The sequence below is a fragment of the Janibacter sp. HTCC2649 genome (assembly GCF_000152705.1).
GTDB lineage: Bacteria > Actinomycetota > Actinomycetes > Actinomycetales > Dermatophilaceae > Knoellia.
The window spans coordinates 1,091,096-1,147,210 of the sequence record NZ_CH672413.1; the positions used below are offsets into that span (position 1 = coordinate 1,091,096).

The window sequence follows — 56,115 nt, forward strand, 5'->3', positions numbered from 1 at the left end:
CTGATCAGCCCGTCCTCGGTGCGGTCGAACAGTGCTCCCCAGTCCTCCAGCTCCATGACCCGCTCGGGCGCCTCCTGCGCGTGCAGCTGCGCCATCCGCCAGTTGTTGAGCATCTTCCCGCCACGCATGGTGTCGCGGAAGTGCACCTCCCAGTTGTCCTCGGGATAGAGGTTGCCCATCGAGGCTGCGATGCCGCCCTCGGCCATCACGGTGTGGGCCTTGCCGAGCAGCGACTTGCAGACGACCGCAACCCGGGCGCCGGAGTCGTGGGCAGCGATCGCCGCGCGGAGCCCGGCCCCGCCGGCGCCGACCACGACCACGTCGTAGCTGTGGCGCTCCATGCCGCCTTGGGCGTCGCCGGACATCGCGTTGCCGGTCATCGGGTGCCGGCCCTCGCCGGGGGCAGAGGTTTCGGTCATCAGAAGAACCTCACGTCGTCGATCACGCCCGCCGCCAGCAACCAGATGTAGAGGTCGACGAGGGCGACGGAGAACAGGGACACCCACGCATAGCGGGCATGGTTGACGTTCAGCTTCGAGACCCAGGTCCACAGCTTGTAGCGCACCGGGTGCTTGGAGAAGTGCCGCAGCCGGCCGCCCACCGTGTGCCGACACGAGTGGCACGAGAGCGTGTAGAGCCAGATGAAGGCGACGTTGATCATCATCAGCAACGTGCCGAGGCCCATGTGGCCCCACTCGTGCTCGGCATTGCGGAAGGCCAGCACCACGTCAAAGGTCAGGACGAGCGCGACGACCACCGCGGCATACCAGAACCAGCGATGGATGTTCTGAAGGATCAACGGGAAGCGGGTCTCACCGGAGTAGCTCGAGTGCGGCTCGGCCACGGCACAGGCCGGCGGCGAGAGCCAGAACGCGCGGTAGTAGGCCTTGCGGTAGTAGTAGCAGGTCATCCGGAAGCCCAGGGGGAAGATCAGGATGATCAGTGCTGCGGAGAACGGGAATGCCTTGAAGGGTTGCCCGAAGTCCGACGCCCCCTCGACGCAGTCGCCCAGACAGGGTGAGTAGAAGGGCGACAGATAGGGCGAGGCGTAGTAGTCGCGCCCCATGAACGCGCGCACCGTCGCGTAGACGACGAAGGCGGTGAACACCACGAACGTCACCAGTGGCGCAAGCCACCAGCGGTCCTCGCGAAGGGTGCGCGCCTCGATCCCGGCCCGCGTCGGTCCTCGTACGCCGGTCAGCTCCGGAGTCGCCACCGCCACACCTCCTTGTGTTGGCTACACCTTGGTAGAAAAGCCAGCACAAGGGAAGGGCGCCACGCGAACCACGCTCAGCCGCAGCCTCAGGTCTCAATGACGACGGGAATGATCATCGGCCGGCGACGGATCTTGCGACCCACCCAGCCGCCGACGGACCGACGCATGACCTGTTCGAGCTGGTAGCTGTCGTTCATGCCCTGGGCAGTGGCGTCGTCGAGCGCCTTGACCAGGCTCGGCATGACGTCGTCGAAGACCATGTCGCCCTCGACGAAGCCCCGGGCAGCGATCTCGGGGCCGGCGACGATCTTGCCGGTGCTCGAGTCCATGACGACGATGACCGAGATGAAGCCCTCGTCCCTCAGGATGCGGCGGTCCTTGAGCAGGCCCTCGTCGGCCTCGCCCACGGACGAGCCGTCGACATAGACATAGCCGGCCTCGACCGCGCCGGCCACGTTGACCTTGCCATCGATGAGGTCGACGACCACGCCGTCCTCGACGACGACGACACCCTTGGGGTGCACACCCGTCGCGAGCGCCAGGTCGGCATTGGCCCGCAGGTGACGCCACTCGCCGTGCACCGGCATGACGTTGCGGGGCTTGACGATGTTGTAGCAGTAGAGGAGCTCGCCGGCGCTGGCGTGACCGGAGACGTGCACCTTGGCGTTGCCCTTGTGGACGACGTCGGCGCCGAGCCTCATGAGGCCGTTGATGACGCGGTAGACGGCGTTCTCGTTGCCGGGGATGAGCGAGGAGGCCATGAGGACGGTGTCGCCCTCGCCCACCTCGATCTGGTGGTCGCGGTTGGCCATGCGCGACAGGGCCGCCATGGGCTCACCCTGCGAGCCGGTGCAGATGAGCGTCACCTTGTTGTCGGGCAGGTTCCCGAGCTTCTTGAAGTCCACGAGGATGCCGTCGGGCACGTGGAGGTAGCCCAGCTCTGCGGCGATCCCCATGTTGCGCACCATCGAGCGGCCGACCATGGCGACCTTGCGGCCGGACTTCTCGGCGGCGTCGAGGACCTGCTGGACGCGGTGCACGTGCGAGGAGAAGCAGGCGACGATGACGCGGCGGCGTGCGTCCCGGAAGACACGGTCGATCGCCGGGGCGATCTCCTTCTCGGGGGTGGTGAACCCGGGGACCTCGGCGTTGGTCGAGTCCGTCATGAAGAGGTCGACGCCCTCCTCCCCCAGCCGCGCGAACGCGCGCAGGTCGGTGAGGCGTCCGTCGAGGGGCAGCTGGTCCATCTTGAAGTCGCCGGTGTGCAGGATCGTGCCGCCGGAGGTGCGCACGAAGACGGCGAGTGCGTCGGGGATGGAGTGGTTGACCGCGATGAACTCGCAGTCGAAGACCCCGAAGGTCTCGCGACCACCCTCCTTGACGGCCAGCGTGTAGGGCTTGATCCGGTGTTCCTTGAGCTTGGCCTCGATGAGGGCCAGCGTCAGGTTGGAGCCCACGAGGGGGATGTCGGCCTTGAGGCGCAGCAGGAACGGCACGGCGCCGATGTGGTCCTCGTGACCGTGGGTGAGGACGATCGCCTGAACGTCGTCGAGCCGGTCCGCGATGTAGCTGAAGTCCGGGAGGATCAGGTCGATGCCCGGGTGGTGGTCGTCCGGGAAGAGGACGCCACAGTCGATGATGAGCAGCTGGCCCTGGTGCTCGATGACGGCCATGTTGCGGCCGACCTCACCGAGTCCGCCGAGCGCGACGATGCGAACGCCACCGTCAGCGAGGGGGCCGGGCAGGGAGAGCTCGGGATGCGGGTGACTCATCGCAGACCTGCCTCCGCGAGGCCCGTGCGGAGGATCTCGAGGTGCTCCGGCGGCGACTCGACGAGCGGCAGTCGGACAAAGGCGGACTCGATCACACCGAGCTCCACGAGCGCGGCCTTGACCATGATCGCCCCCTGCGACGTCGACATGATGGCGTCGACCGCCGGGATGAGTCGCTGGTGGATCTCGCGCGCGGTCGCGAGGTCTCCGGCATCGACGGCGGCGAGCATGGCGGCATACTCCTTGCCCGCGACGTGACCGACGACCGAGACGACGCCGACCGCGCCCTGGGCCCAGTGGGCGAGGCTCACGACGTCATCGCCGCTGAACCACAGGAGGTCCGTGGCGGCCATGACCTTGGTTGACGCCCACAGGTCACCCTTGGCGTCCTTGACCGCGACGATCCGCGGGTGTTCGGCCAGCTCGATGAGCGTCTCACTCGCGAAGGCCAGGCCCGTGCGGTGCGGCACGTCGTAGAGCATGACGGGCAGCTCGGTCGAGTCGGCGACGGCGCGGCAGTGGGCGAGGACGCCAGCCTGCGTCGGCTTGTTGTAGTAGGGCATCACGAGCAGGAGCGCGTCCGCGCCAGCCTCGACCGCGCGGGCCGCCATGTGGATGCTGTGCGCCGTGTCGTTCGAACCGACTCCGGCAGTGATGGCCGCACGGCCCCCGGCGACCTCCTTGGCCAGACGGATCGCGCCGATGCTCTCGTCGTCCGTGAGGGTCGCCGACTCGCCCGTCGTGCCGTTGACGACGATGCCGTCGTGACCGTTCGCGATGAGGTGCTCGACCACCGCGCGCAGGCCCCCTTCGTCCACGGATCCATCAGCTCTCATCGGTGTGACCATGGCCGTGATGACCCGGCCGAAGGGGTTCGTCGTCATGGCCCTCAGGGTAGTCGGTGCCGTGCGGGCACCCTCGTACCGTCGTCAGTGGTCGCGGTTACGCTCTCGCCATGCGCCAGTACCACGACCTCCTCAACCGCATCCTCGACGAGGGCGTCGACAAGTCCGACCGCACGGGCACCGGCACACGCTCGGTCTTCGGCCACCAGATGCGCTTCGACCTGTCCGACGGTTTCCCCGTCGTCACGACCAAGAAGGTGCACCTCAAGTCGATCATCGGCGAGCTCCTGTGGTTCCTGCGCGGTGACACCAACGTCCGGTGGCTTCAGGAGCGCGGCATCTCGATCTGGGACGAGTGGGCCGACGAGAACGGCGACCTCGGCCCGGTCTACGGCCACCAGTGGCGCTCCTGGCCCACCCCCGACGGCCGTCAGGTCGACCAGATCGCCAAGGTCATCGAAGGCATCCGCACCAACCCGGACTCCCGCCGCCACATCGTCAGCGCCTGGAACGTCGCCGACGTCGACGACATGGCGCTGCCCCCGTGCCACGCGCTCTTCCAGTTCTATGTCAGCGACGGCAAGCTCTCGTGCCAGCTCTACCAGCGCTCCGCCGATGTCTTCCTCGGTGTGCCCTTCAACATCGCGTCCTACGCGCTCCTCACGATGATGGTCGCCCAGCTCACCGACCTCGAGCCCGGCGAGTTCGTCCACACCCTCGGCGATGCGCACCTCTACTCCAACCACCTCGAGCAGGCCCGCCTCCAGCTGACCCGCGAGCCTCGCGACCTGCCGACGATGCGGATCGCGCCCAAGACAGCGATCGACGACTTCGACCTCGACGACTTCGAGCTCGTCGGCTACGACCCGCACCCGGGCATCAAGGCGCCGATCGCGGTCTGAGACCGGACCAACAACGTTCCGGTATGCCGCCCGCGCACCCTCAGCGTGCGGCATACCTGCCGCTGTTCCCGCCCCGGCAATAGGGTGAGCTCATGACCCAGGTGACGCTCATCGCGGCGGTCGGACGCAACGGCGTCATCGGCGCGGACAACGACATGCCGTGGCACCTGCCGGAGGACTTCGCGTTCTTCAAGCGAACGACCATGGGCCACGCGATGGTCATGGGGCGCAAGACCTTCGACTCGATCGGGCGAGCGCTCCCGGGGCGAAGGACCATCGTCATCACGCGGCAACCGGACTGGCACCACGCCGACGTCGAGACCGTGCACTCCCTCGACGACGCGCTCGGGCTGGCCGGTCCCGTGGGTGAGGTGTTCGTGGCCGGCGGCGGCGAGATCTATGCGCAGGCGATGCCGTTCGCGCACCGGCTGCTCATCACCGAGGTCGACCAGGAGCCCGAGGGCGACGTGCGCTTCCCCGACATCGACCCGGCGCAGTGGCACGAGAGCGCTCGCGAGGAGCGCGACGGCTTCGCTTGGGTGACCTACGAGCGCTAGGGCTTCTTGAGCGGGTCGACCGGTCCGGTCGAGGTGAACCGCTCGCGGTGAATGTGCTCGGAGCCCACGCCTGAGCCCTCGAGCCAGGCCTCGACGTCGGCGATGAGGCCTTCCGGTCCGCACAACCACCAGTCGTCGACACCCTCGATGCTGCCGACATCCTCGAGCACGGCGCGGATGATGAGGGGGTCGATGCGCCCGTGTCGGACGCCGTCGACGCGCTCACGGCTGAGCACGTGCTCGACACGCAGGCGTCCGCCCGATGCGGCCTCCAGGTCGGCCACCTCCCGGCGAAGGACCGTCGACTCGCGGGTGCGGTTGGCAATGATGAGGTCGACCGTCGACGCGTCGTCCTGCTCCAGGGCGGCCGCAGCGATGGCGAGCACCGGCGTGATGCCCGAGCCGCCGACGACGCCGACGTGATGCCGCGGGCCCGCAACCTCGTCGAGGACGAACTCTCCCAGCGGCGGCAGCACTCCCATGAGCTCACCGGCGGCGACCTCGGTCGCCAACCACGGCGACATGCGCCCACCCTGCACGGCTGCGGCCGCAACGCGGATGATGCCGTCGCGGCGGGCACGGCTGGGCGGCACCCAGATCGAGTAGGACTGGCGCACGTCCTCACCGTTGATGAGCGCCCTCAAGGTGACGTACTGGCCGGCGCGGTAGTCGAGGAACATCGGCATCTCGCTCACGTCGAACCCGATCGACACCGCGTGCTCCGCGACGGGATCGACCTCGGCGACAGCGAGGGGGCGGAAGACCGGATGCGGCTTCGAGGGACGACGGAGCAGGGACACGCCCTCCATCCTCACAAACGCCTCCCCGTTAGGCTCGACCGCGTGGCGATTCACTCACGTACTTCCGACCGGGTCACCGTCCTCACGATCGACCGGACGGAACGACGCAACGCACTCAACGCTGACGCCCTCGAGGAGCTGGACGACGCTCTCGAGGCGGCCCTCCTGACGTCCCGAGCCATCGTCATCACCGGCGAGGGTGGGCACTTCTGCGCTGGCGCCGATCTCACCGAGCTCGAGGACGTGGGCTTCACCGACCGGCTCGCCGACGTCCTGGAGCGCCTGGCCCAGGCACCGATCACGACGGTCGCGGCCATCTCCGGCTCGTGCATGGGGCTGGGGATGCAGCTCGCCATCGCCTGTGACCTGCGCGTCGTCACCGACGACGCCACGTTCGCCGTGCCCGTGGCCAAGCTCGGCCTCATGGTCAACCACTGGACCCTCGAGCGCGTGACGCGCTTCTGGGGTGAGGGCGCCGCCCGCCACATGGTCCTCACCGGGACGGTGCTCACCGCCGACGACGCGTGGCGCCTCGGCTTCTCGCAGGTGCGCGGTGACCTCGATGCCGCCATCGAGCTGGCGACCAGGGCGGCCGACCTCGCGCCCATGACCCAGGCCGGCTCCAAGCTCGGCTTCGACGCCCACGGCAGTGACCACGCCGAGGTGGCGCGCTACGAAGCCGCCTTCGCCGAGGCCTGGTCGAGCGACGACCTCACCGAAGGACGCTCGGCCTTCCGCGAACGACGCACCCCGCAGTTCGAGGGCCGATGAGCCACGACCACGGCGACGGTGCCGATCACGCGCACGCGATGGGCCCGACGGCCGACGCGAGCGTTCGCACGGCCAAACCCACCGACGCACCCGCCGTCGGTGTCGTCCAGGCGGCTGTCTGGACGCAGGCGTATGCCGGCCGCCTCCCTGACGAGGTCATCGCCCTTTTCGAGGCTCCCGCCTTTGCGAAGGCCTGGCGCCAGTCGCTCGAGAGCCCTCCCGAAGGTGTCCACCGGCTGCTCGTCGCCCGCGCGGGTGAGCAGGTCGTCGGCTTCGCCGCGATCGGCCCGAGCCAGGACCCCGACTCCGGCCAGGCGTGCGGTGAGGTCACCGCGATCGGCGTGCACCCCGGCGCCCGTCGCATGGGTCACGGCTCGCGGCTGCTCAACGCCTGCGTCGACACCATGCGTGGCGCCGGCGCTGAAGACATGGCCGTCTGGGTCCTCGCCGACGACGAGGCGACGCGCGCGTTCCTCGTCGCCTCCGGCCTCGGGCCCGACGGCGCCTACCGCGACCGCGTCGTCTCCCCCGACGGCGACACCCTGCGCGAGGTTCGCCTCGTTGCATCGCTCGCACCCGACGATGCCGCACCCGACGATGCCGCAGCCGAGGAGACGGAGTCAGGCCGGTGACGACACCGGCGGCCGAACCGAGAGGTGAGGACGTCGCCGGTGGCGAGCACCCGGCATACCCTCCGCTTGTTCCCAGCAAGCGCAAAGCCGTTCTGCGACAGTCGCTTTCGGTCGGCATCGCGACGGGCGCCTACGGCATCAGCTTCGGCGCGCTCGGTGTCGCGGCCGGCCTCAGCATCCTCCAGACGTCGGTCCTGTCGATCCTGTTGTTCAGCGGTGGCTCGCAGTTCGCGGTCGTCGGAATCCTCGGAGCCGGCGGCACCGGATCGGCAGCCCTCGCGACGTCGACGTTGCTCGGCGTACGCAATGGGCTCTATGCCCTGCAGACCTCGCGGATCCTCGACGTGCGTGGCCTGCGGAGGCTGCTGGCCGCTCACCTCACCATCGACGAGTCGACCGCCGTCGCTGTGGGACAGGACAATCGGCGCGCGGGGCGACTCGGGTTCTGGGTCACCGGCATCGCCGTGTTCGTCTTCTGGAACCTCATGACCTTGGCCGGCGCGCTCGTCGGCAACGCGCTCGGCGACCCCCAGCGCTACGGCCTTGACGCTGCCGCGGCCGCGGCCTTCACGGCCCTGCTCTGGCCACGACTGCGCAGCCGCGATGCCGCCGCGACCATGGTGCTCGCCGTGGCGATCGCGCTGCTCACCTCTCCCCTGCTGCCCGTCGGCGTGCCGGTGATCCTCACTGTTCTTGCCGCTGTGGTCATTGGGCTGAGAGGTGGCGGCCGGCACGAGCGAGCCACCGACGACCCCGAGGTCGCATCATGAGTTCCTGGACGATCGTGCTGCTCGCGTCGGGGCTGGCCTATGCGACCAAGCTCGCCGGCTACCTCGTGCCCGGCGCGTGGGTCGAAGGACCGAAGCGCAGCCGTGTGCTCACCCTGCTCCCAGTCTCGCTGCTGGCCGGACTCGTCGCGATCCAGACGTTCGGCGGGGACGGCGGCTCGTTGCACGTCGATGCTCGACTGGCCGCCGTCGGGGCAGCGATCGTGCTGCTGCTCCTGCGGGCGAACTTCCTCGTCGTCGTCATCGGGGCCGCGGCGGTCGCGGCCGGCTTGCGCGCGCTCGGCTGGGGCTAGGTCCCAGCAACACCCTCCGTCCTCAACGGCCCCTTGCGCACCACCCCTGGGACAACCACGTTGGCAGGGCAAGGTAGATCTTCTGGGAAAGCAATGGCGCATGGCCGCGACGCCATAGCCTGCCTTCATGCCTCACCACGCGCAGCGTCGAACGCTCCGAGCCCACATCGGCGCCATCAGATCGGCCGTCACACAGGCAAGTGAAGCTGCAGCCGCAAAGGCCTACTGCAGGTTGCCCCCTCGTTCTGGAAGCGCCAGCGAGGCCATCCGCGCGTCCCACGGCAAGACGGCCCAGCTCGCGGTCGTGACCTTCAACCAGCCCAAGCTCCTGGAGTGGCAAATCGAGTCACTCCACGACTACTTCAGCGACTCGTACACGTTGCTCGTGGCCGACAATTCAACCGATGCAGACTCAAGCCGTCGCATCGAGGACATCTGCGCCAACACAGGCGTCACCTACATCCGGCTACGCCCCCGTCCGCGGCTGGCTCAGGCCGGCGGCTCGGCATCTCATGGCCTTGCCCTGAACTGGCTCTACACGAACGTTCTGCAACATTCACAATCGGAATACCTCGGACTCTTGGACCATGACATCTTTCCGATCGCGCCCGTCAGTTATGCCGAGGTCGTGGGCCGTCAAGGGGCCTATGGCCACTTTCAGATGGCCTCAGCGTTGCCCTTCTACTGGCCCGGCCTGCACTTCTTCGCCCCTGACTATTTCAGCGGTGGAACGCCGAACTTCCTACCAGGGACACTTGGCGGCGCCTACGGAGACACAGGCTCACGCAACTGGAGGGACTACTACTCTGCGCTCGACCTGTCTCGTCTCGAAACATTCACGCAGGAGGATGTGCGGATGGATGACCCAAGCACCCCGTTCATCAAGACCGGGGACTTGACCACATTCGTCAGCGAGGCATTCACACTTTTTGACGGGGACTGGGTTCACATGATCAACGGCTCCAATTGGGCGCCGTCGGATCAGTCGTCCAAGTTGCGACAGCTTCAGGCGGTCTACCTCCGCGACCGCGGTCCCGCGGCGGGAGAGGCCGACGTCAGGGACTCTGCCCCGTCCGACGCCTAGGCTGGGGTTTTGCCAGCCACCCGCTGCTCCACCGTCCGGCTGGTCGTGCTCGGTGTGCCGGTCGCGGTCGAGTGCTTTGGGTCGCGGCGCGAGACCCTCGCGGATGCCGTCCATCTGGCGTGGGCGTGGTGCACGACCACGGATGATGTTGCCCCCGTCGTCACCGTGCAGGCGATGCTCGATCCCGATCCTGGTGTCCTGGCGGAGGCGAGCGCAGCCGGGATGGTGGCCCACTCCGACGAGGCCGTCATGGAGGACTGGCTCACCCCGCACATCACGCGAGCCGCCATGGAGCACCTCGCCGGGCAGGTGCTCATGCTTCATGCCTGCGTGGTGGCCCATCCCGTGACAGGCGCAGCCGCGGTGCTGGTCGGCCGGTCCGGAGCCGGCAAGACAACCCTCGCGCGGTCACTGGGCGCCCGGCTGGCCTACGTCACTGATGAGACCGCCGCGATCGAGGCCGACCACGGCATCAGACCGTTTGCCAAGCCCCTGTCCCTTCACCGCGATGGGGGCTCCCTCAAGGTCCAGCTGGCTCCCGACTCGCTTCACCTCACGGCACCCGGTCCCGGGCCGCTGCGAGCGGCTGCGGTGGTTCTTGTCAACCGCGATCCCGGCCACGTCGGGCTACCGACGGTCGAGTCGGTTCCCACACTCGAGGCGCTGTCGTCCTTGGCCGAGCACACGTCTCACCTGAAGCGGTTGGAGGCACCCCTGCATCGCCTCGCTCACCTGCTGGCCGCGTGCGGAGGGCTCCAGCGACTGACCTACCGGGAGGCCACGGACGTCACGGCTCTGGTCAGCTCGCTCGTGGAGGCCAGGTGAAGGCCAGGCGAGGACTCGTCCACGACGTGTTCGTCGAGGGCGACCAGTGCGCGGTCTATGCCGGCGACCAGGTGGTCGTGCTCTCGCCGATCGCGACGACGGTCTTGCTGCAACTCGATGAGCACTGGACTCCGGTGCCTGAGCTCGTTCGTGCTGTCGAGTCGATCTACGGACCTCCCCCGCAAGGAAGCACTGCCGACGCCGTGGCCAGGATCATGGAGGAACTCAGTAGCGCCCACATCGTGCAATTGCACGCGTTCGGCCTCTGACCTGCGGGTTCGCAGTTAGGCTCGGATTCTGGCAGGGGGTCAGCCGTCGATCCTCTGCCTCACCTGACCCGGGGAGAGCGTCATGACGACACACGAGCAGGATGCCACGACTGCCAGGCGCAGGCCGGGCATCAACCGCCGCACCCTGATGCGCACCGGGGCTCACGCCGCTTGGACAGTGCCCACGGTGCAACTGGTCACCCAGTCGCCGGCCATGGCAGCTTCTGGCGCCGCCGCAGTGAACGTGACCGCGACGAACAGCGGCTGGACCGGCGCAGACACCGCTGCTGCGCGGTTCGCTGTGACCACAATCGTGTCCAATGTGAACACCCAATCGACGGTCGACCTCAAGGTCACCTACACGCTGCCTGCTGGCGTGACCGCCGTTGCCACTGCCCCAGCAGGATGGACCGTGGAGTCGGGCAACGGCTCCAATGTCATCGTCCTCGACAAGATCGATCCACAGCTGGGAGCTGGCGCGTCCACGGGACCGTTCGTCGTCACGTTCGACCCGGTGGACACCGCCGTAGGGAACTCGATTCTGGTCAATCTCACCGCCAGCCCCGGCGGCGCCGGCACCCCGGGCTCCACGACCACCACCGTCGCAGCCAGCCCCCCGGTCCTCAGCATTCAGAGCCCCCCCGTGAGCTGGATTGCCAATGGCCAAGCAAGTCGGACGATGGATCTCAGTGCGGAAGTGATTCAGAACACGGGCTTTCAACTCACTGCTGGTCTCAAGGTCGTCATCTCTTGGTCGGCAGCCCCGCTTCCCGCCGCACTTCCCAATGTGGACACTGCAGCCCCCGGGTGGACAGCGAGCCTCACCGGCCCCCGCGAGGTCACATTCACGGCGGACTCTCAACTAGGTCGCAACCAGACTCTTGGCTTCGACGCCAAGATTCGTCTGCAAGGGAATGGCAATCCCGGCTCTTACTCCCTCCAGATGGTGGTGAGCGCAACCAATGCCACGAGCGTGACCACCACTGTTACGGGTTGACGAGCATCACTTTGCTCGAAGTCGCTGGGTCGACATCGTCCATGTCGTCGAACTCGTCGTCATCGTCGGGGTGTGCCTCGGGTTGAGGCAAAGGCAGGGCCAGGAGGACGAGGAAGAACGGGATCATGAGCACCCGCTGCCGGGAGAGGATCCCGAAGTTCCCGAACCCCGAGAAGGCCCAGATGAACGCCGATGTGAACACGAGGCAGAACACCACATAGGGCGCTCTCCGCAGGATCCCGGGGAGGCGACGAATGCGCGGCCAACCACGCACCGTCAGCCCGAGCAGGAACAGACATTCGAGACTCTGCACGATCATCTGGGCGTTGCCGGCCTCCCACACGAAGGGCCGAAATAACACGGTGAGCACGGCGAGCGGCATACCCCACACGGATGACACGGGAACCGCCGTGAACGTGGATCCACCCTGGGACGTCTGCCCGTTCGTGGCCTCGACCGTCTCCGAGATGGCCTGCCAGCTGAGGTCATCGGTGCCGAGGAACACGGCCGACTGCGAGGCCAGAATCCAGGCGGCCGCGCCGAGCACGAGCACGCCGGTGGCTTTCTTGAGGATCCCGGTGGGCTGGTCGTCCGCCGGGCGGAACAGCTGGGCCACGAGAAGAGCAGCAAAGAGCAGCACCGTGATGTGGGGGCGGACGAGTGTGGTGCCCGCGGCCCCGATGACGAGGAGCACCACGGCGCCGGAGCGCGCGGCGAAGAGCCGAGCTGCGCCCAGTGCGGTGACCCCGACGAACAGCAGCAGCCACGCCTCCTTCCCGATGCTCGAGGGCCAGTAGAGCATCGAGGGCAGGAACATGACCAGCACGGCATACCGACGCCCATCGGCTCTCGGAAGGGCGATCCGGAAGGCTCGCAAGAGCAGGTACTGCCCCCAGAACGCGAGCGTCGCGAACACGAGGAAGCCGGCCAGGGGTGACGGCCCGATGACGGTGTAGACCGCAGTGGTGATGAGCTCCATGTACTGCGTGCCCTGCTTGCCGCCCCATTCCCAGACAAAGGCCCCCTGACGCCAGAGGTGGTGCTGTGTGGCGGCATACCTGTTGTAGCGTTCGGCGTCGGCCGCACCGCCGTAGACGACGTAGGCGACGAAATACCGGAGCAGGGCGCCGACCAGTTTGGCGCCGAAGGCGGCCATGAGCAGGGCGAGCAGCCACGGCTCGGGCGCCGATCGAGCCACTCGCGCGATGACAACGACATTGACGGCCACGAGCAGGGGCACGACGATGACGGCGCCCCACAGGTTGTAGGAGTTCCCCTCGAGCGCCCAGGCGAACACCAGCGCGATCGCGCCTGCCAGGAGGACACTGAGGGCCACAGCACCGAGCCGGAGGGCCGAACGGGTCATCGACAGCTCAGGCGGACGTCGTGCGGCGGTCGCGACGACTCTCGGCCCCGGGTTCGGACTCTGCGGGGTGCGGCGGTGTGCTGGATCCGTCCGTCGTTCCGCGCCGTCCAGGGAGAACGCGCCGGATGCCCTTGCTGCGTTCGGCGTCGTAACCCTGCCCATAGCCGCTGCCATAGCCATAGCCGTAGCGGCCAGCGCCCCTCGTCGGCGCGCCCACGATCACGACCCCGGTCACCGGGACGTGGAAGCGGCCGAGCAGCTCCGCGACCCGACGACCCGCAACGTCCGTGATCCTGCCGTGGCGCACGACCACCACCACCGTGTCGACGACGGGCAGCACATCGAAGACGTCGCTGGCGGCCAGCAACGGCGCCGTGTCGATCAGCACGACGTCGGCCAGATCGCGGAGCTCGGCGATCAGTCCCCCCATGAGGCTGGCCAGGGAAGCGGGGTGGGACAGGCGGGTGCCGGCCGTCATGATGCGGACCCCGTCAATGCTCGTCGGTCGGATCAACGCCTCGAGCGACGACTCGTTGTGGCGGCTCAGGTAGTCCGAGATGCCGGCACCCTGCGGGACGTCGAAGAGGGTGTGCGTGTCCGGCGAGCGGAGGTCGGCGTCCAGGACGAGCACGCGTTGTCCGCTTTCTGCAAAGCTCACGGCCAGGTTCGCGACGGTGGTGGTCTTGCCTTCTGCCGGGTGCGCGGACGTGACGAGCACGACGCGGGCCCCCTCGAGCTGGGTGGCCGGCCCGTCGAGCAGGTGACGTGGTGCGCTCCCGACCGAGAGTCGTTGGCTCGCGGTGTGAACGATGGCGGTTCGCGCGCCGCGATAGGCGTCGGCATACGGACTCAGCGGTTGTTCCGCCACGCCAATGGTCTTGTCGCGACGCTTCGTGCGACCCAACCTGGGGACCTCGGCGACGATCGGCAGAGCAAGGGCAGCAGCGATCTCCTCGCGGGTTCGCAGCCGCGAGTCCAGGCGGTCCAGCACCAGCGCCAGCGCAAGCCCCAGAAGCAGTCCCAGAACGGCGCTGAGAGCCGCCCGCACCGGCCGACTCGGGGGGACGACGAAGCCTCCGCCGTCGGCGTTCGGGATCGGGGACGCCGACTGGAGGACGGTGATGCCGACCGTGCCCGTCCCTGGCCGAGGCGTATCGAAGAAGGACACCGCCTCGTCCGCGAAAGCGTTGGCAACGGCCGCAGCCCGTGCGCCATCAGATGCCGTCGCCGACACCGTCAGCGCGGTGGCAATGAATTCGGGTTTGACCGTCAGCCCAGCGGCCAGGAGCGCAGGATCGCCCGGGTAGCCCAACCGTTTCGCCGCACCCCTGGGGATGTCCCCCGTGGTGAGAAAGAGGGCAATGCGACCCAGTTGGCTGTTGACGTCCTCGGTTCGCTCCACGAGGAGGGTGGCCGTGGCTGTGTAGCTGCCCGTCGACCTCGTCACCTCGGGATGGGCCGGCGTCACCGTCCACATGACGGCTCCAGCGACCACCGCGCAGAGCGCGATGACGAGCCAGCGACGTCGAAACGCCTTCAGGTAGTCATTGAGCGTCATGCAGTCTCTCCCCGCCGCTCTCGACGAGCCGTCGGCCCTACGAGCTAGTGCAACAACACCCCAGGGGTGTGAACCTGAAGGCCGACCTTATCCGACCAGGTGCCTCTGACCTGCCGAAATGGCAATCAGGCCAACCGATTGGCGTCTCGCGGCCGGGGTCAGGCGATGCCGAGGTAGTGCTCGAGGCCAACGGTGAGACCGGGGTGCTCGCCGACCTTGCGGACCGCTGCGATGACTCCGGGCATGAACGAGACCCGGTCGAACGAGTCGTGCCGGATCGTCAACATCTCGCCGGTCTGTCCGAACAGAACTTCCTGGTGTGCGACGAGTCCGCGCAGACGAACCGAATGCACGGGTATGCCGTGTGCCCGCCCTCCGCGTGCTCCCTCGGGATCGCTCGTGGTCGCGTCGGGGACGTCGGCGAGGCCAGCCTGTGCGCGTGCGGCGCCGACTAGCTCGGCCGTGCGGGCAGCCGTGCCAGAAGGTGCGTCCACCTTGTCCGGGTGGTGCAGCTCGATGATCTCGACGGACTCGTAGAACTCAGCGGCCTTTTGCGCGAAGGCCATCATGAGCACGGCTCCGATGGCGAAATTGGGCGCGATGAGAACTCCGACACCGGGATGCTGCTCGAGGCGCGCGGTAAGGTCAGCGAGCTTGTCCTCTCCCCACCCCGTCGTCCCGACGACAACGTGGACGCCTTGGTCGACACAGTGCGCGACGTTGATGGCCGAGGCGTCGGGGACGGAGAACTCGACGACCACGTCAGCACCGGCGAGGTCGCCGAGGTCGTCACCCATGTCAAAGCGGCCTGCGAGTTCGAGACCCTGCGCCGCCTCGACGGCCCGACACACCTCCGAGCCCATGCGTCCGGATGCACCGATGACCGAGACCTTGGTGACACTCACCCCTGAACTCTAGTGGCGGCCCTCAGACGTTCGTACGAGCAGTGTCCCGCGTTGACTGAAGCCGTCGCGTCACTCACGGCTCACCCCCGTCACTCGGGTGCGGCCCTTTGAGCGTGAGGCCGGCGACGAGCGCCACCGGCAGGATGAGGCTGGCCAGACCCAGCGACGCGATGAACCATGCAGTCTCGCCGGAAGCCAAGGTCACGAAGACTACGACGGCGACCCAGGCGACCACCGTGACAACCAACGCAGTTCGAGACTGAGCCAAGGGTCCGCGTGCGACCGGGTCTCGGCGCAGGGCGCGGTTGGCAGTGGCGACGGCGGCACACGCCAGAGCTGCCACGAGGGCCAGGACCGCGGCCCCCACGAGGAGCCCCTGGACCTCGGCGGGCGCCGTCCGGGCGAAGAGTGCGCAGCCCACGGCGATGAGCCCGCACAGTCCCGCCGCCCAGAACGAAGCCACGCCGCGAACCTGAGCGGCCTGGCGTGCCGTGGTGAGATCCATGACCACGACCCTGTCAGCCGAAGGTCGGCCAGGCGCCCTCGGGGTAGTCAGAGAGCTTGTTCTTGACCCCGTCCAGGTCGCTCTTGGCATTGATGGACAGCGCGACGAGGGCTGCCGTGCCGACGAGCAGTGCGGAGATGAAGGTGATCCAGCCAGCCAGGGCGGATGGGGGTGTCGCCGGAGCGCCAACGACCGTCGCAGCAGCGGCAGCGGCCACGATGTGGAAGATGATGAGGGCCGCGATCGCGGCGACGACCCCCACCCACCACACGATGATCCCGGCCCCGACCTTGACGAGTGAGGTGGCGATCACCTCGGCGAACTGCGTCGAGACACCGCCGATGGCCTTCTCCTGCTGGCCCAGACGGTCCACGTAGCTTTGCGCGGCGGAGCCCTTCCACGTCGTGTCGACGTCGAGTTGGCCCTTGGTCGCCAGCCCGGATCGTGCCGAGACGGGACTGCCCACGTGTTCTCGCCACTGCGCGGCTTGAGAGAAACACAGCCATGGAGCTCCGAAGACGTTGAGGTGCTTGGACATCCAGTCGACCGCCTCCTGCCACTTGGGCACGACCTTGTCATTCCAGAAGTTGGCGATCTTCTCGGCCAGCCAGCCGAACCACTTGCCCACTTCCTTCAGACCGCGGTTGAAGGCCTCGAGGAGCACTTGGGCCTTTTCCATCAACCGGTTCCACGTGTCCACGAGTTTTGCCCAGATCTCTTGCGGTGTCATCGATCTCCCCTATTCGACCGGCGCCCAGAGGGCACCAATGGCGGCCCGTGCGGCCTCGTCGTCCGATTCGTACTGCTTCTTGACGTCGCGCAACGTGGTGGCCATCTTGTTCGTGGCCGTGCTTCCACCCTTGACGAGCGTGACGACGAAATCTTGCAGCTCTGTGTAGGAGCTGTTGTAGCCGACCATGTCCGCCACGACCGACGTCGTGTTCGTGCTGACGTCCAAACCACCAGCAGTCACCGCCGCAGCGGCGAGCACGTCGTGGGTGGCGTCCCAAATCTTGGCGTCGTGTTCGAGCGCGGCGCGTTGCACTTCAAAACTCATGAATTTCCCCTTGGATCAGAACTCGGCGGCAGCGGTCAGTGACCAATGCCGAGGCGTCGGTGGAGGTAGTCGGGGTCGCCGAGGCGCTGAAGCTCCGCCGTCCCTCGGGCAGCGACCTCTTGGGTGTGCGAGAAGTCCGTGAGCGCTGCGTTCTGCGCGTCGGTGATGGTTGCCAGCACCAGTCGCCCGATGTTGGCCGGGTGACTTCGTCGCAGCCACCCCTCACTCAGGGTCAGCGACTCCAGGCTGCCCGTCGCCGAGCACACCACCTTGACCTCCCCCTGGAAGCTGGAGATCTCGTGCTGCCGCGAGGCGCCCGCCGTCACCTCGGCGATGGTCGAGTCCAGCTCGTGCTCAACCTCGGACCAGACCTCGAGCAGGCGCTCCAACACCTCGACCTCGGTGACCGAGTCGCCACCGGCAAACTCGGCGACCTCCGACTGCAGCTGGGTCGGGAACGGTCGGGTCTGAGGCTCGGGGAGTTCCATCGCGACCTCGAGGTGTGAGTTCCATTCCTCCACCTGGGAGACCCCTGCACCCAGGTAGGCCTCGAGGATGGCTGGCCCCAGTTCGGCAGTGGTCAGGCTCTGCGCCCAGACGTGACTGACGACGATGGACATCACGCGGCCCTGGCCGTCGATCCGCACCCGAACCAGACCCTCGGCCGAGGATGCCTCCTGCTCCTGCGCCGCCGGCATCGATTCCAGACGCTGCAGGGTGCGGTCCATGTCTTCTCGTGCTTCGTGCAGTCGTTCCGTGCCTTCGTCTTCCATCGTGCTTCCCCTCACGCCGCCGGATCGATGTCTGCAGCCTGCCTCTCCCGGTCACGATCAGCAATGGGGAGGCCTCCCCTCAGCAGTCGAGTGCGCACCGGACGAGTCGTTCACCTTCTGTTCACTTTCCTGCTATCTTTGGGTGAACAGAAGGTGAACGACCTGCCGGCTCGCCGTCGATGTCGTCACCACCGCAGGTCCTCACAAGGAGTCACCCATGAAGAAGGTCGCCACGACCGCCACGGGTCCGGCCTGCCTGACGATGCGTTGGGTGCCGGTCACGAAGGACGGTCGCACGCAGATGGAGATGCGCTGGAGCGCACCCGCCAAGGTCAGCCGCGTCCCCCAGGTCGCCTGACCCACCACACCGCGTCGAACTGCCCCCGCCGAGATCTCGGCGGGGGCAGTTCCGTCTCTGCCAGAACCTGTGGATGGCGACCAACGAACTCGCGTGCCAACTGGCACACTGGCTCACCTGGGGGGCCAGGGAGGGTCCCCGACGTCTGAGGGGATCGGGTTGTGAAGAGGGTTCTGGGGATTTTGCTTGCCTTCGTGGGGCCGGTGCTCGCCGCGGCAGGCATCGCGGGCGTGCTGCTGATCGGGAGTGACGACACCGTCGACTCCCCCGCCACGACCCTCAAGCTGGGTGACGCCAAGGCGGTCGTGTCGACGCCGAGCCTGCTCGCCTTCACGAACACGACGATGCGACTGACCGCCGAGAGCTCGGACGGCACGGTGTTCCTCGGCCAGGCCCACCCGATCGATGCCAGGAGTTATCTCGCCACGTCCTCGACCTATGCGGTGACGAAAGTGGACACGTCCGGCCTGAGCGGTGAAGTGGTCAAGGGCGACCCCAAGACCGCGCTCCCCGACCCGACGAAGCAGGGATTCTGGACTGCCAGGGCCACTGGGACCGGCAAGCAGACCCTCATGCTCGAACTCGACGGCACGCCCACTGAGTTCGTCATCATGCCCGTAGGCAAGGGCGGCGACCTGACCGTGACCAGCGGGATCCAGGTCAAGAACGGTTTCACCCTCTCCCTTGCCGCCCTCGTCGTGGGCGTCCTCGCGCTCTTCGCGGGTCTGCTCCTGCGGCGCCGACGCAGAGCGGTGGCAGAGTCCGGCTCCGAGAACGGCCCAGTCGCGAAGGCGACTGCCGCTGCCGGGGATGAGGTCGACCGGGCCACTGAGGTCGACGCACCGGCCACACCGTCGGGCACGATGGGCCGGGTCTTCACGCTGGGCGTGATCAGCGCGCTGGTGCCCGCACTCGCGGGATGCGGCGTCGTACCCACCAAGGTCGACGCGTGGAAGACCTCCGAACTCACCAAACCTGCAATGGCCAACCAGGCCGAGGCCCTCGCCGCCATGAAGGACCTCGATGCACGCAGCGCGACGTCACGCGCCGCGATCGCCACGTCGTACGACGCCAAGCAATGGTCCGCAGTGCGAGGGGGTCCCCTCCTTGCCACTGCCGTGCTCGGCACCCAGTTCGACCAACTCGTGAAGGACCACTCGGTCGCCAAGGTCTCCTTCACCGTCCACGACGCCTACCTGCCTGCGTTCAGCTCGTACCCGATGTTCGCCATGGTGTCGGGCACCGAGACGATCAACAGGGAAAAGCCGAACGAAGCGCTTCAGGTGATCACCCGCTCGTCGGTGACGTCACCGTGGGTACTCGTCGGAGCCACCACAGCTCAGCTCAAAGGCCTGGCTGCGCCGGCTGCGTCGGGGACGCCGAGCACGCTCACGCCCGCTGACCTCAAACAGACGAAGGCGGCAGTCGACGGCCTCACCTCGCAGATCAACACGGGTAAGGGCTCACCGGCTCTCCCCAAGGAGCTGGGCGAGTACTTCGCCGGGCTGCGCACACCCACGCAGGGGTCTGCCACTCTCAAGGCCGAGCCCTGGAACCCCACCAAGGATCTCGTGTCGCCCGACGGCTCGGTGCAGGCAGTCAAGACGACCACCGGCCAGCTCGTCGTCGTGAGTTACAACCTCTTGGTCACCCAGACGGCGAAAGCGGGCTACGTCTTCCTCGACGACCCCAAGAATCAGTACCGCACGGTGACGGGCCAGACGGGCGACCTGGAGACGGTGCTCAACCGGTACGCCCTGATCATCACCATGCAACTCGACAAGAACGGCAAACCCAGCGTCATCGGCGACAGCGCTTACTACGTGCGCTGACCTGACCAGATGCGGGCCAACGTGTTCAGGTCAGCGGCAACGTCCTCGCGGTAGGCGTTGTAGAACGGGTCGAAGGGTGTGCGCATGTGGTACGCCCTGATGGTCTGGGCCTGCACCGACACGAGCGTTCCGCTGGCCCGTGAGAAGAAGTCACGGTGGTCCACCATGCGCAGTCGCTCGTCCCAGCGCACGGCCTGGATCGACGGCGTGCGCGCGAGATAGAGCTGAGGCGTCTTGGGCACGACCGGCAGGCCGTCGATGAGGGTCCCGAAGGGCACTTTGGGATCTGCCGCGCCGGCAAAGAGCGCGTCGGCGCCCGCAGCCACCGCACGCCAGCGTGGGAGATCAACCCGCGTGAGTGCCACGAGGTCGACGTCGTGGTGGTCATCGAGGAAGTTCAGCGCCGCGACGATGTCGCTCGCCGGCGTGAAGACGACGTCGTCGTCCGTCACGAAGACGTACTCCGTCTCGACCGCATCCAGGGCTGCGTTGCGACCGACAGAGACCCCACTGTTGAACGGCATCGCGATGACGTCGATCCCGGGCCCGAGATCTTTCGCGGGCACACGTGAGTCGTCGGCGACGACGATCCGGCCGTCGAAGACCGTGCGCACACTGGCGAGGCACCGACGAAGGACGTCCGGCCGTTCGAAGGTCTTGACGGTCATCGTCACCCGTCGAGCCACCTCGGCCCGCTCGTCGCTCGTCAGCCGTCCGAACTGCGCTCGGTCGACCTGGCGCACGAGTGCCACCTGAGAGCGTTCCGCGCCGCGATAGGCCAGCCGCAACGGCCCACCGAAGCGCCCCCGCATCACGCGCTTGACCTGCTGAGTGTCCACGAGCCCCGTCCCTTCGACCCTACCGACGCTCATCATGACGCACCCGGAAAGCCGACGGGGCGGCATACCAAAAGGTATGCCGCCCCGTCGCCGTACGTGCGTACGTGCTGCTTCAGATCACGCGTCGCCGAAGGCGTCGCCCGCGTCCGAGCGCTGGCCGCGACCGCGACCACCACGACGGCGGCTGCGCTGGCGGCGCTCGCCACCCTCACCATCAGTGTCGGACTCGCTCGACTCGGTGGTGTCGCCACCCTCGGTGTCGCCGTCCTTGACCGGAGCGTCGTCGGAGTCGTCGTCCTCGGGAGCGTCGTCCGAGGCCTGAGCCGCAGAGTCGTCGTCAGCGAGAACCGCACCGAGCGACAGCTTGCCGCGCGGGTCGATCTCCTTGAGCTCGACCTGGACCTTCTGGCCCACGGCGAGAACGTCCTCGACAGCGTCGATCCGCTTGCCACCGACGAGCTTGCGCACCTCGGAGATGTGCAGCAGACCATCCTTGCCGGGGAGCAGGGAGATGAACGCACCGAAGGTCGTCGTCTTGACGACGGTGCCCAGGAAGCGCTCACCGATCTCGGGCATCTGCGGGTTCGCGATGGCGTTGATCGCTGCGCGAGCCGCTTCGGCCGAGGGACCGTCGGTGGCACCGATGTAGATGGTGCCGTCGTCCTCGATGGAGATCTGGGCGCCGGTCTCGTCCTGGATCTGGTTGATCATCTTGCCCTTCGGGCCGATGACCTCACCGATCTTGTCGACGGGGACCTGCACCGAGATGACGCGAGGAGCAAACGGGCTCATCTCGTCGGGGACGTCGATGGCCTCGTTCATGACATCGAGGATGTGCAGGCGAGCCTCGCGGGCCTGGGTCAGCGCGCTGCCAAGGACCTCGGCGGGGATGCCGTCGAGCTTGGTGTCGAGCTGGATGGCCGTGACGAACTCGCGCGTGCCAGCAACCTTGAAGTCCATGTCGCCGAACGCGTCCTCGGCGCCGAGGATGTCGGTGAGCGCGGCGTACTGCGTCACACCGTCGACCTCAGCGGAGACGAGGCCCATCGCGATGCCGGCCACCGGCGCGCGCAGCGGCACACCAGCGTTGAGCAGCGACAGGGTCGAGGCGCAGACCGAACCCATGGAGGTCGAGCCGTTGGAGCTGAGAGCCTCAGACACCTGACGGATCGCGTAGGGGAACTCCTCGCGGGTCGGGAGGACGGGCATGAGCGCACGCTCGGCGAGCGCTCCGTGGCCGATCTCGCGACGCTTCGGCGAACCCACGCGACCGGTCTCACCAGTCGAGTAGGGCGGGAAGTTGTAGTTGTGCATGTAGCGCTTGCGCGTCACCGGCGACAACGTGTCGAGCTGCTGCTCCATGCGGAGCATGTTGAGGGTCGTGACACCCATGATCTGGGTCTCGCCACGCTCGAAGATTGCCGAGCCGTGCACGCGCGGCAGGACCTCGACCTCGGCGCTGAGTGCGCGGATGTCGGCGAGGCCACGGCCGTCGATGCGGACCTTGTCCTTGAGGATGCGCTCACGGATGAGCTTCTTCTGCACGGACTTGTATGCCGCGGACAGTTCCTTCTCGCGGCCAGCAAAGGAACCGGACTCGCCGTCTGTGCCCGCAAGGGCGGCTTTCATGGAGTCCTTGATCTCGTCGAGACGATCCTCGCGCTCCTGCTTGCCCGCGATCTGCAACGCGGCAGCGGCGTCGGAACCGACCTTGGCCTCGACAGCGGCGTAGGCGTCGTCCTCGTAGTCGAGGAAGATCGGGAACTCCTGGATCGGCTTGGCAGCCTTGGCAGCCAGGTCGGCCTGTGCCTCGCACAGGACCTTGATGAAGCCCTTGGCTGCCTCGAGGCCCTGGGCGACGACGTCCTCGGTGGGAGCAGTCTTGCCCTCGTTCTTGACGAGGTTCCAGGTCTGCTCGGTGGCCTCGGCCTCGACCATCATGATGGCAACATCGCTGCCGTCGTCAACAATTCGTCCTGCGACAACCATGTCGAAGGTCGAACGCTCGATGTCCGAGAACTGCGGGAAGGCGACCCACTGGTCGTTGATGAGCGAGACGCGCACGGCACCGATCGGGCCCGAGAACGGCAGGCCAGAGATCTGGGTGGACGCGGACGCCGCGTTGATGGCGAGGACGTCGTACTGCGCGTCCGGGTTGAGCGCGAGCACCGAGATGACGACCTGGACCTCGTTGCGCAGACCCTTCTTGAAGGTCGGGCGCAGCGGGCGGTCGATCAGACGGCAGGTGAGGATCGCCTCGGTGGAGGGGCGGCCCTCGCGGCGGAAGAACGAACCGGGGATCTTGCCCGCGGCATACATGCGCTCTTCGACGTCAACGGTCAGCGGGAAGAAGTCAAAGCCTTCACGCGGGTGCTTTCCAGCGGTGGTGGTGGAGAGGAGCATCGTGTCCTCGTCCAGGTAGGCGCTGACTGCGCCTCCGGCCTGCTTGGCCAGGCGCCCGGTTTCGAACCGGACAGTGCGGGTGCCGAACGAGCCGTTGTCGATGGTGGCTTCGGCGAATGTGATCTCAGGACCCTCCATTGGGTCCTCCTTTTCTGTCAGTTTCATCTGTCCACGTGCATCGTCGTTGTGCACGGGCGTGCTTCGTGTCGGTCAGTCCGGAGTGGATCTGGCCAACACATCCGAAAGAGCGGCCCTCCAAATAGGAGAGCCGCTCCGACGGAAGTCGTGGGTTCAGCGTCGCAGGCCGAGGCGCTTGATCAGCGAGCGGTAACGCTCGATGTCAATGTCCTCCAGGTAGCGGAGGAGACGACGGCGCTTGCCGACGAGCAGCAGCAGGCCGCGACGGCTGTGGTGGTCGTGCTTGTGCTCACGGGAGTGCTCGGTGAGATCGAGGATGCGCTGGGTGAGGAGCGCGATCTGGACCTCGGGCGAACCGGTGTCGCCCTCGACCGTGGCGTACTCGGACATGATCTTCTGCTTGACGTCTGCTTCCAAAGGCATGGGCGAGGAGACTCCTTCTGATGTGGTTGCGCGGCGCTTCCGGGCTGGTTCACCGGGGCACTCTTGATCCGCGGCCGATGTTCACGGCGAGACAAGATTAGCAGCGGGCTCCCCCCACCCCTAATCCGGAACTCCACCCGAGGCGGCCGCGCGGTCCACTACAGTCCGGCACCATGCAGCAGACCGAGGTCGACGGCGTTCCCACCTTCTGGGAGCAGGGACCCGAACCGTTCAGTGCCACCTTGATCTTCTTCGCGGGAGATCGCCACGAGACGTTCCGCACCCGCGGCGTGGCCCACCTCGTCGAGCATCTCGTGATGTCGACCCTCCCTCGGGATCACCTCGACAAGAACGCCTCCGTGGACGTCGACGCCATGCGCTTCTACGCGACCGGTCCGCGTGACGAGGTGGTCGCCTTCCTTCACGGGGTATGCCGTGCGCTCACCTCCCTGCCCCTGGATCGCCTTGAGCGTGAGCTCAAGGTCCTGGCGGCCGAGGATGGTCGATCGTGCGAGCCCCACCTCGGTTGGGCCCTCGCTGTGCGCTCGGGACCCGTGGGCGCGGGACTGCTCGGCGAGCTCGACCGGGAGGGGCGCGTGCCGACCGCCGCGCATGCCCTCGAGTTCGCGCGCACCCACTGTGTGGCCGACAACGCCGTGCTGGTGCTGTCAGGCCCTGTGCCGGATGACGTGCACCTCGACCTTCCGAAGGGCATGCGCGCCGTGGACACCGCGTGGCGCCCCTCGCCGTTCGAGGCCCCTGGCCTGATCGCCGGCCAGATCCCCGTCGTGGCCCTGTCCTATCTGGTTCCCGCCACGACCGAGGCCCAGCTCGTCGAACACATCCTCGTGGGTCGCATCGAGGAGAAGGTGCGCCACGACCTCGGTCTGGCCTACGAGGTCTCGCTGGACGGATGCGTCGTCGACCACGAGGTCGGCCTCGTCAGCATCGCCACCGATGGGGCCGAGGAGGACAGCGACGAGATCGTCCACGCCGTGTGGTCAGAACTGGCCGATCTGGCTGTCAACGGCCCGACCGCGGAGGAACTGGCGCACGAGAAGGCGGGCTTCGCGGCATACCTCGACGACCCGCGCACCGTCATGTCCGTCCTCGAGGGCTCCGCCCTGCGCTACTGGCGCTTCGGCGCCGTCCCGAGCCGCGAGGAGCTCCGGAGTCGCTATGAGGCGGTGACGGTCGAGCAGATCCGCGACTGGGCTCGCGCGGCGAAGGAGAGCGCAGTCATCGGCGTTCCCGAACTCCCCAAGAACCCGCTCCCTGCAATCGTGGACCGGTCTGAATGGGAGTTCCCCAGTCGTGAACCCATCGCCGGGCAGCGCTTCAAGCGCCGGCTCACTGCGGTCGTGCCCCCTCGGGATCTCGCCGTGCACGCAGGGGCCGAGGGCATCACGGTGACGGCCGCTGGGACGACGATCGGCGGTACGTGGGCCGACGTCGTCGGCGTCGGCCGCGCGGACGGGTTCCGGTTCCTCCACTTCGCCGACGGTGCCAGCGGACCGTTGTGGGCCAAGCACGTCAAGGACGGAGACCGACTCCTCGCGCTCATCGATGAGCACACGACTGAGGTCGGGTGGGAGACGACGGTCGACGCTGCCCTGGACCTCGACTAGGTCCCTGCGCGCTCCGGCTCAGAGGGCGCCCGCGCGGACAGGGGCCCCGACGAGCGCCGGGACGATGACGGCAAGTGCCTCATCGATGTCGTCGGCACAGGCACGCGCAGCGGCCTTGCCCCTCTTGTAGGGGTCCGCGACGTCCCACGCGAGGCTGTCCGGCCGGGCGATGGCGAGCGCCCCGTCGAGTGCCTCGAGCCCGCCGCCCACGGTGTGACTGCGCTCCATCGCGTCGGCAAGTTGGTGCAGGCCGAAGACCTTGGCCACGTGCTCGGGCCAGCTCTCGGCGATCCGCAGACGCTGGGCGAACTCAACCGTGATGACGACGTCTGCCGCTTCGAGGATCGCCGCCGAGAGTGAACGGCTCACGTGCCCGTTGCCCTCTCCTCCGCGACTGACGAGCTCGGCAGCCATGGCGCGATCCATCCCCTTGCCGGGATGCCCCGGCACTCCCGCACTGGCGAACCGCAGGCCAGCCTCGGGTGGTCCGGCCTCCATGAGCGCGGCGCGGCGCTCTGCGTAGGGAGAACGCGAGATGTTGGCCGTGCACACGAAGAGCACACGCAACGGCTCCTCGACACGATGGGCTCTGGCTCTCACCACGTCAGGCTAACCGCGTCGACCGGCCGCGCCAGAGTGTTCGGCTGGATAGGGTTCGAGCAGGTCAGCGGGCTTCCGCGCGCCATGGTCACGAGGGAGGGCACCACCTGTGGAAGACGTGCATCGTCTGCACGGCCTCGGTGCTGTCGTCGAGGTGCGCTGCACAGGTGAGGCCGCTCCCGATCTCCGCGAGGCCCTGACCATCGCGTGGTCGCGTTGCCTCGACGCCCCGCACGAGTCCCCCGTTGATGCCCCACCTCTTGAGGTGCGGCTCGATGACGTGTCAGAACTCCCCCGACGGATGATGCTGACCACGCAGCAGGTGACCAAGAACCTCATCCAGGCGCGAGCTGGCGACCTCCTCATGTTCCACGCCGGTGCGGTGAGTGACCCAGAGACGGGCCGAAGCCTCGTCTACATCGCCCGCGGCGGCACGGGGAAGACCACCCTCAGCCGGCTCCTCGGCAAGCGCCTCGGATATCTCACCGACGAGTCGGTCGGCATCGACGCAGCCGGGGTGATCCACCCCTATCCCAAGCCCCTGTCGGTGAGACGCGCGCAGACCCCGAAACTCAAGGACGAAGTCTCACCCGATGCCCTGGGTCTGCTCCCCGCACCGAAGATCTCCCACGTGAGCAGGCTCGTGCTGCTCGACCGGCAGCCCGGGCTCGCCTCTGCAGACCTCACCGACGTTCCGTTCATGGATGCCGTGATGGCCATTGTCGAACAGTCGTCGGCGTTGCCCGAGCTGCCCCGACCGCTTCAACGGTTGGCGGAACTCATCGACGAGATCGGGCCGGTGACTCGCCTGCGCTACAGCGAAGCCACCCATCCTGAGGAGTCGCTCATCGCTCTGGTCCAGGAGGCGTCGTGAAGGTGCAGCGTTGGGAAGCGACCGATGAGCTCCTGCGCGACGGCGAGGCGGCCATCCTCATCCGGGGCAACGTCGTCCGCCTCACCGAGCTGAGCACTGTCATCTACCTGCTCACGGACCGGGCGATCGACGTGCGCGATCTGGCCGACCAACTCGAATCCCGCTTCGGCGTGCCGACGGACGACTCCACCCTGAGAAAGACAAATGATGCCGTAGCGGAACTCATCCGCTACGGCATCCTTCGTCGGGCCTGACGCCAGGCGTCGGACTTTCTGTCAGCGAGAAATCAGGGCTGGCAGTTGGTGCACGGAGGCGTTGATGCGAACGAGAACGGCATCGTGAACCAACCCTCGCCAGGCGGGTTGGTCGGGGGGGCGGGCGTGTACGGGTGGTCCGGGTCCGCGCCCTGAACAACCGTGTGTCCCCACGCCATCACGAGACGACCGACGGCGTCGGTGTTGGCGCTGTTGGAGTTCGTGCCAGCGTTGACGATGATCTGGACACTGCCGCCGGCGGGCACGAGGAGAGCTGCCGGGAGTGGAGTGCCGATGGCACCACCGGTGTAGAGCCGGGCGGTGCTGTACGCGAACGGCACCGACGAGGTCACCGCGAAGAACGGGTCCAACGTGCCGTCGACCGTCGGGTAAACATAGAGATTGATGGCCGTGGGGTTGTTGATGGTGACAAGGAAGGTGTAACCCTTCACGAAGCCGTACTGGTTCTGGCAACTCGCACCCGGCTGCTTGCAGGCGTTGGTGATGACACCATTCGGCCCGCCCGCGGACGTGGCGTACGCCGGCGTGGCGACGACGAGCGGCACGGCGGGAATTGCCCATGCTGCTCCCTTGGCGATGGTGCGACGCGAAACGCGCCGGTCCTCGCGCTGTTCAGTCATGGAAACTCCCCTGGGGTTTTGATCATTGGGTTTGAGCCTCAAGTTAGCACCGCCACGGAGGCCCTCAGGGCGGTTTCGGCGAAGAACCAGCCCCTTGGCTCCACAACCTTCAAAAATAGGCCCTGACCAGCACGAACGGGTGGTATAGGGACTAGTCACTACGGGTGGTCAACAGGCCTCGGAAGACGAGCTCCTGAAGGTACTTCTCCACCGCGTCCCCGACCTCACTGGGCATCTTTCCCACGAGGGCGCCCACCGCACCCACGACGTCCTCTTCCCCATCTGCCGCGAGCACCCAGATCGCCGCCGAGATCCCTTCCAGGGCGACCGGTGGCCCATCGGGAAGGGGCATGAGGAACACCTGCGGCGCATCGACGTCATCCGGGACAACGAAAGCCAGTCGGGGTGGCACCGCGAAGGAACTCACGGGCGTCTCCGGGTGCGCACGGCCGAGCCCAGCATCCGCGTCACCTCGCGCGCCCCGCGCCGGGCACTGTGCGCGTAGGCCGCAGCCACCTCACCACGAGTCGGTGGCCTCCCGAGGGTGGTCTCCATCCGATGGCGGTTGGGCACGACGAGCCGCACGGCGGTGCGCACCCCTGCCCGTCTCGTCGGTGCGGCCCGGATCCGAGCCATCCAGAGTTGGGCGCGCGAGCTCTCCCCGGTCGACAGCACCCGCCACAGGTCGTAGCCACGTTCGCCCACGTGCTCATGGAGCGTCCCGGTGCCCGCCGCGAGCGCGAGACCGGCTCCGATCTCGCCGGCGAGGTCCGTCACGCTGCGGCGCTCGTCGTCGGTGGCGTCCCGCCAGCTGCGTTGGATGTCAGGGTGGTTGAGGTCGCCGGCGCGCGTCGCGTGGACGATGAGCACGAGTCGCTGCGCGGCGAGCGATGGCACAGCACACGGCATACCGGCAAGGTCTGTGTTCGATCGGTCGACCCAGAGCCGCTCGAAGGCGGCGGCGGACTCGCCGTCGATGCCCGGGAACCGGCGGTGGACGTCGACCGGGGCGAGGAACGGGTGCACGAGAGTGGACGCATGCTCGAAGGCGGACCCGTCCTCGAAGCGGTACTGCGTCCGCCAGCCGTGCTCGTGCATCGCGGCGATGAGGCGCTCCACGTGCGAGGGACGGACCAGCACGTCGGCGTCGATGCTCTGCCGGGTCGCGCCCCCCAGGCTGTCGTCGACGGCCGGGCCCTTGATGTGGAGCAGGTCGACACCATGGTCGTCAGCGAGCGCCTGAAGAGCCGCGTGGGAGAAGCGAATCCCCACTGACCAAGGCATCGTCGCGGCATCCACAACCCGACCCTACCGAGTCACGGATGCCCCTGTCCGCCCGGTGGTAGCGTGCGGAAAACGGGTGCATCTGGGTGCGCCACCGCCTCAACATGGGGGATACACGTGAAGGTCGTGGTGACCGGCGGCGCCGGATTCATCGGTTCCAACCTGGGCCGGGAGCTGCTCGCTCGGCCCGAGATCGACGAGGTCGTCGCGATCGACAACCTGTCGACGGGTTCGCGAGCCAACCTCGAGGGCACCGACATCACCCTGCTCGAGGGCACGATCCTCGATCCAGCCGCTCTCGACGAGGCCTGTGCGGGGGCCAGTGCCATCGTGCACCTCGGCGCGCTCCCCTCGGTCCCCCGCTCCGTCATCGACCCGCTCGCCTCCCACCACGCGAACGCCACCGGAACCCTTGAGGTGCTCCAGGCCGCCCGTCGCGCCGGTGACCTCCACGTCATCTCGGCATCGTCGTCGTCGGTCTACGGCGCCAACCGCGAGCTCCCCAAGCGCGAGAGCATGCGCACGGCGCCGATCTCTCCGTATGCCGTGAGCAAGCAGGCGACCGAGGCCTACACCTTGTCGTTCGGTCACACCTACGGCATGCCGACGCTCGCCTTCCGCTTCTTCAACGTCTACGGGCCGCTCCAGGCCGCTGGCCATGCGTATGCCGCGGTGCTGCCGGCGTTCATCGATGCGGCCCTGCGTGGGGTGCCGCTCACGATCCACGGCGACGGCGAACAGACCCGCGACTTCACCTACGTCGGCACCGTGACCCGGGTGATCGCCGACGCCGTCGTCCGGCGCGTCAATGATCTCGAGGCGATCAACCTTGCATTCGGCAGCCGCACCTCGCTCAATGTCGTGGTCGACGAGCTCGCCGACATCCTTGGCGAGCGCCCTGCCGTGGAATACGTCGAGACCCGGGCCGGCGACGTCCGCGACTCGCAGGCCGACAACGCGCGCCTGCTCTCACACTTCCCCGACGTGGCTCCCGTTCCGTTGCGCGAGGGACTGCAGGCGACCGTCGACTGGTTCCGCACCCTGCCCGACTACCGCAGCTGAGCTCGGCGGCAGCCGTGCGACGGCCGTTCGCCTCCGTCGGGTGGCCCGGCTTGGGAGGTCTCGCCCTCCTGTGTGCCTGGATGGTCTGGTCGGTGGTGGTCGGTCTTCGCCTGGACCAGGGGTTCTCGCTGACGAGCCCGTACCTCGTCGCACCGATCGTTCTCGTGCTGGGAGTGGCTGGCGGACAGGCACTTGTCCGGTATGCCGGTGACCCACGTCTGCACATCGCGCTCGCCGTTGCAGGTGTCGTGCTCATCCTTGGTGTGCTGCTGACGAAGGAGCCAGGCAAGGAGCCACTCGGCTACGCCAACGCCAACGCCGCACTTGGCGTGCAGCTCGTGGCGATGTGCGGGCTGGGTGTGGTCGCCGCGCCTCCTGGTCGGCACCGAATTCTGGTGTCCGCGTTGGGACTTGGCGTGGTGGCGGTGGCTCTCAATCGTTCGGCGGCAGGGCTGGCTGTGTGCGTGCCACTGGTGCTGGTGATCGCTGGGGTGTGCTGGCGCAAGCCCGCTCATCGTTGGTGGGCCGTGGCCCTCGGGACCCTCATCTCCGTCGCGGGTGCGGCCGTCATCCTGCGCCTCGCGCAGGGTCCGGCCTTCCCGTCGTGGGCGCGGGGCATCTTCGACACCGTCCGGGAGCAGCTCTGGCACGACGCGATGGCCCTGTGGGACCGACGACCCGTCACCGGGTCCGGCCCCGGTTCGTTCCGTGACGCCACGGCGCTCTCCATCGACCCGGACACCTCAAGTGCCCACTCGTCGGTGCTGCAGATCGGCGCCGAGACGGGTTGGGTCGGCGTGACCTTCTTTGCTCTCGTCGGGTTCGCCGGACTCCTCTGGGCAGCCCGAGGCAGGGCGCCCCAAGCCGTGATCGCCATGGCGGCGTGGACCGCCCTCCTCGTCCACTCCTACGCCGACCACCTGTTGGAGTTCGCCCCGGTGATCCTCGCCGCCGGGGCCGTCCTGGGTTGGGCAGCTGCCAGCGGCCGCTCGGGACAGGCTGATTCAGAAGAGCTCGACGTCTCCGAGGGTGAGCGCCCAGTCACCGGGTGAGGGTGCGGAGGCCGCGAGGGGACGCGTGGTGAGCAGCGGACCCTGACGGGGCAAGGGCACGAGACCAGCCGAGGGTCCGGTGCGCAGCCCGATCGCGTAGTCCGCTCCGGTCTCTCGCAGGACCCGACGCACGAGCGAGGCGCCGGTGCGACGGTCCGGCACGAGCTGTTCGACGATGGCGGCCTCCACGGCATCGCCCCGGCGGCGGAGTCGGAAGATCACGCCGCCACGACCAGCGTTGGCCTCGTCCACGAGGAGCAGCCGATACCTCAGCGGTGCGAACGCGGTCCGCCACGCGAGGTACTCCGGGGTGCGGTTGGTCCGGACCCCCTTGGCCGGAGCATGTCGGATGAGCTGCTCGGCGAGGGCGCCGTCGGCGAGGGCCACCGCGGCGTCGAGCCCGACGTCCGTGGCGTCTGACCACAAGGAGGCCGGCACGCGTGAGGTCACCATCGACACCATCGAGCGCGGCCCGCGCGGCATGACCCCGACCGGGAGCCGGCGGGCGAGGCTCCAGCCCATCTTGAGATAGCCCGGCCGGCTCTGCTCGTTGGGCGTGTTGAAGACGATGCCATCACCCGCGAGAGTCAACTCGCTCACGCCCTGCAAAGTGAGGGTCCGGAAGATCCCCACTCCTCTGTATGCCGGGTCGGTTGCCGTGTCGACGGCGCGCACCGCCCGCAGCACGCGGCCTTCGTCGGTGAGGAACTCCCAGCGCAGGAAGGTGCGGTAGCCGACGACCACTCCGTCGTGCAGTGCCACCCATGCCGGGGACACACCGAAGGGGTTGTCACGGTGCTTCCACTGCAGGAACGCCTCGTAGTGCGGGTCGTCCACCTTGCCCAGCGAGGCCCGGAGCATCGGGAGCGCCGTGGCGTCGTCCTGAGGCTCCGCTGCCCTGATGACGAGGTCCTCCGGCTTGACCGAGCTCATCCGTACGCCCCTCCATCGTTGGTACCCTCGAGCGAGTTTAGGCCGCGCCCGGATGCCGCGTCGGCGTTCGGCATCGCGAGCACCCGGGAGGGACAGCATGGGGACCGCTCAGCCATCCGCTGATCGCGTCCGAGTTCTCTGGCTCGTCAAGGGTCTGGGACCGGGGGGCGCCGAGCAGCTGCTGCTCCTGGCTGCCGGGGTGGTGGACCGGGACCGCTTCGACTATCGCCTCGCCTATGTGCGACCCGACAAGACTCACCTCGTCCCCGAGTTCGAGGCCAAAGGCCTTGTCCCACAACGACTTGGCCTGAATGCATCAGGGCCAGCGCTGCGGGCCGCGTGGGTGGCAGACCTTCGCCGGGCGATGGCCGACGCCGACATCGTCCACGCCCACTCCCCCGTCCTGGCCTCGGCCGCGAGGCTCGTTGCGCGCAGCCTCCCCCGGGCCCAACGCCCCATCGTCGTCACCACTGAGCACAACGAGTGGACGAGCCACCGCACGCCCACCCGACTGCTCAACGGCATCACCTCGCCCCTCGACGCCCACCACTGGGCGGTCTCGGACCAGGTCCGGTCAACGGTGTGGAACTCGCGGCGAGAGGGCTACGAGGTCCTCATCCACGGCATCGACCCGGCCACGGTGAGTCCGGCACCTGGAACGCGGGAGCGGCTCCGCGCCGAGTTGGGCATCGCGGCCGATGAGGTCCTGTCCCTCACCGTGGCCAACCTGCGGGCCAACAAGGACTACCCCAACCTTCTTCGCGCCGCCCGGGCCGCCCTCGACCTCGAGCCACGGCTGAGGTTCGCTGCCGTCGGCCAGGGCCCACTGGTGGACGAGGTGGCCGACCTCCACAGATCCCTCAACCTCGGTGATCGCTTCCTGCTCCTCGGTTTTCGACGCGATGTCCACGACCTCATGGCCGCCGCCGACATCTTCACCCTCGCCTCCGCACACGAGGGCCTGCCGGTCGCCGTGATGGAAGCGTTCGCAGCAGGCCTTCCCATCGTCGCCACGGACGTGGGCGGCCTCCCCCAGCAGGTCACCGCTGGCGTCGAGGGCCTCCTCGTGACACCCGGCGACTCCAAAGCCTTGGCCGATGCCCTCGTGTCCGTCGCGCGTGCTGATGCGATGCGACAGCGCATGGGTGCGGCCGCGCTGGCGAGGGTGGCGGACTACGACATCCGACGCGCCGTCACCGAGCAGGAGAAGGTGTATGCCGCCCTGGCCGCACCTTCGCGACGTGGCTGAGCGCACCGAAGCAACGGTCTAACCGCGCAGACCGGCGGCCTTCCCGAGACGGACGGCAGCGGCATACGCGCGTTCGGGCCCGAGCGCACCGGTGAGCTTGGCAGCAAAGAAGGACTCAGGGTCCGACTGACGCACCGGCACTCGCGTGAGCCGCATGCGGTTCGCGTCAGGCAGGTTGCGGCCCAGTTCGCCGGTGGAGGCGCTGCGGAACCGTGCCCTCAGGCGGGCCTCCATGGCCGGGACGGGAATCCCCCACGGGTAGGTGAAGTGCCGCGGTGTCACGCCAAGGTGGTTCTCGACGGCCTCGGTGCAGGCGTCGAGCTCTGCCTCGGTGAGCACCTCGGGCCGGACGTGGCTGTGGGTGTGGTTGCCGATGGTGCACAGGCCCGAGTTGACCAACTCGGCCAGCTGGTCCCAGGTCATCCCACGGCCCGCGCGTCCCTTGGCGGTCGACCCCTCCCAGACCATCGTGTCGTCGACGTAGCCGGACGCGAGGTAGACCGTGAACGGCAGGCCCCGCTCACGCAGGAGCGGCCAGGCGTTGGCGTGGACGTCATCGAAGCCGTCGTCGAAGGTCAGCACCACGGACGGGCTGGTGTCGCCGGCATCGAGCCGATCCAGCGCGGTGTCGAGGGAGACGACGTCGTGCGACGCGAGGACGTCGAGCTGCCGCCGGAAGTCGCTGGTGGCGAGGTCCAGCTCGTCGGAGGTCCCGCCACCGATGCGGTGATAGATGAGGAGGCTGGCGCCGGTCGCCGGGGCGTTGCGGCCCGCACGGGCCAGAGCCTGCTTGAACCGGCGGCGGGCTCCCTGCGACTCAGCGGCGGGCACGGGCCAGCTCCCTCACTGTGCGGTTGTCCGGCGGGCGCCAGCGCCCGACCTCGGGAAGGGCCAGGAGCACGACGAAGAACGGGATCATGAGCACGCGCTGCCGAGCGAGGATGCCGAAGTTTCCAAAGCCGGAGAACGCCCAGATGAAGGCCGCCATGTAGACGACGCAGAAGGTCACGTAGGGTTTGGCCTTCATGAGGGTGGGCAGGTGGCGCAGCCGCGGCCACGCGCGAACGACGAGCACGATCAGCAGCAGACCCTCGAGGCCCTGCATGAGCATCTGGGCGTTGCGCGCTTCGAAGGGGAACGGTCTGAAGAGCACAGTGATCACGGCGCTCGGGATGTCGGTCGGCGACTGGATCGGGCTCGCCTCGAACGACGAGTTCCCCTCGCTCGCTTGGTTGCTCGCGACATCGACGGAGTCAGAGACCGCCTGCAGCGAGAAGTCGTCGATCCCCAGGAAGCTCGCTGACTGGGACGTCAGGACAAAGGCCGCGGCACCCAGCACGACGACGCCGGCGACCTTGCTGAGGATCCCGGTGCTGCGTGCTGCAGTGGGCCGGAACAACTGGGCGACGAAGAGAGCGGCGAAGAGCAGGAGGGCCAGGTGCGGCCGAAGCAGGGTGGTACCGGCGGCCCCCACCACGAGCAACGGGATCGCCCGGCGGCGGTGCGCGAACAGGTAGGCCGCGCCGAGGGCCGTGACCCCGACGAAGAACATCAGCCACGACTCCTTGCCGATGCTCGACGGCCAGTAGAGCAGCGAGGGCAGCAGCAGGACGAGGGCGGCATACCGCTTGTGGTTGCCGTCAGGAAGGGCCGTTCGGAACGCCTTGAAGAGGAAGTACTGGCCCCAGAACGCAAAAGCCGCGAACACCACGAAGGCCGCCAGCGGCGATGGCCCAATCACGGTGTAGAGCGCCGTGGTGATGACCTCCATCCATTGCGTCCCCTGCTTGCCACCGAGCTCAAAAACGATCACGCCGTCACGCCACTGCTTGTAGTACGTGGCCGCGTAAAGGTTGTAGCGCTGGGCGTCCGCGGCACCGGCATACACGACGTATGCGACGTAGTAGCGTGCGAGCGCTCCCACGATCTTGAGCGCGAAGGCAGTGCCGAGCAAACCCGACAGCCACGAGTCCTCCTCGCCGCGCGTGACGCGACGAATGAGGACGACGTTGACGGCGATGACGATCGGGATGACGATGGCCGCACCCCAGAAGTTGTAGGAGTCGGTTCCCACAGCCAGCCGGAACCCGGCGGCGACACCGAGGCCGGCGAGCACGGCAAGACAGCCTGCGGTCAGCCGCATCCGTGCGGTCCTCACGCGAACCTCAGGCGGACGAGGCGCGCCGAGTGCGACGACTCTCGCGGCTGGCGTCGTCGAGGAAGTCGTCAGGCTCGGACTCGGTCACCACAGGGGCCGCGGGACGGCGCTGGTCGGCGAGCCTACGGCCACGCTTGACCTTCTTCTTGGTCTTGCGCGCGTCGCCGTAGCCGTAGCCGTAGGTGTCACCGAGCTTGGCCTTGGCACCCACGATGATGACGCCGCTCACGGGCACCTGGAAGCGACCCACGAGTTCGGCAACCCTGTTGCCGGCGACCTCTGTCAGTCGACCGTGGCGGACCACGAGGAGCAAGGTGTCAACCATCGGGAGGATGTCGAAGACATCGCTGGCCTCGAGCAGCGGAGCTGTGTCGATGAGGACGACATCAGCCATGTCACGGGCCTCTTCGAGGAGGTGCCCCATGCGGCTCGCCAACGACGCGGGGTGGGCCAGGCTCGTGCCCGCGGTGATGATCCGGACACCAGGGACGCTCGTCGGACGGACAACGGCGCTGAGGCTGCCCTCGCCGGGGTCAGTGAGGTAGTCCGAGATTCCTGCGCCTTGCGGCACGTCGAACGCGTTGTGCGCGTCCGGAGAGCGAAGGTCCGCATCGAGCACGAGCACCTGTTGGCCGGTCTCGGCAAAGCTGGCGGCGAGGTTGGCCACACTCGTGGTCTTACCCTCCGACGCATGGGCTGAGGTGATGAGCACCAGTCGGGCGGTGTTCGCCGGCCTGCGCGGCTCGATCGCCGACCGTCGCGGCGAGTAGTCGCCCGGCATCACCTGGCCGGCTGTGTGCGTGAGGGCCGTTCGAGCGGCACGATAGCCATCGGCATACAGGCTCAACGGGTCTTCGAGGACGCCGAGCGTGGCCCGGTTGCGCTGCGAGCGCTTGAGTCGCGGGACCTCAGCGATGATCGGCATCCGCAGAGCGGAATGGATGTCAGCCCGAGTACGCAGTCGAGAGTCAAGACGGTCCATGACGAGGGCGGCACCCAAGCCGACGAGCAGACCCAGCAGTGTCGCCATCGCGGTGCGGGGACCCCGGCCCGGTGGCACGACGAATCCACCGTCGGTGGTGGCGCTGGGGATGGGGGTGGCTGGCTGGAGAACCGACAGGGTGGCATTCTCGGCCCCGGGTCGCCTGGCCTGCTCGATGAAGAGGACGGTCTGGTTGGCGAAGGCGTTGGCGACTGCTGCAGCCTGCTTTCCGTCGGACGCCGTGGCCGAGACCATCAGGGCCTGCGACACGGTGTCCGGCGTCACGGTCAGGCCACGGGCGAGAAGTGCCGGATCGCCCTCGAACTTCACGACGGCAGCGGCACGCTTGGGCACTTCGCCTGTTGTCAGGTACAGCGCGATGCGCCCCAAGTTGGAGCCTGTGGCCTCCGGGTCCTTCGACCCGACGAGAATCGTCGCGGTGGCGGTGTAGGAGCCCACCTTCTTGGTGGTGTCGGAACTGGCCGGCGTGATGAACCAGGTCGCCGCCCCAGCCACGAGGGCGCAGATCAAGATGACCGGCCAACGGTGGCGGAACACCTTGATGTAGTCCTGCAGTGTCACGCGGTCACTCCCTGCCTGATGCCATGTGCGTCCCCCCGCGTCAGCATGAACAAGGCCTTCCGATCGGTGGGGCAGTCAGATGCCAACAGTATGCGCCCGGGGTGATCGCCACCGGTGGTTTGCCCGATCTCGACCCCGCTGACAGGTTCATTTGTCAAGATGGCCTCTGTACTTGACCAGGACGGGGAAGGCGTGGGGTGACGAATGCGCATTGCCCACCTCACGACGATCGACATGAGTCTGGCGCTGCTCCTCTCGACCGAACTCGAGACCGACGTCGTCGAAGGACACGAGGTCTTCGGCATCAGCGCTCCGGGCCGCTACGTCGAGCGTGTCGAGGCGCTGGGGGTGACCCACGTACCCCTACATGCCCTGACCCGCTCATGGGATCTCCGAAAAGACGCGCAGGCCTTTCGCGATCTGGTCCGAACCCTCCGGTCGCTCGACCTCGATGTCCTTCACACGCACAACCCCAAGACGGGAGTGATGGGGCGCATCGCTGGCCGACTGGCCGGCATACCCGTCGTGGTGAACACGTGCCACGGCCTGTGGGCTCGCCCTGAGGACAGACTGCGCAAAAGGCTTTTCGTCTACGGGGCCGAGGCCGTGGCGATTCGCTTCTCGGACTACGAGTTCTTTCAGAACGCCGCGGACCGCCACACGATGCGCCGCTTCCTCAAACAGGGGCGCCATGAAGTTGTGGGCAACGGCGTGGATCTGGTCCGTTTTCAACCCGACCCGGCGGGCCGTCGCCGGGTGCGAGCCGAGCTCGGCCTCTCGGACAGTGACCTCCTCGTCGGCACGATCGGGCGCAGGGTGCGCGAGAAGGGCCTCGCCGAATTCGCCGAGGTCGCCGAGAGACTCGGCGAGCGGGCGACGTTTGTCTGGGTGGGCCCTGAGGACGAAACAGACGCGCGCGCTGTCGTCCCGCACGAGCACGCAGTGCGCTTCCTGGGGGAACGCTCCGACATGGCCGCGATCTACTCCGCCCTGGATGTGTTCGTTCTCGCCTCCCACCGCGAAGGTTTCTCGCGCGCGTCGATGGAGGCTGCCGCGTGTGACGTCGCCATGGTGCTCACCGACATCCGCGGCTGCCGCGAGATCGGCACCCACGATGAGCACCTCCTCCTGACGCCTGTCGCAGACACACCAGCCTTGGGGTATGCCGTGGAGCGGCTTCTCGACGACGCTCCCCTGCGTCGTCGACTGGGCACCGCGGCGCGCGAGCGCGCCAGGGCTGCGTTCGACCAGCGTGTGGTCGCGCGACGGTCGTTGGAGACCTACGCCCACGTCCGGTCACGCGGCCGTGGGTGGCTGCGCGCACGGCCCCACGGCGACGACAGCACACAGCGGCCTATTCTCGGTGTGGCCCAGGGACCCTCACCCGGGGCACCCGACCGACCTCGATGAAGGACACGAACTGATGGCCCCCAAGGCGTCCAGCCCTCCGCCCGCGGGAGGGTGGTCGGCACTGTGGCAGCTGGGAAGAGGACACCGTCGCCGCATCACCCTGCTGTCGGCCGCGTCGTTCGGGGCAGCCATGGTCGAAGCGGGCTTCCTCGTCCTGGTCACGGGACTGCTCCTGGCACTCACCAGTGGGCGCGACGCCATTGGTCCCGTGGGTGGACGTGAGTTGTCCATCAACCTCGCACTGATCGCTGCGGGGGTCGGTCTCGTGCTGCGGTTCGTCCTGAACATGGTGGCCCTGCGCCAGTCCGCCGCTCTCAGTGCCCTCGTCCGGACGGGACTGCGACGTCGCCTCTCACACGCCTACCTCGGGGCCGCGTGGTCGGTGCACAACTCCGAACCCTCGGGTCGGCTGCAAGAGCTCCTGACTTCGTTCATCGGCAGGGTCCTCGTGGCGGTCGCGGGAGCCATCCAGGGGCTGACCGCCGCCCTCGGAGTCGTGGCCTTCCTGGGAGCCGGGCTGGCCATTCAACCCCTCGCGACCCTCGCCGTGCTGGCCTTCCTTGCCGTCCTCGCGGCGCTGCTCGGCCCGCTGCGAGGTGCCATTCATCGGGCGGCACTGCGGTCCGGTGCCGCAGACCTCGACTTCGCGACCTCCGTGTCCGAGCTGGGTGGCCTCGGCCGGGAGATGCAGGTGTTCGGTGCACGACGCGCATTTCTTGAGCGTGTTGACCGTCTGACCGACGTGGCCAGTGAGCGCCAGCGCAAGGTTCAGGTGCTCTATGGCTCCCTCTCCCCCACCTACACCCTCTTTGCCTACGGCGCGATCCTCGTGGCCATCACCGGCCTCAGCTTCGTGGATGCGCGCGACCTCACGACCGTCGGCGCGGTCACCCTGCTGATGCTGCGATCGCTGACCTACGGTCAACAGTTGGTGTCGGTTCACGGCTCGGTGGTGTCCTCGCTTCCCGCCCTGTCCGAGGTCGAGGAAACCGCCCGCCGCTACGAGGCACTTCCGGCGGCAAGGGGCACCGCACGACCTGATGCTGCCCTCCCCCTCGTCATGGACTCTGCGTCCTTCTCCTACGGCAATGACCGCCCGACTCTCGAGGACGTCGATCTCACCCTGGATCGGGGCGAGGTTCTCGGCATCATCGGTCCGTCCGGTGCAGGTAAGTCAACGATGGCCCAGCTCCTGCTCGGCCTGCGCGAGCCGGAGTCCGGAACGCTCACCGTGGGCGGCGTCCCGCTTGCGGACGTGGACCGCGACTGGTGGACGCGTCACGTGTCGTTCGTTCCTCAGGACCCCGTGCTCGTCACCGGCACGGTGGCCGAGAACATCCGGTTCTTCCGCGAAGGGATAGACGACTCGGGCCTGGAGCGGGCGGCAACGCAGGCCAACGTCCTTGCCGACATCAGCGCACTCGCGTCAGGTTTCGACACCCATCTGGGTGAACGCGGCAGTGGCCTCTCGGGGGGCCAGCGACAGCGTCTCTCGATCGCTCGCGCCCTGGCGGGCTCCCCCTCGCTCCTGATCCTTGACGAGCCGACGTCAGCACTCGACGGGCACAGCGAGCAACTGATCCGCGACACCATCGTTGCCCTTCGTGGACAGGTGACGGTGGTCATCATCGCCCACCGCATGTCCACCATCGACATGTGCGACCGCATCATGGTGGTGGAGGGTGGCCGCGTCACTGGTCTGGACACCCCCGATGTGCTCAGGTCGACGAGTTCCTTCTATCGACGCGCATTGGCGACGGCTGGACTCGGCGGAGGGGCCTAGGCAGACGGAGTCGAGCCCGATCGGCGACGCACGACATAGACAAACGTCTCGCCGACGAAGATCGCTCCGCGCGGACCCCGGGTCGAGGGCAGGGAGGGCTCTGCGTGGATCCGCACGGGTTTTTCTGGACCGCGAGTGGCGAAGCCGAGCCGCAACCACGCGGTGCCCCGAAGGTGGCGTCGCACCTGACGGGCCATCTCGAGCGGTCGTCGTGATCGCGTCTCTGGTCGGGTCGTCGTGGCCTCGCTGAGAATGAGGCCGTGGCGTTCGGCGAGCTCGGCGATGCCGCTGGGAAACGCGAACATGATGTGGTCGGCGTTCTCCCAGCAATCCCCGCGCTGGCCCGCAGCCACGCGGTGGGGCGCCCAGGGGTTGGGCGTGGTGATGATCAGTTCTCCGTCGGGCCCGAGCAGGTCGCGAGCGGCGGTGAACAACATGTCGAGGGACGGGACGTGTTCGATGAGTTCCCCAGCGACGATGACGTCGAAGGGTTCGGCGTCGGCCAAGGGCCCCGGACCCTGCGTGAGGTCGTGGGTCACCACGTCATAGCCGGCCTCGACCATGCGCGCGACACCCTCGGGCAACACGTCCACCCCTAGGCAGGACGACGCCGCAGCGGCCACCCTGCCGTGCAGCCATTGGGGTGACTTCATTCGCTCGACGTCATGGGCCACACACCCGATGTCGAGGACCCGCCGGCCCGTGCACCGGTCCACGATGAACTCCGCGCGATCAGCGATCGGCTCGCGCCATGCTGCCCGCAGGGTCCTGGCGCGACCTGCCAGGGCTCGAACGTCGTTGGGATCGTCCGCCACGTCGGACCAGCGCCCGGGGATGGGCCAATCTTCGGCCAAGGCCTGCGAGATCCTCTGTGACGCAACGTTCTTCATGATCCTCCAGACGCCCACACCTGCCTGACATACCATCAAATACGTGTCACAGACTACGGGGGACGGAGCCATCTGGGCGGTGGTCGTGACGTTTGCCAGACCAGCAACCCTCGACTCCATGCTCTCAGCGCTCGGGCGCCAGACACGTCGGCCCGACCACATCCTCGTCGTCGACAACGGGTCAGACGTCGAGGTGTCACGGGTGGCCGCGATGCACGGTGCGGAGTACGCCGACAGCGGTGACAACATCGGGCCGGCTGGAGGCAACGCTCTGGGAATGTCGTTGTTGCTCCCGCGTGCAGCCGATGGAGACTGGCTCCTCTTCATCGACGACGACGACGAACCCGCTGACGACTCGCTCCTCCAACGTCTCGAGACCTTCGGGAAGGACGCTGCCGCCTCGGACCCGCGACTGGCGGGTGTGGGAATCGGCGGAAGTCTCTACCGTCGCCAGTGGGGTGTCTTCCACCGCCTCGAGGACCACGAACTCACCGGGGCAGTTGAGCTTGACGTCCTCTTCGGCGGATCACTGCCCATGTATCGGGTCGACGTGATCCGCGAGGTCGGCGCATTCGACGAGCAACTCTTCTGGGGCTTTGAAGAGGCAGAGTTCGGCTTGCGTCTGCGCAGCCTGGGTTATCGGTTGTGCGCACCCGGACCACTCTTCCTGGAGGCTCGGCGTCTGGCTGGCACCCAGGGCGACTCGGGTGGGCCACGTCGAACCCCTCTCGACAAGGCTGCCTGGCGGCGCTACTACTCGGTGCGCAACTCCACCGTCCTGGCGCGACGTTATGGCGGACCCGCAGCCTCCACGATTGCCGGAGTCGGTGGCGCTGCCAAGGGAATGCTCGCCCTGGCGCGTGGACGTCGGCCGATCGCCGAGATCGTCCTTCCGGCGAAGGGTGCCGCCGATGCCTACCGAGGGCGTCTGGGTCGGCGGATTGACCCGGGCCTGAACTCGAAGGTGTCGGCGTGAGCCCCGAACTCCACCGGGTCAGCGTTGTCATCCCGGTCTACAACGTCGTTGACTACCTCGAACAGTGCCTCGATTCCGTTGCGGCACAGACGTATCGGTCTCTGGACGTCATTCTGATCGACGATGGCTCCACCGATGGGAGCGGGCCACTGTGCGACACGCTCGCGGCACGCGACCCACGCTTTCGGGTCATCCATCAGGACAACCACGGGCTCAGCCATGCCCGCAACGTCGGGATCGGCGCAGCCACGGGGACGTTTGTCACTTTCCTCGACTCGGACGACTGGTGGGAGCCCACATTCGTCTCCTCCCTGGTCAAGGCCATGGATGACCATCCCGGAGCGGGCACGGCGATGTGCTCGTTGACGCGAGTTCCGGGCGCGACGTACGACCCGCGGATCAGTCAGACGCGGGTTCTCTCTCCTGCGGAGGCCATCGCGCAGTTCGCGGGACCTCACCACTCCATCTTCGTCATCGCCTGTGCCAAGCTCTTTCGGCGGACCCTGCTGGACACCGACACCTTCCCCATTGGGCGGGTGGCCGAAGACGCTTTCGCGACTCATCGGTTGCTGATGAAAGCACCCGTCGTCCAAGTCCCCGAGCCGCTGTATCTCTACCGTCAGCGGGCGCACTCGATCACCTCGCGGCCGATGACCGTGAGCCGCCTGATCGACGAGACCGAAGGCAGTGAACAGCAGATCCAGGACTTCCTCGACGCGGGGTTGACGGACGCCGCTGGCTGGTCGGCCGATCAGGCCTTCAGGCGCCGCGCCAGGCTCATCGCGATTATGGAATCGACGAAAGCCGAGGGAGTCGACCTCCAGTACGCGGCGTTGGCTCGTCAGGGGCGATCGATGCGCGGGGTGTCGCGACACCCGGTTTTTCGTGCACTGGCCACACTGAGCACGGCCAGTCCCCGAGCGGCGGTTGCGCTTTTCGGTGGGTTGTCGTCCCTTTCGCTGCGGACGAAGGCATCGTCCGGAACCGCACCACGCATCGCTCTCACCTTCGACGATGGTCCGGCGCCCGGCACCGCTGATCTGGCGCATTACCTCGTGGAGCACTCCGCGCAGGCGACGTTCTTCCTCCAGGGCGACCAGATCGAGGCGCGCCCGGACATCGTGCGACTTCTCCACGACTCGCCCGGTCTCGAACTCGCCACCCATTCACACACCCATCCGGATCTGCACCACGTCGATGCCGATGGCATCCGAGCTGAGCTGCGTCGAAGCAATGACGCCCTCGAGGCCATCACGGGGAGTGCACCCGGACTCTTCCGCCCACCAATGGGCCATCGCAACGGCCTCATCGACTCGATCGCCGGAGAGTTCGGCCAGCCTGTCATCTTGTGGTCAGTGAACTCCATGGACTTCAAGGACCCCGGATCAGCCACCGCCGAAGTCCTCGCCCACGCCGAAGACGGCGACATCATCCTGCTCCACGACACGTTCAACGAGACTCTCGACACCGTGAGCCACCTCGTACCCGCGCTGCGCAGCAGAGGTTTTGAGCTGGTGACGGTCAGCTCCCTGCTCGGCGAGATGTCACCGGGGGTCGTCTATCGAGGTGCCAACTCCCCTGACGTTCGATTCCGTCGCTGGACGCACCTGCAGCGTCTGCGTATCGCGCGGCGCGCGTCTAGGCTTCACCGGTGAGTGTCTCCTCGTCACCGTCTCGACAGATCGCTGCACGCGTTGGGCGCCGCACGGCGACCGTGGCGCGGGCGGCCTACTACGCCACCGGATATCGCGTGCGGTACCCGGGCAAGGAGTCCCTCGAGGGTCGCCTCCACCAGTGGGAGACTGCGACCGGACGAGGGGACGTCCCCCTGGACCAATCACGGTGGGACGAGCAGTACGGTCGGGGTCGATGGACCTTCTTGTCAGGTATCGAGGAGATGGCGCACTACGCCGTGATCGTCGGCTATGCGACCTTCCTGAAGCCGCACTCGTCCGTCCTTGACGTGGGCTGTGGCGCAGGTGTGCTTCATGAGCGCTTCGCGGCCGTCGGCTACGAGCGCTACACGGGAGTTGACCTCTCCCGGGTCGCCGTGGACTCACTGCAGGATTCGACCCCACCGAACGCAATCTTCTATGCCGCGGACGCCGCGACGTTCACGCCGCCGGGAACCTACGACGTCATCGTCTTCAACGAGTCCATCACGTACTTCAGCGACCCCATGGCGGTGTTCGCGCACTACCAGCAGTTCTTGTCGCCCGCAGGCGTGGTCATCGTCTCCTGCCACATCCAGTCGCCGCGCGCCAACGCCATCCTGCTCCAGCTCACACGCGACCACGCCGTCCTCGACGAGACGATCATCAGGCAGGGCAAGGTGTCCTGGAGGTGCGTTGCCTTCGGCGAAACGCCGCCTGCTTGATCACCCGGATCGTGCCAAAGACGACGTCGGCCTGCCCCTAGGAGTTTGGGGATCCGTCCGGTGGAGTTCCTGGACGGGTGGAGGGCGTCGAGCGACGACGTAGACCCGGTGCCACTGTCGACTTGAGCCTTCCCGCCACACCCACACTGCGAACAAAGAGGCCCGGCGAGGCCACCGACACGAGTGCGGCGGACTTGTACAGCGCCGAGATCTGCGTGGAGGCCAATAGGACGCGCACATGCGAGGTCATGAAGCGTCGGTACTCGGCGTCGTATCCGGGAGCTCGTCGAGCCGCCCCCCGGGACGTCGCCTCAAGGGTTCGCAAGGCATGGAGCACGTAGCCGAGGACGAGTTCCTCACGCTTTCCCGGGTCCGTCTCCGTGGCCCGCGTGAATTCGATGTTGGCGTCCAGGACCTGAAGAATCGTGGGCCCCATGAGTTTGCGATGGCCGTCCATCAGACTTCCCGCGTGCTGTCGGTAGCCGTACTCGGCTGCGTTCGACAGGGCAACGGTCGTGGACCGTGCCACCAGCCGCGGAAGGATCTCGAGATCCTCGAAATCGCTCCCCGGCCGGAAGCGGAGATCGGAAAAGGTCCCGGCGGAAATGAGCTTGCCGCACGATGCAAAACCGATGCCGCTCGACACGATCCGGGTCATGACCTCACCGCGTGGTTCAACGCGAAGCTCACTACCGGGACGAAAGGCCGCGGGCGCCCCGCCATCCGTGAAGGGAACCAAATCGGCCATGACGAGGTCGGCGTGGGTGGTCAGCGCTGCGGAGAGCAAGCTCGAGACATACCGGGGCGACACGACATCGTCCGCATCGACGAACGAGATGAACACCCCTGTGGCGATGTCGAGGCCGCGGTTGCGGGCGGCCGACAGCCCACCGTTGGGTCCGTGGAGAACCCTGACCCGCTCATCCCGCTTGGCCCACGCGTCACAGAGTTCAGGCGTGGCATCGGTGGACCCGTCGTCCACGAGGATGATCTCCACGTCGCGATGGGATTGGGCGACCAGGCTGGCGACACACTCGTCCAGGTAGTTCTCGACCTGGAAGGCAGGGACGATCACGCTCACCAAGTCGTTGACGTCATCACTGGACACGGAGTTCCTCCACTGCAGCCGCCAGCCGATCACGGAACTCGGTCCGGCCCAGCACGTCCAAGTCACGCTCGTCCGGGCTGCAGCCGCCCGCGAGCAGCTCGTCCCAGCTGATCTCACCGTCATCGGTGATTCGAGAGGTTCCCGGCTGCCACGCTGCTTGGTTGCTGAACACTCCGATGGGGCGCGAGGCGACCGCCGGGGCGTAGCGGAGCGCATCAGCGGTGCTCCAGCCGAAGCCCTCGGTCAAGGAGAAGGAGACGTAGGCAGCGCATCGCTCATACAGGTACCGAATCTCGGCCGGCGATGCGTCCGTGACATGGGTGATGCGAGGGTGGTGGAGCAGTTCCGGCGGGATGTCGAAACGCGTGGTGGCCTGGCTGTGGCACCACACGAAGGGCAGGGGTGCGGCGTCTGCGGCCCGCGCGAGATCCGTCACCCCCTTGATCGGATCGTACGGATTGAAGACGGTCAGGAGGTACCGGTCGGGCAGGTCGACCCTCGGCCTTTCCCCGCTCGGGGCGAGGTCAAAGACCGGCGGGGGCAGGAGAACGGACCGAGCTCCCTTCGGCACCAGCTGGATGTTGTCGGGCGCCTGCATGGCGATGGCGTCGAATCGCTGCGCCACATCAGGTTCGACGGCATTGCCGGAGGGGATCAGGAGTCGGACATCAGCAGTAGCTGCCGGAACGACATGCGCACCTGAGAGGAACTGCAGGTAGACGTCATAGTGCGGATGAAACGCTCGCCGCACGGGATTGACCACCGTCTGCAGCACTCGCCCCTTGAAGCCGGAGCGATGTCCCGACCCCCACCACCCGCGGTCGTCGGCAGTGCTCACGCGGACCCCTGCTGGGACCACCGACCAGGGCCCCTCCAGACGATGGCGGACGACAACGTCGACCTCCTCGCCCTGCAGCGCTTGGACAATCGAGTAGAGCGCACGCTCCGCGCCACCCGCGCCTCCGAGCCAGCCGGAACTGATCAGCACCCGCATGCGATTCGATCCCCTGTCTCAGTGCCACGTGAACTTCGCGGACCCTGTGATGGTTGATCCGGGACGGACCCTGCGTGCCGAATGGTGAGTCTCCACTGGCCCGAGGTTAGTCCATCGACCACCGCCGGGTGTCACGCTCGCCCAGATGTGATCAGCACGTGTTCATACAGTTTCTCGATCACGACCTTGTCGACATTCGGGTCGAACTTGCGGGCGAACATGCGGTCCGAGGACGTCAGTTCGTCGAGGTCGGCCTCCACCCAGGTAGTGGGGCTCCCGGCTCCGGCCCCACGGGCGAAGTCGATGAGCCGCACGTTGCTCCGATAGGGCTCGTCGTAGTCAAAGACCCTGTCCCTGAAGTACGAATTCCAGACGAGTGTTTGGACGTAGAACTCCGTCGGGATGAAGGCCCCCTTGAACATGCGCCTGAGGTCAGCCTGTCTCGACACGATGAAGGCAGCGAGTTCGGAACTGACCGAGTACCAGTCGCTGCCATACCTCAGCTCCACCCCGAAACCTGCTGTCCGGTCCACGCCCAGCCTGCGTTGGCCCCAGAGTGCGACCGTGCGCGCCCGCAGATAGGCGCGACGCACCAGGGGTTTCGGCGAGCGGTAGTAGCGATTGAGGGGGTGACGCAGGGCGACCCACCAGTGGGCTTGGGGAGAGGCTTTGTTGAACGCCACGAACTCCCGTCCTGCGTGCGAGGTGAAGAACCGATGCATTTCATCGCAACTCTGCAGCGGGAGATCCGAGTCCGACACCAGGTGCAGGTAGGAGTACTCCCCGCGATCCAGAGCGAGGCGCATCATCTCGACGATGCTCTCGATCTGCGAGTAGTCCCCCCAATAGACCCTCATTCGAGGGACCAGGATCACCCGCGCGTGCTGACACAGAGTCGCAAAAAAGGTCTCGTCAAAATCCTCGACCTTCTTGTCGACATGCAGATAGATGTCGTTGCGCTCGTCGTCGAGCAGCAACATGAGCTTCTCAAGGACGAAGAAGTTGTTGTACGCAGCGATCAAGAAGGCGTGGCGCATCCGGGAACCTCCTCGATCCATCGCAACAGTGCGCGTCACCGACTCACCCGATGGAGGCGCTCGTGGAGCACTTGTCCCAGCGTAGTCGCCGCCGTACCGGTAGGTTGGCGAGCCAGCCCACGCATGCTAGCCACGCATCGCGAGGTGCACCATCGGTGAAGCAGGAGGCACAGCATGGTCAGCCGACCCCGGGGTGTGGCCAAGCGGCTGCGCACGCCAGCGCGCAGGTGGCGGGCTGGCGTGCTTCTGGGCGCGGGCAATGCCCTGAACCTCCTCGTGCGCCTCTATGGCGACACGGACAAGTTGTCGCACGGCTACCTACCGCACTACGAGACCCACGTGGGTCCACGTCGCTTCGACTCCATGTTGGTCTTCGAGATCGGGGTCGGAGGATACGAGAGCCTCACCCCTGGAGGGTCGCTCGCCGTGTGGCGTGACTACTTCTTCCGCTCCAGGATCGTGGGCCTGGACATCGAGGACAAGCTCGTGCGCCTGGGGAGTCGCGTCGCCTTCGAGCGCGCAGACCAGAACAGCCACGAGGATCTCAGGGCCGTCGTCGCTCGGCACGGCGTGCCGGACATCGTCATTGACGACGGCTCCCACGTCGGCGCCCACATCAGAGCCACCTTCGAGTTTCTGTGGCCCCAGATGCGGGCCGGGAGCATCTACGTCATCGAGGACCTGTCGACCAGCTACTACCCAAGCTACGACGGAGGCGACCCTCCTCCGCCGTCCTCGGCCATTGCCCTGCTGCAGAGCATGGTCGACAGCGTTCAGGCGCAAGACAACACCTTCGACCGCTATCCCGAATGGGGCACGAGGTCTGCGCCGGCGCACGCGGACCTCCAGGCTCTCCATGTCTACCCGGGGATCGCCTTCATCGTGAAGGGTTGACTCGTCGGGTGCGGCTGGATGTCTCGGTCGAGCGGGCCCACGCTGAGCGCCGACGCCCCGGGTTACAGACGCAGGTCGGACTCGGACTTGTCGAGGATGTACTTGAGGTCATAGAGAACGTGACCCTTCGGGTTGCCGAAGGCGCGGATCTGCTGGGCGCCCATCTCGACGAACTCCTGGTGCGCGACCGCGATGACGACTGCGGAGTACGAACCCACCTCGGGATCCTGCACGAGGTCGATGCCGTAGTGGCGGTTGGCCTCCTCGGGGCGCGCCCACGGGTCATGGACGTCGACGGCGATGTCGTACTCGGCGAGTTCCTTGAGGATGTCGACGACGTGCGAGTTGCGCAGGTCCGGGGTGTTCTCCTTGAAGGTCAGCCCCAGGACGAGCACCCGTGCACCGCGGACCGGGATGTTTTCCTTCGTCATACGCTTCACGAGCTGGGAGGCGACGTAGGAGCCCATCTGGTCGTTGAGTCGGCGCCCGGCCAGGATGATCTCCGGGTGGTAACCGACGGCCTGCGCCTTGTGGGTGAGGTAGTAGGGGTCGACGCCGATGCAGTGCCCGCCGACGAGGCCGGGGCGGAAGCCGAGGAAGTTCCACTTGGAGCCGGCTGCCTTCAGCACCTCCTCGGTGTCAATGTCCAGGCGGTTGAAGAGGATCGCGAGCTCGTTGATGAGCGCGATGTTGACGTCGCGCTGGGTGTTCTCGATGACCTTGGCAGCCTCGGCGACCCGGATCGACGATGCCCGGTGCGTGCCCGCCGTGATGATGGACGAATAGAGCGCGTCGACGAAGTCGGCGGCTTCCGGCGTGGACCCGGAGGTCACCTTGACGATGTTGGGGAGTCGGTGCTCCTTGTCGCCGGGGTTGATGCGCTCGGGGCTGTAGCCGACGAAGAAGTCGACGTTGACGAGGAGTCCGGACAGGTCCTCGAGGACCGGGACGCACTGCTCCTCGGTCGCGCCCGGGTAGACCGTGGACTCGTAGATGACGACGTCGCCGGGCAGGAGGACCTTGGCGATCGTCTCGGTCGCTGACAGCACGGGTGAGAGATCCGGCTGCTTCGCTGCGTCGATCGGCGTCGGGGTGGTGACGATGAAGACGTTGCAGCTGGCGATGTCGGAAGGGTCCTCGGTGAACCTCAGTCCGGTCGCCGAGGCCAACTCTTCGTCGCTGACCTCGAGGGTGAAGTCGGTGCCGGTGCTGAGCTCCTTGACGCGGGCGCCGTTGATGTCGAAGCCCACGACGTCCATGGTCTTGCCGAACTCGACGGCGAGCGGCAGACCGACGTAACCCAGACCGACCACCGCCAGCCGCACAGCGCTGGGGATCGAGGGGAAGGCGGGGGCGAAGGCCGTTGTCGGCTTGGCAAACGTAGTCATCGTGTGGTCCCTCCACGGGCGTCTTCATGGGCGGTCGGGTGGGCTTCGAGAGCGCCCAGATCAAGGTGGTGGTCGCTGTGGCCAGCGAGCACATCGGACGGCTGGACGTGCGGGACGGACACTTGCGTGATGAGGGGGTGCGCGGTCGGACTTCCCTGTTCGGCTGCGCTGAGGAGAACCTCGTGGAGCTTCTCGCCCTCGCGCAGGCCGGTGAACCTGACAGGCACGTCCTTGCCGGACTCCTCGATGAGGCGGCGGGCGACGTCGATGATCCGCACCGGCTCCCCCATGTCGAGGACGAGGACATCTCCGGGCCGACCGATCGCCGACGCCTGGAGCACGAGCTCACAGGCCTCCGGAATCGTCATGAAGAACCGGCTGACTTCGGGGTCCGTGACGGTCACCGGGCCCCCACGCTCGATCTGTGCGCGGAAGGTGTCGAGGACTGAGCCGCGCGAGCCGAGCACGTTGCCGAAGCGCACCGAGAGGTAGCGCAGTCCGGTCTCCGCGGCATACCAGGCAGTCATGCGCTCGGCGACCCGCTTCGTCTGTCCGAGAACGCTGGTCGCGTCAGCGGCCTTGTCGGTCGAGATGTTGACGAAGTGCTCGACACCATTGGTGGCGGCACACTCGAGGACGTTCAGGGTGCCGAGGACGTTGGTCTTCCAACCTTCTTCGGGGAAGCGCTCGAGCATGGGGAGGTGCTTGAGCGCAGCCGCGTGGAAGACCACCTCGGGAGCCAGTCGGCTGAACACCGCGCAGACAGCGTCCTTGTCGCGGATGTCGCAGAGCACCGTGTCGTCGGTGTCCAGGAGTCCGTTGCCGTCGATCGAGAGCTGGGTCGCGTGCAGGGCCGACTCGTCGCGGTCGAGGAGGATGAGCTTGGCCGGTCCGAGCTGGCGCACCTGGCGGGCGAGCTCGGAACCGATGGACCCTCCGGCACCGGTGACGAGGACGACCTTGCCGGTGACGTGGTCAGTGATCCCCGACAGGTCGGTCTCGATCGGTCGGCGACCGAGCAGGTCGGCAACGTTGAAGGCACGCAGCTTGTCGAGCTCGAGCCGTCCCGAGATCATCTCGCGCAGCGGGGGAACGACGACGAGGTCAACGCCGGCTTCGGTGCAGTGGTCGGAGACTCGCTGGATGAGCTGGGGGCTGGCCTCGCTGATGGCGAGCACGACGACCTGGGCGCCGGTCGCACGAGCCACGCGGACGAGGTCGCTGCCTCTGCCCAGCATGCGATAGCCGCGCACACGCAGGAACCGCAGTCTGGGGTCGTCGTCGATGAAACCGACGATCGCGTAGGGCGAGTCGGCCGAACCGTCGACCAGGCCAGCGAGCTGGTGTCCGGCATCGCCGGCACCGTAGATGAGGGCCGGAACTCCTGAGCCATCCCCATGGCGTCGCATTTCACGCGTGCGGGCCATGCGGAAGACCCATCGGCCGGCGGTCATGAAAAGAAAGGCCATGGCCGGCATGACGAAGGCGATGCCGCGCGAGAACAGCGGTGCGGCGATGTAGAAGGCGGCACCGAGGACGACGCTGATGGCGATGACCAGCTGGCCGAGGGAAGTCACCTCGTCGAAGCTGCCGACCTTGGAACGGCCGAGGTAGAGGTGGGTCCAGAAACCGCCGACGACCTGCAGGGCGATCGCTCCGGCGACATAGGTCCAGGCGATGACCCACATCCGCTCGCTGAGCATGAACTCGTGGCGGACGAGGAGGAACCCCAGCAGGGCGAGCAGCCAGGATGCGGCATCCCACCCGATCATCACCGAGCGTCGAGCGAAGATCTGCGACCTCGACATCTAGCACCCCTGGAAACCCGTCGATTCGTCAACTCCTGACGACACCACCGACGCTAGGTGGGTGCTACTTGGCGCGAGTGGTGAACTCCGAGAACTCCACCCAAGGGGCAAGAATCGTGGCCAGTCTGACTAGTTACCGCTAGTCCGAACTAGTCAGTAACTACGCTGAACGACCCTTCCGGCCACGATCGTGGCCGCGACCTGCATCGATCGCAGGTGCGCAGCGACAGCGGCACCGGTCGAGCCCTGCGCACCCGGGTCGGCATCGAGGAGGGCGAGGTCGGCGAGGCTTCCGACGCCGATCGTCCCCGCTCCGTCGACACTGGCCGCGAGGGCCTGGGCCACCGTGATCGTCTCTGCCGCATTCCACTCCTCTCGCTCGTCACCGGAGCGGTGGACGGCGGCGGCCATCGCCTCCCACGGGTCGAGTGGTGCGACGGGAGCGTCGGAACCGAGCACGAGATTGACGCCGGCTTCGAGCATGGAGCGGAGGGCGAAGCAGCGGTCGGCCCGGTCGGGCCAGCACTGGTGCGTGACGTCGCGGTCATCGAGCAGGTGGGCCGGCTGGACGCTGGCGACCACGCCGAGGGCAGCCATGCGTTCGACATCGGCCGGGGCAACGAGCTGCGCGTGCTCGATCGTGCCGCGAGCGCCAGTGCCGGAGAATGCATCCAGCGCAATCCCCACTGCGGCGTCGCCGATGGCGTGCACCGCGACCTCGAGCCCGTTGCGCGTCGCCAGCTCGAGCAGCTCGCCGAGCTCCTCGGGTGAGTTGTTGGCGCGCCCTCTGGGAAACTCGAGGACGTCGTCGCCGACATAGGGGTCATAGCAGAACGCCGTGCGCGTGTTGAGCGACCCGTCGCTGATGATCTTGAGGGGGCCCATCGTGATGAGCCCGGCCCGATCGAGAACGTCACCACTGCGGCGGCCGGCGGCGATCGTGTCGGCCAGCCCGGCGGCATACGTCGCCGTGCGCACCCGGACCACGGCGAGACCTGAGTCGGAACGCTCCGCCCAGTCGGTCGCGTTGTCGGCCCACTCGAACTCGCGCACGCCGACGACGCCGCGACGCACGGCGGCGTCCAAGACCTTGGCGTATGCCGTCCGCCTGCCTTCCGCTGTCATCGTCGCCTCGTCGAGACGGGCGAAGACGGGGAACCACTCGTTCTCCTCGACGACGCCGTCACGTGGCGGGACGTCGAGGAGACGCAACGCGGCGGAGTTGAGCCAACCGTGGTGGGCGTCCCCGCTGATGAGGACGACCGGGATGTCGCCGCTCACCTCGTCGAGCTCGGCAACGGTGGGCTGGCGGTCCCAGGCGGCGGCGCGGTGACCGAACCCCTGGATCACCGTGTCGGGCGCTCCCCCGCGACGCGAGCCGACCTCGGCAGCGATGAGGCGGACTGCGGCCTCCGGGCTGGTCGTGGACGAGAGGTCCAGCCGTCCCGCCGTCGCGGCCCACTGGCCGAGGTGGACGTGCTGGTCCCAGAGTCCCGGGATGAGCCAACGACCCTCGGCATCGAGCACCTCGTCGCTGGCCGACGGTTGCAGGCGGGGCGCCAGCTCGACGACTCGGTCGCCGACGATGCGCAGGTCGACCTCGCCCTCGGGAGCCGGACCGTCACCGATCCGAACGATGCGCACCCGGCGAAGAAGCAACGACGTCATCGCGGAAGCGTAGGGCCTCTTGACATGTGACTTTTTCGTCACATAATGAATCCGTGAACACCGAACAGGCCGTCTTCAGGGCTCTCGCTGACCCGACCCGGCGAACCATCCTCGATGCGCTGTTCGAGAGCGACGGACAGACCGTGGGTCAGCTCGTCGCACTCTTCCCCGACGTCACCCGGTTTGCGGTGATGAAGCACCTCACCGTTCTCGAGGAGGCGGACCTCGTCGCCACCGAGAAGGTCGGCCGGGAGAAGCGTCATCACCTCAACCCCGTGCCCATCGCGCAGATCGCGGACCGCTGGGTCAGCAAGTACGCGCAACCGTTCACTCGCACCCTGCTCGACCTCCAGAGCGCTGCGGAGAACCCCTCGAACCACCCTCGCCCCAAGGACGCGACATGACCGTTCAGCACATCTACCAGCTGTACATCCGCGCCGAGATCGATGACCTCTGGCGCGCCCTCACCGATCCAGAATCGACGCGTCAGTACTTCCACGCCACCCACTGGATCTCCCCACCCGTCGTGGGCGAGGCGTTCCAGACACACCTTCCCGATGGCGGGGTGGCCGTCGACGGCGTCGTCGAGGTGGTCGAGCCCCCGCGTCGTCTCGTCCACACCTGGCACCCGGTGTATGACGACGACCTCGCCGCCGAACCACCGAGTCGGGTCGCCTGGGAGCTCACGCCCGCGGGCGACGGACTGACCCACCTCCGGCTCACCCACAGTGCCCTCGATCAGAGTCCGCTCACGTCCGAGAACGTCCGAGACGGGTGGGTCTTCATCCTCGACTCACTCAAGACCCTGCTCGAGACGGGTTCGCCGCTGCCACCGCCCAGCCTCATGCCCTGAGTCAGGCGGGCCGCGACGTCGGCGCCGGCGTTGGCACGGTGAGGATCTGCACTCCGTCGTCGGTGACCGCCACCGTGTGCTCACTGTGGGCCGTCCGGCACCCCGTCGCACTGCGCAGGGTCCAACCGTCGTCGTCCGTGACCAACTGGTCGGTGTCGGCCATGACCCAGGGCTCGATCGCCAGCAGGAGCCCGGGCCGCAAGCGATAGCCGCGACCGGGCCGGCCGGTGTTCGAGATGTGAGGGTCCTGGTGCATCGTCGAGCCGACTCCGTGTCCGCCGAACTGCGTGTTGACCCCGAAGCCGGCATCGGTGAGGACCGAACCGATGGCGTGGGACAGGTCCCCGATGCGGGCATCCGGGCCGGCAACGGCGATCGCCGCAGCCAGGGCCCGCTCGGTCGCATCGATCATCGACAGGTCGTCCGGCGATGCCGCGGCGGGATCGCCCACGACGAAGCTGATCGCGGAGTCGGCCACGACACCGCGCAGCGACACCGCGAGGTCCAGCGACACCAGGTCACCGTCGGCGAGGACGTAGTCATGCGGGAGCCCATGGAGGACAGCGTCATTGACCGACGTGCAGATGTAGTGGCCGAACGGCCCACGCCCGAAGGATGGCTCGTAGTCGACGTAGCAGGACTGGGCCCCGGCCTCGAGCATCATCGTCTTGGCCCCCTCGTCGATCTCGAGGAGGTTGGTGCCGACGGTGGCCCGAGCCTTGAGCGCCTGCAGGATGTCGGCCACGAGGGCGCCGGTACCTCGGGCCCGCTCCAACTCGGTGGCGTTCAGTATCTCGATCATTTGTTCAGCGTGCCATCTGGCCGAGCCGTCAGGGAAACCGGGCGCTCCGGCTGGAAGGGGTGGCCCAGCAGAACCCCGCACACGGGGCCGGATCGACCCATTGCCCCATCGTCCACGGCACTCCTAGGCTTGAGCAGGCCGATCGAGCGAGGGTCGTGCGGTCCGCCCGTGGAGAGATCATGATTGGCGATCACACCCCTGTCACCACTCTCGGGGTCTCGGACCTCCAACGCGCCCGCGACTTCTATGAGGGCACACTGGGGTTCGCACCCGGCACCGAGATGATGGACCAGGGCATCACCTACCAGTCAGGTTCGGGCGCGTTCTTCGTCTACACGTCGGAGTTCGCCGGCACGAACAAGGCCACCGCCATGATGTTCGAGGTCCCCGGCGATGCCTTCGACGCCGAGATCGCGACACTGCGCGCCAAGGGCGTGACGTTCGACACTTTCGAGGCCGAGGGCACGGAGTGGAACGACGGCGTAGCGAGCATGGGCGAGGGCGAGGCCGTGTTCCGGAGCGTCTGGTTCGCGGACCCCGACGGCAACATCCTCAACCTCGGCTCAGGCATGAACTGACGCTCGCTGCATCCGCCGCCCACGCACGGGAGGATCTGGCTCGCCTTACAGACTTGCGTGATGCGCACGCCAGTCCGCATACCTCGGGAGCAACCCCGAGGCGCGGGCGGCGCGCAGGGTCGGTGCCGCCTTGTCCTTGGCCGAGAGGGTGGTCTCGACGTCAGTAGGAATCTGCAGACCGATCTCGGGATCCAGTGGATGGATGCCATGCTCCGTTGCCGGGTTGTATGTCGCAGTGCACAGGTACATCGCCGTCGTGCGGTCCTCGAGCGCGCAAAAGGCGTGCCCGAGCCCCTCGGTGAGGTAGACGGCACGGCGCTTGACCGTATCGAGGAGTACCTG

At 67.3% G+C, this 56,115-nt stretch carries 59 protein-coding genes (2 of these 59 only partly in view); 27 read left to right on the top strand and 32 right to left on the bottom strand.

Annotation, left to right across the window (positions count from 1 at the left end):
* The 4 genes from JNB_RS05225 to dapA all read right to left on the bottom strand — a co-directional run.
* Window positions 1–365: the 5' end (the start) of a fumarate reductase/succinate dehydrogenase flavoprotein subunit gene (locus JNB_RS05225; RefSeq protein ID WP_083784565.1), read on the bottom strand. The gene continues 1,447 nt to the left of window position 1, outside the view; the window shows 365 of its 1,812 coding nt (coding positions 1–365); its start codon is at window positions 363–365; its stop codon lies off the left edge, out of view.
* Between the two features lie 53 nt (window positions 366–418).
* Window positions 419–1,216, bottom strand: coding sequence for a hypothetical protein (locus JNB_RS05230; protein ID WP_237700617.1), 798 nt, complete (start codon window positions 1,214–1,216; stop codon window positions 419–421).
* Between the two features lie 86 nt (window positions 1,217–1,302).
* Window positions 1,303–2,988, bottom strand: coding sequence for a ribonuclease J (locus JNB_RS05235; protein ID WP_009775375.1), 1,686 nt, complete (start codon window positions 2,986–2,988; stop codon window positions 1,303–1,305).
* Window positions 2,985–3,872 (bottom strand): 4-hydroxy-tetrahydrodipicolinate synthase, encoded by an 888-nt coding sequence (gene dapA / locus JNB_RS05240; RefSeq protein ID WP_009775376.1) that lies wholly within the window; start codon window positions 3,870–3,872, stop codon window positions 2,985–2,987. Before dapA ends, JNB_RS05235 begins: the two co-directional genes overlap by 4 nt.
* 71 nt (window positions 3,873–3,943) lie before the next feature.
* On the opposite strand from dapA, the gene JNB_RS05245 reads away from it, so the two are divergent.
* Both JNB_RS05245 and JNB_RS05250 read left to right on the top strand, forming a co-directional pair.
* Window positions 3,944–4,735 carry a thymidylate synthase gene (locus tag JNB_RS05245; RefSeq protein ID WP_009775377.1) on the top strand — a complete coding sequence of 264 codons (792 nt, stop codon included), beginning with the start codon at window positions 3,944–3,946 and terminating at the stop codon, window positions 4,733–4,735.
* Window positions 4,736–4,827: 92 nt separating this feature from the next.
* Window positions 4,828–5,292, top strand: coding sequence for a dihydrofolate reductase (locus JNB_RS05250; protein ID WP_009775378.1), 465 nt, complete (start codon window positions 4,828–4,830; stop codon window positions 5,290–5,292).
* On the opposite strand, the gene JNB_RS05255 is transcribed toward JNB_RS05250, so the two are convergent.
* Window positions 5,289–6,101: an FAD-binding oxidoreductase gene (locus tag JNB_RS05255; RefSeq protein WP_009775379.1), complete on the bottom strand. Its 813-nt coding sequence runs from the start codon at window positions 6,099–6,101 to the stop codon at window positions 5,289–5,291. The genes JNB_RS05250 and JNB_RS05255 overlap by 4 nt on opposite strands.
* Before the next feature lie 33 nt (window positions 6,102–6,134).
* Here JNB_RS05255 and JNB_RS05260 point away from each other — a divergent pair, with 33 nt between their 5' ends.
* From JNB_RS05260 to JNB_RS05295, 8 genes are all read left to right on the top strand, one after another.
* A complete protein-coding gene (locus JNB_RS05260) occupies window positions 6,135–6,863 on the top strand; it encodes an enoyl-CoA hydratase-related protein (RefSeq protein ID WP_009775380.1) in 729 nt (242 codons plus the stop codon).
* Window positions 6,860–7,495, top strand: a complete 636-nt coding sequence (locus JNB_RS05265) for a GNAT family N-acetyltransferase (protein ID WP_009775381.1) — start codon at window positions 6,860–6,862, stop codon at window positions 7,493–7,495. The genes JNB_RS05260 and JNB_RS05265 overlap by 4 nt, the downstream gene beginning before the upstream one ends.
* Window positions 7,492–8,265, top strand: a complete 774-nt coding sequence (locus JNB_RS05270) for an AzlC family ABC transporter permease (protein ID WP_009775382.1) — start codon at window positions 7,492–7,494, stop codon at window positions 8,263–8,265. Before JNB_RS05265 ends, JNB_RS05270 begins: the two co-directional genes overlap by 4 nt.
* Window positions 8,262–8,576, top strand: coding sequence for an AzlD domain-containing protein (locus JNB_RS05275; RefSeq protein ID WP_009775383.1), 315 nt, complete (start codon window positions 8,262–8,264; stop codon window positions 8,574–8,576). Before JNB_RS05270 ends, JNB_RS05275 begins: the two co-directional genes overlap by 4 nt.
* A gap of 127 nt (window positions 8,577–8,703) precedes the next feature.
* Complete coding sequence (locus tag JNB_RS20280) at window positions 8,704–9,660, top strand: glycosyltransferase family 2 protein (protein WP_148232320.1); 957 nt, start codon at window positions 8,704–8,706, stop codon at window positions 9,658–9,660.
* A gap of 9 nt (window positions 9,661–9,669) precedes the next feature.
* Window positions 9,670–10,485, top strand: coding sequence for an ABC transporter ATP-binding protein (locus JNB_RS05285; protein ID WP_050766580.1), 816 nt, complete (start codon window positions 9,670–9,672; stop codon window positions 10,483–10,485).
* The gene (locus JNB_RS05290; protein ID WP_009775386.1) at window positions 10,482–10,754 is read left to right on the top strand and encodes a PqqD family protein; all 273 of its coding nucleotides are present in this window, start codon (window positions 10,482–10,484) and stop codon (window positions 10,752–10,754) included. The genes JNB_RS05285 and JNB_RS05290 overlap by 4 nt, the downstream gene beginning before the upstream one ends.
* A gap of 82 nt (window positions 10,755–10,836) precedes the next feature.
* Entirely contained in the window at window positions 10,837–11,751 is a 915-nt protein-coding gene (locus tag JNB_RS05295) for a hypothetical protein (protein WP_009775387.1), read from the top strand.
* On the opposite strand, the gene JNB_RS05300 is transcribed toward JNB_RS05295, so the two are convergent.
* From JNB_RS05300 to JNB_RS05330, 7 genes are all read right to left on the bottom strand, one after another.
* A complete protein-coding gene (locus JNB_RS05300; protein WP_009775388.1) occupies window positions 11,741–13,117 on the bottom strand; it encodes a hypothetical protein in 1,377 nt (458 codons plus the stop codon). The genes JNB_RS05295 and JNB_RS05300 overlap by 11 nt on opposite strands.
* 7 nt (window positions 13,118–13,124) lie before the next feature.
* A complete protein-coding gene (locus JNB_RS05305; RefSeq protein WP_009775389.1) occupies window positions 13,125–14,675 on the bottom strand; it encodes a CpsD/CapB family tyrosine-protein kinase in 1,551 nt (516 codons plus the stop codon).
* Window positions 14,676–14,833: 158 nt separating this feature from the next.
* A complete protein-coding gene (dapB, locus tag JNB_RS05310) occupies window positions 14,834–15,580 on the bottom strand; it encodes a 4-hydroxy-tetrahydrodipicolinate reductase (RefSeq protein ID WP_009775390.1) in 747 nt (248 codons plus the stop codon).
* A 73-nt stretch (window positions 15,581–15,653) separates the two neighbouring features.
* Window positions 15,654–16,085, bottom strand: a complete 432-nt coding sequence (locus tag JNB_RS05315) for a hypothetical protein (protein WP_009775391.1) — start codon at window positions 16,083–16,085, stop codon at window positions 15,654–15,656.
* A gap of 13 nt (window positions 16,086–16,098) precedes the next feature.
* On the bottom strand, window positions 16,099–16,815 hold the full coding sequence (locus JNB_RS05320) for a hypothetical protein (protein ID WP_148232321.1): 717 nt from the start codon (window positions 16,813–16,815) through the stop codon (window positions 16,099–16,101).
* A 9-nt stretch (window positions 16,816–16,824) separates the two neighbouring features.
* Window positions 16,825–17,142, bottom strand: coding sequence for a hypothetical protein (locus JNB_RS05325; protein ID WP_148232322.1), 318 nt, complete (start codon window positions 17,140–17,142; stop codon window positions 16,825–16,827).
* A gap of 35 nt (window positions 17,143–17,177) precedes the next feature.
* Window positions 17,178–17,870: a hypothetical protein gene (locus JNB_RS05330; protein WP_040883618.1), complete on the bottom strand. Its 693-nt coding sequence runs from the start codon at window positions 17,868–17,870 to the stop codon at window positions 17,178–17,180.
* 262 nt (window positions 17,871–18,132) lie between these two features.
* On the opposite strand from JNB_RS05330, the gene JNB_RS21640 reads away from it, so the two are divergent.
* Together JNB_RS21640 and JNB_RS05335 are read left to right on the top strand one after the other, a co-directional pair.
* A complete protein-coding gene (locus JNB_RS21640; protein ID WP_009775395.1) occupies window positions 18,133–18,273 on the top strand; it encodes a hypothetical protein in 141 nt (46 codons plus the stop codon).
* Between the two features lie 161 nt (window positions 18,274–18,434).
* Window positions 18,435–20,105, top strand: a complete 1,671-nt coding sequence (locus JNB_RS05335; protein ID WP_148232323.1) for a hypothetical protein — start codon at window positions 18,435–18,437, stop codon at window positions 20,103–20,105.
* Here JNB_RS05335 and JNB_RS05340 read toward each other — a convergent pair.
* The 3 genes from JNB_RS05340 to rpsO form a co-directional block, all read right to left on the bottom strand.
* The gene (locus tag JNB_RS05340) at window positions 20,093–20,944 is read right to left on the bottom strand and encodes a glycosyltransferase family 2 protein (RefSeq protein ID WP_040883619.1); all 852 of its coding nucleotides are present in this window, start codon (window positions 20,942–20,944) and stop codon (window positions 20,093–20,095) included. The two genes, JNB_RS05335 and JNB_RS05340, sit on opposite strands and share 13 nt — an antisense overlap.
* Before the next feature lie 117 nt (window positions 20,945–21,061).
* The gene (locus JNB_RS05345; RefSeq protein ID WP_009775398.1) at window positions 21,062–23,485 is read right to left on the bottom strand and encodes a polyribonucleotide nucleotidyltransferase; all 2,424 of its coding nucleotides are present in this window, start codon (window positions 23,483–23,485) and stop codon (window positions 21,062–21,064) included.
* Window positions 23,486–23,638: 153 nt separating this feature from the next.
* The gene (gene rpsO / locus JNB_RS05350) at window positions 23,639–23,908 is read right to left on the bottom strand and encodes a 30S ribosomal protein S15 (protein WP_040883620.1); all 270 of its coding nucleotides are present in this window, start codon (window positions 23,906–23,908) and stop codon (window positions 23,639–23,641) included.
* A 173-nt stretch (window positions 23,909–24,081) separates the two neighbouring features.
* Here rpsO and JNB_RS05355 point away from each other — a divergent pair, with 173 nt between their 5' ends.
* Entirely contained in the window at window positions 24,082–25,536 is a 1,455-nt protein-coding gene (locus JNB_RS05355; RefSeq protein WP_009775400.1) for a pitrilysin family protein, read from the top strand.
* An 18-nt stretch (window positions 25,537–25,554) separates the two neighbouring features.
* Here the strand turns inward: JNB_RS05355 and JNB_RS05360 are convergent, their stop codons facing one another.
* A complete protein-coding gene (locus JNB_RS05360) occupies window positions 25,555–26,136 on the bottom strand; it encodes a low molecular weight phosphatase family protein (protein ID WP_148232324.1) in 582 nt (193 codons plus the stop codon).
* 109 nt (window positions 26,137–26,245) lie between these two features.
* Here JNB_RS05360 and JNB_RS05365 point away from each other — a divergent pair, with 109 nt between their 5' ends.
* Window positions 26,246–27,010: a hypothetical protein gene (locus JNB_RS05365; protein ID WP_009775402.1), complete on the top strand. Its 765-nt coding sequence runs from the start codon at window positions 26,246–26,248 to the stop codon at window positions 27,008–27,010.
* Entirely contained in the window at window positions 27,007–27,264 is a 258-nt protein-coding gene (locus JNB_RS05370) for a hypothetical protein (protein WP_009775403.1), read from the top strand. The genes JNB_RS05365 and JNB_RS05370 overlap by 4 nt, the downstream gene beginning before the upstream one ends.
* A 32-nt stretch (window positions 27,265–27,296) precedes the next feature.
* Here JNB_RS05370 and JNB_RS05375 read toward each other — a convergent pair whose 3' ends face one another.
* The 3 genes from JNB_RS05375 to JNB_RS05385 form a co-directional block, all read right to left on the bottom strand.
* Window positions 27,297–27,905 carry a hypothetical protein gene (locus JNB_RS05375; protein WP_009775404.1) on the bottom strand — a complete coding sequence of 203 codons (609 nt, stop codon included), beginning with the start codon at window positions 27,903–27,905 and terminating at the stop codon, window positions 27,297–27,299.
* Window positions 27,906–28,056: 151 nt separating this feature from the next.
* Entirely contained in the window at window positions 28,057–28,332 is a 276-nt protein-coding gene (locus JNB_RS05380; protein WP_009775405.1) for a hypothetical protein, read from the bottom strand.
* A complete protein-coding gene (locus JNB_RS05385) occupies window positions 28,329–29,204 on the bottom strand; it encodes a nucleotidyltransferase family protein (RefSeq protein ID WP_237700619.1) in 876 nt (291 codons plus the stop codon). Before JNB_RS05385 ends, JNB_RS05380 begins: the two co-directional genes overlap by 4 nt.
* A gap of 102 nt (window positions 29,205–29,306) precedes the next feature.
* Between JNB_RS05385 and JNB_RS05390 the strand changes: the two genes are divergently transcribed.
* Together JNB_RS05390 and JNB_RS05395 are read left to right on the top strand one after the other, a co-directional pair.
* Window positions 29,307–30,251 (top strand): NAD-dependent epimerase/dehydratase family protein, encoded by a 945-nt coding sequence (locus JNB_RS05390; RefSeq protein WP_009775407.1) that lies wholly within the window; start codon window positions 29,307–29,309, stop codon window positions 30,249–30,251.
* A 14-nt stretch (window positions 30,252–30,265) separates the two neighbouring features.
* On the top strand, window positions 30,266–31,303 hold the full coding sequence (locus tag JNB_RS05395) for an O-antigen ligase (protein WP_009775408.1): 1,038 nt from the start codon (window positions 30,266–30,268) through the stop codon (window positions 31,301–31,303).
* Here the strand turns inward: JNB_RS05395 and JNB_RS05400 are convergent.
* Window positions 31,256–32,236 carry a GNAT family N-acetyltransferase gene (locus JNB_RS05400; protein WP_009775409.1) on the bottom strand — a complete coding sequence of 327 codons (981 nt, stop codon included), beginning with the start codon at window positions 32,234–32,236 and terminating at the stop codon, window positions 31,256–31,258. The genes JNB_RS05395 and JNB_RS05400 overlap by 48 nt on opposite strands.
* A 97-nt stretch (window positions 32,237–32,333) precedes the next feature.
* On the opposite strand from JNB_RS05400, the gene JNB_RS05405 reads away from it, so the two are divergent.
* Entirely contained in the window at window positions 32,334–33,485 is a 1,152-nt protein-coding gene (locus JNB_RS05405) for a glycosyltransferase (protein ID WP_009775410.1), read from the top strand.
* Between the two features lie 18 nt (window positions 33,486–33,503).
* Here JNB_RS05405 and JNB_RS05410 read toward each other — a convergent pair whose 3' ends face one another.
* From JNB_RS05410 to JNB_RS05420, 3 genes are read right to left on the bottom strand one after another with little or no spacing between them, the layout of a single operon-like run.
* Complete coding sequence (locus JNB_RS05410; protein WP_009775411.1) at window positions 33,504–34,316, bottom strand: polysaccharide deacetylase family protein; 813 nt, start codon at window positions 34,314–34,316, stop codon at window positions 33,504–33,506.
* Window positions 34,303–35,628 carry a hypothetical protein gene (locus tag JNB_RS05415; protein ID WP_009775412.1) on the bottom strand — a complete coding sequence of 442 codons (1,326 nt, stop codon included), beginning with the start codon at window positions 35,626–35,628 and terminating at the stop codon, window positions 34,303–34,305. The genes JNB_RS05410 and JNB_RS05415 overlap by 14 nt, the downstream gene beginning before the upstream one ends.
* A gap of 22 nt (window positions 35,629–35,650) precedes the next feature.
* Entirely contained in the window at window positions 35,651–37,207 is a 1,557-nt protein-coding gene (locus JNB_RS05420) for a polysaccharide biosynthesis tyrosine autokinase (RefSeq protein ID WP_009775413.1), read from the bottom strand.
* A gap of 204 nt (window positions 37,208–37,411) precedes the next feature.
* Between JNB_RS05420 and JNB_RS05425 the strand changes: the two genes are divergently transcribed.
* Both JNB_RS05425 and JNB_RS05430 read left to right on the top strand, forming a co-directional pair.
* A complete protein-coding gene (locus JNB_RS05425) occupies window positions 37,412–38,617 on the top strand; it encodes a glycosyltransferase (protein WP_009775414.1) in 1,206 nt (401 codons plus the stop codon).
* A 13-nt stretch (window positions 38,618–38,630) separates the two neighbouring features.
* Window positions 38,631–40,400, top strand: coding sequence for an ABC transporter ATP-binding protein (locus tag JNB_RS05430; protein ID WP_148232325.1), 1,770 nt, complete (start codon window positions 38,631–38,633; stop codon window positions 40,398–40,400).
* Here JNB_RS05430 and JNB_RS20285 read toward each other — a convergent pair.
* Window positions 40,397–41,290, bottom strand: coding sequence for a bifunctional 2-polyprenyl-6-hydroxyphenol methylase/3-demethylubiquinol 3-O-methyltransferase UbiG (locus JNB_RS20285; RefSeq protein ID WP_009775416.1), 894 nt, complete (start codon window positions 41,288–41,290; stop codon window positions 40,397–40,399). The two genes, JNB_RS05430 and JNB_RS20285, sit on opposite strands and share 4 nt — an antisense overlap.
* A gap of 43 nt (window positions 41,291–41,333) precedes the next feature.
* On the opposite strand from JNB_RS20285, the gene JNB_RS20290 reads away from it, so the two are divergent.
* The 3 genes from JNB_RS20290 to JNB_RS20300 are packed head-to-tail and all read left to right on the top strand — an operon-like array spanning window position 41,334 to window position 44,643.
* A complete protein-coding gene (locus JNB_RS20290) occupies window positions 41,334–42,266 on the top strand; it encodes a glycosyltransferase family 2 protein (RefSeq protein ID WP_083784396.1) in 933 nt (310 codons plus the stop codon).
* The gene (locus tag JNB_RS20295; protein ID WP_009775418.1) at window positions 42,263–43,921 is read left to right on the top strand and encodes a glycosyltransferase; all 1,659 of its coding nucleotides are present in this window, start codon (window positions 42,263–42,265) and stop codon (window positions 43,919–43,921) included. The genes JNB_RS20290 and JNB_RS20295 overlap by 4 nt, the downstream gene beginning before the upstream one ends.
* Window positions 43,918–44,643, top strand: coding sequence for a trans-aconitate 2-methyltransferase (locus JNB_RS20300; RefSeq protein ID WP_009775419.1), 726 nt, complete (start codon window positions 43,918–43,920; stop codon window positions 44,641–44,643). Before JNB_RS20295 ends, JNB_RS20300 begins: the two co-directional genes overlap by 4 nt.
* Before the next feature lie 37 nt (window positions 44,644–44,680).
* Here the strand turns inward: JNB_RS20300 and JNB_RS20305 are convergent, their stop codons facing one another.
* The 3 genes from JNB_RS20305 to JNB_RS05465 all read right to left on the bottom strand — a co-directional run bounded on the left by JNB_RS20305 (window position 44,681) and on the right by JNB_RS05465 (window position 47,782).
* Window positions 44,681–45,751, bottom strand: a complete 1,071-nt coding sequence (locus tag JNB_RS20305) for a glycosyltransferase family 2 protein (RefSeq protein ID WP_050766581.1) — start codon at window positions 45,749–45,751, stop codon at window positions 44,681–44,683.
* Window positions 45,741–46,589 carry a glycosyltransferase gene (locus JNB_RS21715; protein WP_202795216.1) on the bottom strand — a complete coding sequence of 283 codons (849 nt, stop codon included), beginning with the start codon at window positions 46,587–46,589 and terminating at the stop codon, window positions 45,741–45,743. Before JNB_RS21715 ends, JNB_RS20305 begins: the two co-directional genes overlap by 11 nt.
* A 287-nt stretch (window positions 46,590–46,876) precedes the next feature.
* Window positions 46,877–47,782: a glycosyl transferase gene (locus JNB_RS05465; RefSeq protein ID WP_009775422.1), complete on the bottom strand. Its 906-nt coding sequence runs from the start codon at window positions 47,780–47,782 to the stop codon at window positions 46,877–46,879.
* 174 nt (window positions 47,783–47,956) lie between these two features.
* On the opposite strand from JNB_RS05465, the gene JNB_RS05470 reads away from it, so the two are divergent.
* Window positions 47,957–48,676, top strand: a complete 720-nt coding sequence (locus JNB_RS05470; RefSeq protein ID WP_148232327.1) for a class I SAM-dependent methyltransferase — start codon at window positions 47,957–47,959, stop codon at window positions 48,674–48,676.
* 62 nt (window positions 48,677–48,738) lie between these two features.
* Here the strand turns inward: JNB_RS05470 and tviB are convergent, their stop codons facing one another.
* The 3 genes from tviB to JNB_RS05485 form a co-directional block, all read right to left on the bottom strand.
* Window positions 48,739–50,064 (bottom strand): Vi polysaccharide biosynthesis UDP-N-acetylglucosamine C-6 dehydrogenase TviB, encoded by a 1,326-nt coding sequence (gene tviB, locus JNB_RS05475; RefSeq protein ID WP_009775424.1) that lies wholly within the window; start codon window positions 50,062–50,064, stop codon window positions 48,739–48,741.
* Window positions 50,061–51,872: a nucleoside-diphosphate sugar epimerase/dehydratase gene (locus JNB_RS05480; RefSeq protein WP_009775425.1), complete on the bottom strand. Its 1,812-nt coding sequence runs from the start codon at window positions 51,870–51,872 to the stop codon at window positions 50,061–50,063. The genes tviB and JNB_RS05480 overlap by 4 nt, the downstream gene beginning before the upstream one ends.
* A gap of 153 nt (window positions 51,873–52,025) precedes the next feature.
* Window positions 52,026–53,540, bottom strand: a complete 1,515-nt coding sequence (locus JNB_RS05485) for an amidohydrolase (RefSeq protein WP_009775426.1) — start codon at window positions 53,538–53,540, stop codon at window positions 52,026–52,028.
* Window positions 53,541–53,593: 53 nt separating this feature from the next.
* Between JNB_RS05485 and JNB_RS05490 the strand changes: the two genes are divergently transcribed.
* Window positions 53,594–53,944: a helix-turn-helix transcriptional regulator gene (locus JNB_RS05490; protein WP_009775427.1), complete on the top strand. Its 351-nt coding sequence runs from the start codon at window positions 53,594–53,596 to the stop codon at window positions 53,942–53,944.
* Window positions 53,941–54,393 (top strand): SRPBCC family protein, encoded by a 453-nt coding sequence (locus JNB_RS05495; RefSeq protein ID WP_009775428.1) that lies wholly within the window; start codon window positions 53,941–53,943, stop codon window positions 54,391–54,393. Before JNB_RS05490 ends, JNB_RS05495 begins: the two co-directional genes overlap by 4 nt.
* A 1-nt stretch (window position 54,394) precedes the next feature.
* Here JNB_RS05495 and map read toward each other — a convergent pair whose 3' ends face one another.
* Window positions 54,395–55,195 carry a type I methionyl aminopeptidase gene (gene map, locus JNB_RS05500; protein WP_009775429.1) on the bottom strand — a complete coding sequence of 267 codons (801 nt, stop codon included), beginning with the start codon at window positions 55,193–55,195 and terminating at the stop codon, window positions 54,395–54,397.
* Between the two features lie 179 nt (window positions 55,196–55,374).
* On the opposite strand from map, the gene JNB_RS05505 reads away from it, so the two are divergent.
* Window positions 55,375–55,773: a VOC family protein gene (locus JNB_RS05505; RefSeq protein WP_040884256.1), complete on the top strand. Its 399-nt coding sequence runs from the start codon at window positions 55,375–55,377 to the stop codon at window positions 55,771–55,773.
* A 45-nt stretch (window positions 55,774–55,818) separates the two neighbouring features.
* Here JNB_RS05505 and JNB_RS05510 read toward each other — a convergent pair whose 3' ends face one another.
* Window positions 55,819–56,115: the 3' portion of a dTDP-4-dehydrorhamnose 3,5-epimerase family protein gene (locus JNB_RS05510; RefSeq protein ID WP_009775431.1), read on the bottom strand. The gene runs 297 nt beyond the window's last position; the window shows 297 of its 594 coding nt (coding positions 298–594); the start codon falls outside the window, past its right edge; its stop codon occupies window positions 55,819–55,821.

Bases quoted from the DNA above. Each gene is read 5' to 3' on its own strand.
- map (WP_009775429.1), bottom strand. From the start codon at position 55,195: ATGATCGAGATACTGAACGCCACCGAGTTGGAGCGGGCCCGAGGTACC.
- JNB_RS05265 (WP_009775381.1), top strand. From the start codon at position 6,860: ATGAGCCACGACCACGGCGACGGTGCCGATCACGCGCACGCGATGGGC.
- JNB_RS05400 (WP_009775409.1), bottom strand. From the start codon at position 32,236: ATGAGCTCGGTCAAGCCGGAGGACCTCGTCATCAGGGCAGCGGAGCCT.
- JNB_RS05250 (WP_009775378.1), top strand. From the start codon at position 4,828: ATGACCCAGGTGACGCTCATCGCGGCGGTCGGACGCAACGGCGTCATC.
- JNB_RS05480 (WP_009775425.1), bottom strand. From the start codon at position 51,872: ATGTCGAGGTCGCAGATCTTCGCTCGACGCTCGGTGATGATCGGGTGG.
- JNB_RS05320 (WP_148232321.1), bottom strand. From the start codon at position 16,815: ATGACACCGCAAGAGATCTGGGCAAAACTCGTGGACACGTGGAACCGG.
- JNB_RS05425 (WP_009775414.1), top strand. From the start codon at position 37,412: ATGCGCATTGCCCACCTCACGACGATCGACATGAGTCTGGCGCTGCTC.
- JNB_RS05325 (WP_148232322.1), bottom strand. From the start codon at position 17,142: ATGAGTTTTGAAGTGCAACGCGCCGCGCTCGAACACGACGCCAAGATT.
- tviB (WP_009775424.1), bottom strand. From the start codon at position 50,064: ATGACTACGTTTGCCAAGCCGACAACGGCCTTCGCCCCCGCCTTCCCC.
- JNB_RS05505 (WP_040884256.1), top strand. From the start codon at position 55,375: ATGATTGGCGATCACACCCCTGTCACCACTCTCGGGGTCTCGGACCTC.
- JNB_RS05275 (WP_009775383.1), top strand. From the start codon at position 8,262: ATGAGTTCCTGGACGATCGTGCTGCTCGCGTCGGGGCTGGCCTATGCG.
- JNB_RS21640 (WP_009775395.1), top strand. From the start codon at position 18,133: ATGAAGAAGGTCGCCACGACCGCCACGGGTCCGGCCTGCCTGACGATG.
- JNB_RS05355 (WP_009775400.1), top strand. From the start codon at position 24,082: ATGCAGCAGACCGAGGTCGACGGCGTTCCCACCTTCTGGGAGCAGGGA.
- JNB_RS05295 (WP_009775387.1), top strand. From the start codon at position 10,837: ATGACGACACACGAGCAGGATGCCACGACTGCCAGGCGCAGGCCGGGC.
- JNB_RS05345 (WP_009775398.1), bottom strand. From the start codon at position 23,485: ATGGAGGGTCCTGAGATCACATTCGCCGAAGCCACCATCGACAACGGC.
- JNB_RS05305 (WP_009775389.1), bottom strand. From the start codon at position 14,675: ATGACGCTCAATGACTACCTGAAGGCGTTTCGACGTCGCTGGCTCGTC.
- JNB_RS05495 (WP_009775428.1), top strand. From the start codon at position 53,941: ATGACCGTTCAGCACATCTACCAGCTGTACATCCGCGCCGAGATCGAT.
- JNB_RS05465 (WP_009775422.1), bottom strand. From the start codon at position 47,782: ATGCGCCACGCCTTCTTGATCGCTGCGTACAACAACTTCTTCGTCCTT.
- JNB_RS20285 (WP_009775416.1), bottom strand. From the start codon at position 41,290: ATGAAGAACGTTGCGTCACAGAGGATCTCGCAGGCCTTGGCCGAAGAT.
- JNB_RS05415 (WP_009775412.1), bottom strand. From the start codon at position 35,628: ATGCGGCTGACCGCAGGCTGTCTTGCCGTGCTCGCCGGCCTCGGTGTC.
- dapA (WP_009775376.1), bottom strand. From the start codon at position 3,872: ATGACGACGAACCCCTTCGGCCGGGTCATCACGGCCATGGTCACACCG.
- JNB_RS05235 (WP_009775375.1), bottom strand. From the start codon at position 2,988: ATGAGTCACCCGCATCCCGAGCTCTCCCTGCCCGGCCCCCTCGCTGAC.
- JNB_RS05485 (WP_009775426.1), bottom strand. From the start codon at position 53,540: ATGACGTCGTTGCTTCTTCGCCGGGTGCGCATCGTTCGGATCGGTGAC.
- JNB_RS05430 (WP_148232325.1), top strand. From the start codon at position 38,631: ATGGCCCCCAAGGCGTCCAGCCCTCCGCCCGCGGGAGGGTGGTCGGCA.
- JNB_RS05300 (WP_009775388.1), bottom strand. From the start codon at position 13,117: ATGACCCGTTCGGCCCTCCGGCTCGGTGCTGTGGCCCTCAGTGTCCTC.
- JNB_RS05245 (WP_009775377.1), top strand. From the start codon at position 3,944: ATGCGCCAGTACCACGACCTCCTCAACCGCATCCTCGACGAGGGCGTC.
- JNB_RS05315 (WP_009775391.1), bottom strand. From the start codon at position 16,085: ATGGATCTCACCACGGCACGCCAGGCCGCTCAGGTTCGCGGCGTGGCT.
- JNB_RS05405 (WP_009775410.1), top strand. From the start codon at position 32,334: ATGGGGACCGCTCAGCCATCCGCTGATCGCGTCCGAGTTCTCTGGCTC.
- JNB_RS05330 (WP_040883618.1), bottom strand. From the start codon at position 17,870: ATGGACCGCACCCTGCAGCGTCTGGAATCGATGCCGGCGGCGCAGGAG.
- JNB_RS20280 (WP_148232320.1), top strand. From the start codon at position 8,704: ATGCCTCACCACGCGCAGCGTCGAACGCTCCGAGCCCACATCGGCGCC.
- JNB_RS05375 (WP_009775404.1), bottom strand. From the start codon at position 27,905: ATGACTGAACAGCGCGAGGACCGGCGCGTTTCGCGTCGCACCATCGCC.
- rpsO (WP_040883620.1), bottom strand. From the start codon at position 23,908: ATGCCTTTGGAAGCAGACGTCAAGCAGAAGATCATGTCCGAGTACGCC.
- JNB_RS05470 (WP_148232327.1), top strand. From the start codon at position 47,957: ATGGTCAGCCGACCCCGGGGTGTGGCCAAGCGGCTGCGCACGCCAGCG.
- JNB_RS05255 (WP_009775379.1), bottom strand. From the start codon at position 6,101: ATGGAGGGCGTGTCCCTGCTCCGTCGTCCCTCGAAGCCGCATCCGGTC.